At 39.5% G+C, this 57671-nt stretch carries 53 protein-coding genes, 2 pseudogenes and 1 other annotated feature (2 of these 56 only partly in view); of the genes and pseudogenes, 15 read left to right on the plus strand and 40 right to left on the minus strand.

What is annotated here, in order from left to right:
• The 3 genes from ABC357_RS15425 to ABC357_RS15435 all read right to left on the minus strand — a co-directional run.
• Positions 1 to 19: the 5' end (the start) of a hypothetical protein gene (locus tag ABC357_RS15425; protein WP_412888366.1), read on the minus strand. The gene continues 173 nt to the left of window position 1, outside the view; the window shows 19 of its 192 coding nt (coding positions 1–19); the start codon lies at positions 17 to 19; the stop codon falls past the left edge of the window.
• A 101-nt stretch (positions 20 to 120) separates the two neighbouring features.
• On the minus strand, positions 121 to 558 hold the full coding sequence (locus ABC357_RS15430) for a cytidine deaminase (RefSeq protein ID WP_412888367.1): 438 nt from the start codon (positions 556 to 558) through the stop codon (positions 121 to 123).
• Between the two features lie 25 nt (positions 559 to 583).
• On the minus strand, positions 584 to 1129 hold the full coding sequence (locus tag ABC357_RS15435; RefSeq protein ID WP_412888368.1) for a GNAT family N-acetyltransferase: 546 nt from the start codon (positions 1127 to 1129) through the stop codon (positions 584 to 586).
• Between the two features lie 403 nt (positions 1130 to 1532).
• Here ABC357_RS15435 and ABC357_RS15440 point away from each other — a divergent pair, with 403 nt between their 5' ends.
• From ABC357_RS15440 to ABC357_RS15450, 3 genes are all read left to right on the plus strand, one after another.
• A complete protein-coding gene (locus ABC357_RS15440; RefSeq protein ID WP_412888369.1) occupies positions 1533 to 1763 on the plus strand; it encodes a helix-turn-helix transcriptional regulator in 231 nt (76 codons plus the stop codon).
• Positions 1760 to 2047, plus strand: coding sequence for a hypothetical protein (locus ABC357_RS15445; RefSeq protein ID WP_412888370.1), 288 nt, complete (start codon positions 1760 to 1762; stop codon positions 2045 to 2047). The genes ABC357_RS15440 and ABC357_RS15445 overlap by 4 nt, the downstream gene beginning before the upstream one ends.
• 310 nt (positions 2048 to 2357) lie before the next feature.
• Positions 2358 to 2930 carry a group-specific protein gene (locus tag ABC357_RS15450; RefSeq protein WP_412888371.1) on the plus strand — a complete coding sequence of 191 codons (573 nt, stop codon included), beginning with the start codon at positions 2358 to 2360 and terminating at the stop codon, positions 2928 to 2930.
• A 125-nt stretch (positions 2931 to 3055) separates the two neighbouring features.
• Here the strand turns inward: ABC357_RS15450 and ABC357_RS15455 are convergent, their stop codons facing one another.
• From ABC357_RS15455 to ABC357_RS15470, 4 genes are all read right to left on the minus strand, one after another.
• A complete protein-coding gene (locus ABC357_RS15455) occupies positions 3056 to 3592 on the minus strand; it encodes a GNAT family N-acetyltransferase (RefSeq protein WP_412888372.1) in 537 nt (178 codons plus the stop codon).
• A gap of 319 nt (positions 3593 to 3911) precedes the next feature.
• Positions 3912 to 4961, minus strand: a complete 1050-nt coding sequence (locus ABC357_RS15460) for an MFS transporter (RefSeq protein ID WP_412888373.1) — start codon at positions 4959 to 4961, stop codon at positions 3912 to 3914.
• A gap of 61 nt (positions 4962 to 5022) precedes the next feature.
• Positions 5023 to 5299: a binding site (T-box leader), on the minus strand.
• Positions 5300 to 5572: 273 nt separating this feature from the next.
• Positions 5573 to 6214, minus strand: a complete 642-nt coding sequence (locus ABC357_RS15465) for a hypothetical protein (protein WP_412888374.1) — start codon at positions 6212 to 6214, stop codon at positions 5573 to 5575.
• A 361-nt stretch (positions 6215 to 6575) separates the two neighbouring features.
• A complete protein-coding gene (locus ABC357_RS15470) occupies positions 6576 to 7256 on the minus strand; it encodes a YybS family protein (RefSeq protein WP_412888375.1) in 681 nt (226 codons plus the stop codon).
• Between the two features lie 184 nt (positions 7257 to 7440).
• Here ABC357_RS15470 and ABC357_RS15475 point away from each other — a divergent pair, with 184 nt between their 5' ends.
• Positions 7441 to 8856 carry a PQQ-dependent sugar dehydrogenase gene (locus ABC357_RS15475; RefSeq protein WP_412888376.1) on the plus strand — a complete coding sequence of 472 codons (1416 nt, stop codon included), beginning with the start codon at positions 7441 to 7443 and terminating at the stop codon, positions 8854 to 8856.
• A gap of 465 nt (positions 8857 to 9321) precedes the next feature.
• The gene (locus tag ABC357_RS15480; RefSeq protein WP_412888377.1) at positions 9322 to 10224 is read left to right on the plus strand and encodes a MerR family transcriptional regulator; all 903 of its coding nucleotides are present in this window, start codon (positions 9322 to 9324) and stop codon (positions 10222 to 10224) included.
• A 114-nt stretch (positions 10225 to 10338) separates the two neighbouring features.
• Here ABC357_RS15480 and ABC357_RS15485 read toward each other — a convergent pair whose 3' ends face one another.
• From ABC357_RS15485 to ABC357_RS15495, 3 genes are all read right to left on the minus strand, one after another.
• The gene (locus ABC357_RS15485) at positions 10339 to 10758 is read right to left on the minus strand and encodes a GNAT family N-acetyltransferase (protein ID WP_412888378.1); all 420 of its coding nucleotides are present in this window, start codon (positions 10756 to 10758) and stop codon (positions 10339 to 10341) included.
• Positions 10759 to 10982: 224 nt separating this feature from the next.
• Positions 10983 to 13046 carry a molybdopterin-containing oxidoreductase family protein gene (locus tag ABC357_RS15490; protein WP_412888682.1) on the minus strand — a complete coding sequence of 688 codons (2064 nt, stop codon included), beginning with the start codon at positions 13044 to 13046 and terminating at the stop codon, positions 10983 to 10985.
• Between the two features lie 696 nt (positions 13047 to 13742).
• Positions 13743 to 14831: an NAD(P)-dependent alcohol dehydrogenase gene (locus ABC357_RS15495; RefSeq protein ID WP_412888379.1), complete on the minus strand. Its 1089-nt coding sequence runs from the start codon at positions 14829 to 14831 to the stop codon at positions 13743 to 13745.
• Between the two features lie 410 nt (positions 14832 to 15241).
• Between ABC357_RS15495 and ABC357_RS15500 the strand changes: the two genes are divergently transcribed.
• Positions 15242 to 15724 (plus strand): cysteine hydrolase family protein, encoded by a 483-nt coding sequence (locus tag ABC357_RS15500; protein ID WP_412888380.1) that lies wholly within the window; start codon positions 15242 to 15244, stop codon positions 15722 to 15724.
• 217 nt (positions 15725 to 15941) lie between these two features.
• Here the strand turns inward: ABC357_RS15500 and ABC357_RS15505 are convergent, their stop codons facing one another.
• From ABC357_RS15505 to ABC357_RS15530, 6 genes are all read right to left on the minus strand, one after another.
• Entirely contained in the window at positions 15942 to 16649 is a 708-nt protein-coding gene (locus ABC357_RS15505; protein WP_412888381.1) for an ABC transporter ATP-binding protein, read from the minus strand.
• Entirely contained in the window at positions 16649 to 17431 is a 783-nt protein-coding gene (locus tag ABC357_RS15510) for an ABC transporter ATP-binding protein (protein WP_412888382.1), read from the minus strand. The genes ABC357_RS15505 and ABC357_RS15510 overlap by 1 nt, the downstream gene beginning before the upstream one ends.
• Positions 17406 to 18368: a branched-chain amino acid ABC transporter permease gene (locus ABC357_RS15515; protein ID WP_412888383.1), complete on the minus strand. Its 963-nt coding sequence runs from the start codon at positions 18366 to 18368 to the stop codon at positions 17406 to 17408. The genes ABC357_RS15510 and ABC357_RS15515 overlap by 26 nt, the downstream gene beginning before the upstream one ends.
• Before the next feature lie 13 nt (positions 18369 to 18381).
• Positions 18382 to 19260 carry a branched-chain amino acid ABC transporter permease gene (locus ABC357_RS15520; RefSeq protein WP_412888384.1) on the minus strand — a complete coding sequence of 293 codons (879 nt, stop codon included), beginning with the start codon at positions 19258 to 19260 and terminating at the stop codon, positions 18382 to 18384.
• 63 nt (positions 19261 to 19323) lie between these two features.
• Positions 19324 to 20514, minus strand: coding sequence for an ABC transporter substrate-binding protein (locus ABC357_RS15525; protein ID WP_412888385.1), 1191 nt, complete (start codon positions 20512 to 20514; stop codon positions 19324 to 19326).
• 573 nt (positions 20515 to 21087) lie between these two features.
• A complete protein-coding gene (locus ABC357_RS15530) occupies positions 21088 to 23025 on the minus strand; it encodes a heavy metal translocating P-type ATPase (RefSeq protein ID WP_412888683.1) in 1938 nt (645 codons plus the stop codon).
• Between the two features lie 308 nt (positions 23026 to 23333).
• Here ABC357_RS15530 and ABC357_RS15535 point away from each other — a divergent pair, with 308 nt between their 5' ends.
• The 3 genes from ABC357_RS15535 to ABC357_RS15545 all read left to right on the plus strand — a co-directional run bounded on the left by ABC357_RS15535 (position 23334) and on the right by ABC357_RS15545 (position 26288).
• Complete coding sequence (locus ABC357_RS15535) at positions 23334 to 23987, plus strand: glycosyltransferase (RefSeq protein WP_412888386.1); 654 nt, start codon at positions 23334 to 23336, stop codon at positions 23985 to 23987.
• 137 nt (positions 23988 to 24124) lie between these two features.
• Positions 24125 to 25441 carry a collagen-like domain-containing protein gene (locus ABC357_RS15540; protein ID WP_412888387.1) on the plus strand — a complete coding sequence of 439 codons (1317 nt, stop codon included), beginning with the start codon at positions 24125 to 24127 and terminating at the stop codon, positions 25439 to 25441.
• A 334-nt stretch (positions 25442 to 25775) separates the two neighbouring features.
• On the plus strand, positions 25776 to 26288 hold the full coding sequence (locus tag ABC357_RS15545; protein ID WP_412888388.1) for a GNAT family N-acetyltransferase: 513 nt from the start codon (positions 25776 to 25778) through the stop codon (positions 26286 to 26288).
• A gap of 112 nt (positions 26289 to 26400) precedes the next feature.
• On the opposite strand, the gene ABC357_RS15550 is transcribed toward ABC357_RS15545, so the two are convergent.
• The 18 genes and pseudogenes from ABC357_RS15550 to fdrA form a co-directional block, all read right to left on the minus strand.
• On the minus strand, positions 26401 to 26553 hold the full coding sequence (locus ABC357_RS15550) for a hypothetical protein (RefSeq protein ID WP_412888389.1): 153 nt from the start codon (positions 26551 to 26553) through the stop codon (positions 26401 to 26403).
• Positions 26554 to 26710: 157 nt separating this feature from the next.
• On the minus strand, positions 26711 to 27160 hold the full coding sequence (locus ABC357_RS15555) for a hypothetical protein (protein WP_412888390.1): 450 nt from the start codon (positions 27158 to 27160) through the stop codon (positions 26711 to 26713).
• 162 nt (positions 27161 to 27322) lie between these two features.
• The gene (gene manA, locus ABC357_RS15560) at positions 27323 to 28282 is read right to left on the minus strand and encodes a mannose-6-phosphate isomerase, class I (RefSeq protein WP_412888391.1); all 960 of its coding nucleotides are present in this window, start codon (positions 28280 to 28282) and stop codon (positions 27323 to 27325) included.
• Positions 28283 to 29179 (minus strand): ROK family protein, encoded by an 897-nt coding sequence (locus tag ABC357_RS15565; protein ID WP_412888392.1) that lies wholly within the window; start codon positions 29177 to 29179, stop codon positions 28283 to 28285. It lies immediately after the preceding gene.
• Positions 29180 to 29294: 115 nt separating this feature from the next.
• Complete coding sequence (locus ABC357_RS15570; protein ID WP_412888684.1) at positions 29295 to 30680, minus strand: glycoside hydrolase family 1 protein; 1386 nt, start codon at positions 30678 to 30680, stop codon at positions 29295 to 29297.
• An 85-nt stretch (positions 30681 to 30765) separates the two neighbouring features.
• Positions 30766 to 32103 carry a PTS cellobiose transporter subunit IIC gene (gene celB / locus ABC357_RS15575; protein WP_412888393.1) on the minus strand — a complete coding sequence of 446 codons (1338 nt, stop codon included), beginning with the start codon at positions 32101 to 32103 and terminating at the stop codon, positions 30766 to 30768.
• A 27-nt stretch (positions 32104 to 32130) separates the two neighbouring features.
• Positions 32131 to 32463, minus strand: a complete 333-nt coding sequence (locus tag ABC357_RS15580) for a PTS sugar transporter subunit IIA (protein WP_412888394.1) — start codon at positions 32461 to 32463, stop codon at positions 32131 to 32133.
• A complete protein-coding gene (locus ABC357_RS15585; RefSeq protein ID WP_412888395.1) occupies positions 32463 to 32774 on the minus strand; it encodes a PTS sugar transporter subunit IIB in 312 nt (103 codons plus the stop codon). Before ABC357_RS15585 ends, ABC357_RS15580 begins: the two co-directional genes overlap by 1 nt.
• A gap of 270 nt (positions 32775 to 33044) precedes the next feature.
• A complete protein-coding gene (locus ABC357_RS15590; RefSeq protein ID WP_412888396.1) occupies positions 33045 to 33764 on the minus strand; it encodes a GntR family transcriptional regulator in 720 nt (239 codons plus the stop codon).
• Positions 33765 to 34257: 493 nt separating this feature from the next.
• On the minus strand, positions 34258 to 35352 hold the full coding sequence (locus ABC357_RS15595; RefSeq protein WP_412888397.1) for an NAD(P)-dependent alcohol dehydrogenase: 1095 nt from the start codon (positions 35350 to 35352) through the stop codon (positions 34258 to 34260).
• Between the two features lie 146 nt (positions 35353 to 35498).
• Positions 35499 to 35717, minus strand: coding sequence for an NUDIX hydrolase (locus ABC357_RS15600; protein ID WP_412888398.1), 219 nt, complete (start codon positions 35715 to 35717; stop codon positions 35499 to 35501).
• Positions 35718 to 35729: 12 nt separating this feature from the next.
• Positions 35730 to 35876: an NUDIX domain-containing protein gene (locus tag ABC357_RS15605; RefSeq protein ID WP_412888399.1), complete on the minus strand. Its 147-nt coding sequence runs from the start codon at positions 35874 to 35876 to the stop codon at positions 35730 to 35732.
• Positions 35877 to 35927: 51 nt separating this feature from the next.
• On the minus strand, positions 35928 to 36671 hold the full coding sequence (locus ABC357_RS15610; RefSeq protein ID WP_412888400.1) for a DUF5694 domain-containing protein: 744 nt from the start codon (positions 36669 to 36671) through the stop codon (positions 35928 to 35930).
• A gap of 205 nt (positions 36672 to 36876) precedes the next feature.
• Positions 36877 to 37836: a carbamate kinase gene (gene arcC / locus ABC357_RS15615; RefSeq protein ID WP_412888401.1), complete on the minus strand. Its 960-nt coding sequence runs from the start codon at positions 37834 to 37836 to the stop codon at positions 36877 to 36879.
• 25 nt (positions 37837 to 37861) lie between these two features.
• The gene (locus ABC357_RS15620; RefSeq protein WP_412888402.1) at positions 37862 to 39127 is read right to left on the minus strand and encodes an MFS transporter; all 1266 of its coding nucleotides are present in this window, start codon (positions 39125 to 39127) and stop codon (positions 37862 to 37864) included.
• Positions 39111 to 39986 carry an oxamate carbamoyltransferase subunit AllH family protein gene (locus tag ABC357_RS15625; RefSeq protein ID WP_412888403.1) on the minus strand — a complete coding sequence of 292 codons (876 nt, stop codon included), beginning with the start codon at positions 39984 to 39986 and terminating at the stop codon, positions 39111 to 39113. Before ABC357_RS15625 ends, ABC357_RS15620 begins: the two co-directional genes overlap by 17 nt.
• Entirely contained in the window at positions 39987 to 41240 is a 1254-nt protein-coding gene (locus tag ABC357_RS15630; protein ID WP_412888685.1) for a YlbE family protein, read from the minus strand. It lies immediately after the preceding gene.
• An 18-nt stretch (positions 41241 to 41258) separates the two neighbouring features.
• Positions 41259 to 42983, minus strand: a pseudogene (gene fdrA / locus ABC357_RS15635) (acyl-CoA synthetase FdrA); the annotation flags it as partial.
• 153 nt (positions 42984 to 43136) lie between these two features.
• On the opposite strand from fdrA, the gene ABC357_RS15640 reads away from it, so the two are divergent.
• Entirely contained in the window at positions 43137 to 44753 is a 1617-nt protein-coding gene (locus ABC357_RS15640; RefSeq protein WP_412888404.1) for a PucR family transcriptional regulator, read from the plus strand.
• A gap of 84 nt (positions 44754 to 44837) precedes the next feature.
• A complete protein-coding gene (locus ABC357_RS15645) occupies positions 44838 to 45674 on the plus strand; it encodes an alpha/beta hydrolase (RefSeq protein ID WP_412888405.1) in 837 nt (278 codons plus the stop codon).
• Positions 45675 to 46034: 360 nt separating this feature from the next.
• On the opposite strand, the gene ABC357_RS15650 is transcribed toward ABC357_RS15645, so the two are convergent.
• Entirely contained in the window at positions 46035 to 50252 is a 4218-nt protein-coding gene (locus ABC357_RS15650) for a beta-N-acetylglucosaminidase domain-containing protein (protein WP_412888406.1), read from the minus strand.
• Between the two features lie 374 nt (positions 50253 to 50626).
• On the opposite strand from ABC357_RS15650, the gene ABC357_RS15655 reads away from it, so the two are divergent.
• The 3 genes from ABC357_RS15655 (at position 50627) to ABC357_RS15665 (ending at position 54177) form a co-directional block, all read left to right on the plus strand.
• Positions 50627 to 52768 (plus strand): sensor domain-containing protein, encoded by a 2142-nt coding sequence (locus ABC357_RS15655; RefSeq protein ID WP_412888407.1) that lies wholly within the window; start codon positions 50627 to 50629, stop codon positions 52766 to 52768.
• A 559-nt stretch (positions 52769 to 53327) separates the two neighbouring features.
• Positions 53328 to 53843: a DUF4871 domain-containing protein gene (locus ABC357_RS15660; RefSeq protein WP_412888408.1), complete on the plus strand. Its 516-nt coding sequence runs from the start codon at positions 53328 to 53330 to the stop codon at positions 53841 to 53843.
• Positions 53844 to 53934: 91 nt separating this feature from the next.
• A complete protein-coding gene (locus ABC357_RS15665; RefSeq protein WP_412888409.1) occupies positions 53935 to 54177 on the plus strand; it encodes a DUF4318 domain-containing protein in 243 nt (80 codons plus the stop codon).
• Positions 54178 to 54357: 180 nt separating this feature from the next.
• Here ABC357_RS15665 and ABC357_RS15670 read toward each other — a convergent pair whose 3' ends face one another.
• From ABC357_RS15670 to ABC357_RS15690, 5 genes and pseudogenes are all read right to left on the minus strand, one after another.
• Positions 54358 to 54693, minus strand: a complete 336-nt coding sequence (locus ABC357_RS15670) for a hypothetical protein (protein ID WP_412888410.1) — start codon at positions 54691 to 54693, stop codon at positions 54358 to 54360.
• Positions 54694 to 54723: 30 nt separating this feature from the next.
• A pseudogene (locus ABC357_RS15675) lies at positions 54724 to 55288 on the minus strand (GNAT family N-acetyltransferase).
• Positions 55289 to 55390: 102 nt separating this feature from the next.
• Positions 55391 to 56200: a pentapeptide repeat-containing protein gene (locus ABC357_RS15680; RefSeq protein ID WP_412888686.1), complete on the minus strand. Its 810-nt coding sequence runs from the start codon at positions 56198 to 56200 to the stop codon at positions 55391 to 55393.
• A gap of 185 nt (positions 56201 to 56385) precedes the next feature.
• Positions 56386 to 56829 carry a ferritin family protein gene (locus tag ABC357_RS15685; RefSeq protein ID WP_412888411.1) on the minus strand — a complete coding sequence of 148 codons (444 nt, stop codon included), beginning with the start codon at positions 56827 to 56829 and terminating at the stop codon, positions 56386 to 56388.
• Positions 56830 to 56978: 149 nt separating this feature from the next.
• Complete coding sequence (locus ABC357_RS15690) at positions 56979 to 57497, minus strand: DUF3231 family protein (protein ID WP_412888412.1); 519 nt, start codon at positions 57495 to 57497, stop codon at positions 56979 to 56981.
• A gap of 168 nt (positions 57498 to 57665) precedes the next feature.
• On the opposite strand from ABC357_RS15690, the gene ABC357_RS15695 reads away from it, so the two are divergent.
• Positions 57666 to 57671 carry the start of a manganese catalase family protein gene (locus ABC357_RS15695; RefSeq protein ID WP_412888413.1) on the plus strand. 849 nt of this gene lie beyond the right edge of the window, so only the first 6 of its 855 coding nucleotides appear in the window; the start codon lies at positions 57666 to 57668; its stop codon lies off the right edge, out of view.

The raw sequence follows: 57671 nt of genomic DNA on the forward strand, positions 1-57671 counted from the left end.
CCAGCGAACCAATAACCATCTATCATTCTCCCTTCCCCTTTTAACAAGGATCTTCATAATACATTCAGTAATCTTCTACTAACCTATTCCAGTTCAGATAATATAGACTTTAATAAATACTTATTTCTGATAGTGTTCTAGCTCTTCTGCTGGATATGCATTTGTCCAATGGTATGGCTGCAATTCATTTAAGGTCGCAAATTTTAACAGATTGTCTGGATTCGTAATCCCCACTTTGACATCCGCACCCCAAAAACGTAATCTTTCTTGGCATACACCACAAGGCGAAAGAACCTTAAAAGGACTATTTTCATCATCTCGTACAACACATAAACAATGAGTAACACGTACATTGTATTTATGTGCTTCACACATTGCTCCAACTTCAATACATAAATCAACACTCGAATTGGCTGTTTCAATTGAAACACTAGTAAAATATTGGCCATCTTCTGAATGGATGATGGCGACACCTCCCCAGCCCTTTGGATAACGTTTAGGAATAAATTCAATAGCTCTGCGATACATTTCCTCTTCTACCAATCTTCCCTGTTCCATTTTGGCCTCCATTGTTTGCGCTGGGTTATTTCCATTCATGAGCCAATAGGCCATAAATAACGTGATCTACATAATGGTCATACAACCACTCTGCTTGTCGTATTTTACCTTCTTCCTTAAAACCGAACCTTTCAGGAAGCGCTCTGCTTTTATTATTTTCCGTTGCGGCTCTAACTTCAATTCGATTTAGTTTAAGATCATTGAATCCATAATCGATTAAGGTTTTGAACGCTTTAGACATAATCCCTTTACCTTGGAACTGTTCGCCTAACCAATAACCCACAACACCCATATTATTTGCCTTATGAATGGCATTAAATCCAATTGTACCAGCAATTTTGCCATTATAGATAATAGCAAACGATAATGGATACCCTCCATTATCGATCAGCTCATTACATCTTGATTGAATATTCTGTGCAGTATCTTCTACACTCTTAATATGTTCGAGCCAACCAAGCCACTTTTTTAAATGGGGTTTTGAATTAATCGTTAAATCATAAAACTCATTTGCGTCATCTTTATTGAACATCCTTAAAGAGACCTCATGATCAACCTTATGTACTAACATAATGCCATACCTCTTTCCATTATCCTGCAATCACGCATTGTTTTTACATAACATTACCATAAGTGTGATTATTCAACCAATTATTTTGTATGAAATAACTCATACTCTTTAAGGATGACGATTGTTTTAGCTTACTTATGTATATCTTTCTTCTTAACTCACTATTTTTGACGCTTTTTCTTCTCTTTTTTCATCATATACATATTATTATCGGCTTTTTTAATTAACTCTACTATTGAAACAAGTACTAGTCCAAAGATCAAGGCTGCCAAATAAGTAGTCTTTTTTTATTTTGCACCTCACAATACGCATGAGTTCAATTAAATATTTCAGATTAAATGTAATATAATTTTGACTTTTTGTAAAATTTATATTACATTCATGTTTATAAGGAGTTGATTTTATGGCTTTAAAAGAGACAGGAACTCTAAATAATCGTCTTTCAATTTTACGTGCAGAAACGAAATGGTCTCAGCAAGAAGTAGCTACCCAACTAGGAGTTAGTCGACAAACAATTGTTTCATTAGAAAATAACCGTTACAATCCTTCACTTAGATTGGCTTTTGAAATATCAGAATTATTCGACAAAGATATAAATGAAGTTTTTCAATACACAAAGGGGGATAAATTATGATGATATTAGGAGTTGGTTTAATACCCATCTTTCTCGTTTCACTTTATATTTTATTTAAATTTAGCTGGGGAGAAGAGGGTAAAGATGAACGTGGTCAAAAAATATTAAATAAATCCTTTATGGTAGCAGCTCCTATTTTGCCAATAGGATGGTTACTTATAGAGATGACTCTAAAATTTTATGATGTTTCATATAATTTTTATCGTGATGCAATGTGGATTCTGATATTATTTACTTTTATAACACAAGGAACAACGATTTATGTTTTTAAGCAGAAAATCTAATATAATCCAAATGAACTAACAGGTGTTTTATTTCAATATTGAGAGCTGTGATCAGCTCTCCTGTTCTTATGAAACTAATGTGGCAGTTTAATTTAAGAAGGAATTGCAAAAAACAAGAAAATATTAGAGAATGTGCTTATTCTCTAACGGTTTCCTATTTTTAGGCTAATCCAATTATAGTAAATTATTCCATAAAATAACAGCCTGTTTAGATTCAAATTTCTAGGTAATATGAGTGACGAAAAGATAATTAAATGAATATTAGGAATCGTGGTTTTAAGAATCATACTCACATTTGGGAGGAATTTTGATGGATTATGTTTATCATATAGTGCCAAAAGAAATGAAGGGTGAGGTTCTTATTTCTCTTAATGAGATAAAATGGATACATCCCGAACTTTATAAAACCTACTCAAAAAAGTATTTTAACCATCCAGAAAGGGCGAGCTTATTATTGAGAAGCATTCCCAAATTAAATTGTTTATGGAATGATGTGATATTTTTATTACCTCTTCACCCCTACTATATCTATGAAGCTTTACATTCTCTAGGAGTAAGTATAAAAAAAGAGTTGCACTTTTATAAAATACCAACGGAAAAATTGATGGAAAATAAAAATGCTATCTATTTCTATAATAAAAAAAATTATTATGGTCCATCTTCGGATATTCCTGATGAAGAAGTTCAAATCATTGATATAAAATCATTTCAAGAATGTTCATCCTTACCATCCGACACTTTAGCATATTTCACAGAAGAACATAAAAAAGGTGTGAACTTTGGGATGTTCGCATATATTCCTCATATTGTGAGTTTAGGAACTATTAATGTAAAAGGTGTTAATAAAGTTAACTGGAGTATTGAACCAGTTAACTTTAACTGAATTTCTTCCACTGTACGGCAATCCTTAGCCAATTCTTCTGCCATCCAGTTTCTTTTGCTTTGCATAAAAGATCTATTCTTTATCGGTGAAAATTACAAATCAATCAAAACTTTTTACGTTCTCATTTAGAAAGGCAAGTCATTTAGTTTAATTGGAGTTGATATGTTGCCTTCCCAATCCCTCCTAATGATTGCGTAGCAAATTGAATCAGAAACACTCCCGTCATCATTTTCCCAAGCACATCGTAAATAACCTTCTTTTATAAATCCGCATTTACTAAGCGTTTTCCTCATAGCTATGTTGTCACTTCGAGTATATGCTTCTATCCGTATCTTCTTATCAGGTAATCCGAAAATATAATCAGTAATCCAACAAACGGCTTTTGTTCCGAACCCTTTTCCTCTCACGCTATTATCTAAACGAATGTCAAATAAGGGAATAGTATCACTTATATCGTGAATAATAATCAACCCAATTTTTTTATTTGCATGTTCTATCCAAAAAGTCTCTTTGTCTTCTTGATACCAACCATTATTGAAACCTTTAATGATTTGTTCCTTTGTTTGTTGCGGGTTTGAATGGAACTCCCAAAAGTGATCCGTCATAAAAGTGACTAAATCTCCTAATTCATTTTCAAGTTTTTTGAAAGTAAGTTCGCTCATATTTGTTCCTCCTCTATACTACAAACTTTTTAACTTCTACATAGAGGAGTACATTACCTCTATACTCAATAAAGCTATTTATAGCTAAGCCTTGAATTTCGAAAGACGCATACTTTCATCTGTGTCCGTCATTTCACATACAAATGATGTTAACAAAAAGCCTTAATATGGAGAATTATTTGAATAAGAGGAGTGAGATCAGCTTTTTTATTATGGTACTAACGGGGCAGGCTATTGTAAGGAGCTTCGTGAATTCAAATAAAAAAGTCCTTTCCTATATTTTAGAAAAGAACTTATTTATTGTTTTGACATATTCTGATTATTCTCGCACTTGTTCATAATAATGTCTTAGAGATTTATCTAATACAACAAAATTAATGATTATGCCCAATACTAAAAAAGTGAAGGATCCTATGATATAGATTGGACGAATTTCAAACAGATCAGCAGATAATCCAATTGTTACTGTAACTAATATGACTAAAAAAGCCTCCAACATTCCTAAGACACCGGAGAACCTCCCCATAATGTTAACGGGTACATTGTTTTGATAGAAAGTTAAAAATCCTGTATTAGCGAATGATAAGAAAAAAGTTAAGGTGAAGAAACCTATAGATGCCCAAATAAAATCATAGGACAGGACATCTGTGGCAAACGCAGCCTCTAAAGAATCTAAGGCAGTCATAAACACTGTAATTACACTAAAAAGAACATACACTAAGGTAACATGAATATTTTTTTTGCTGAATTTAAGTATTCTTTTCCAGTCGTTTAAAATTATTGATATATTAACCTTTTCAGATATCATATCGCTTTTTCTAATCTCCACATTAGGAAGCAGAAAAATGACTATTGCCGATAAAAATAACGCTATAGAATTCATCAAAATAGCCAAGTAAGGAGAACCAATCATAAAAAGAATACCTGCAATAGACGGCCCAAGTATAAATCCACATGAATTAATAAAGTTTCTCATTGCATTGAATCTTTGTCTATCCGTTTTAGAAATTAACTTAGTCATGTAGACCATGGAAGTTGGTTCAAATATAGAGCTAGCTATATTAATTAGAAAGACTACTAAGTAAATCAGGAAAAGAGAATCTAGAAATGGTAATGTGAAAATGAATAACGCTCTAATTAAATCCAGAAAAATCATTAGTTTTTTTTTGTTTAATCGATCGATAAAAGTTCCTGACCAAAAATTCGTAAATAAGGTTGCGATAGGTAAAAGAATATATAGTATTGATACAGCTAAGGGTGATCCTGTCATATCTAATATAATTAAGTTTAATGCTATCAAATAAACCCATGCACCTACATTTGATATTCCGATTCCAAATAAAAGCAAAAGGGGGTTTTTCCATTCCATCTTATCACTCCTAAATATAAGGTTTAAAACCGAAAAAAATCTCACCTCCAAGGATATGATCCTTGGGGACGAGACTCCTTATATGAGAAGTTCGTGGTACCACCCCAGTTTATTTCTGTGTTACCACAGAAACCTTTTCGAGTACGACAAAACTTAATTGAAGTGTTTATACTCTATCTCTATAACGGGAGAAACCGACACATAATCAATATCTAGACGAAATATCCTATGCATTGCTCCAAGACTTGTTTCGGTGTGCCTTTACATCCTCCATTTTCAGCTAGCAGGAGTTCTCTGTTATGATTGAACACACTTACTCTTCTTTTCATTGCATTTATTATAGGAGATTATACAATAATTAACAGGATAAAAAAAGGATTAGAAAAGCGTCTTATATTTAATAATGATTTTCAATCAGTTCTACATTTGTGGAAAAGTGTACGTAACTTATCGGGGGCTAGAGCTGAAAATCAAGGCTGCAAGAAACAAACATAAACTCTTTTAGTGAACCATAAATAACTGACAAATAAAATCGAATCAATTCACATAAAAGGGAGCTTTGAAAATCCCCACAGCTCTTTTTTATGTGTGATTATTATTTTCGGACTAAATTAAAACTCTGTATCCGTTTCATCATCTAAAATCTCACCATTTTCAGCGATATATTCAATAATAATCGATCCACTTTGCAATTTACCTTCGTTTTGTAGGAAAGATATGAATTCATTAACGATTTTATCGTCCTCGTCTCGCTTTTTTCGAGGAACAGTAATTCGAATAGTAGGTGCAATATCAAACTCTTTATAACTTTTAAGATTAATAGGATCAATACCTAATTCATTCCCAACTGTTTCATTAAAGAAAACGTTTAAATCAGTTGTTTCTCCAAGATTTTCTTTAATGAAAGGACGTATTTTAGTTTTTAAATCAGCTGCCCACTTATCGGCAATATAGGTATCAACCATTTGTTTTGTTTCATCATCATAATAAACCAAAAAATGTATATTAGCTTTCTTATCCCAAGCCTTCGCAGCATATTCAAATTTAAAGTTCCCCATATTATCATACAAAGTGTCATATACTTCGAAGTTTTCATTAAATTTATCTTCTAAGTATTGTTCTCCTTTCATTCTTATTTGTTCTTCTTTATCCTTATCAGGCTTCATTTCCCATACAAAAGTAACTACAAGTAGTAAAATTCCTATTACGATAGCACTCAAAACACCCAGTAGGATTTTCAGATATTTATTCAAGGAAAGTACCCCCTCCTTTAAAAAACTTTATCATAAAATACAAATTTTTCCAATATACTGTTTTACCAAATCAACTAAGCCTTTGAAGAAAAGTACTTAAATAAATAAGTGTAAAGTGTATGATTCTAAGAGGGATTATTGTCTTTTGGGTTGAACTCAAGGGCAACATTCCTTTAATGAATAAACCGTGAATTAGGCTATTATCAAAAGGCTAACTGTTTATAGTCCAGATCAACTCCCCACTCTTACGAAAATGAGCAGAATCTAACCGCACGTCAGGAGAATAGTTCTATCCTATATGAATCGACCATTTAACTCATAGGATTACAGGAGCTAGAGATGAAGCAGCTCCACTTGGTCTCTATCTCCCCGATTCGATATTGTCTTTCTTAACTGAATCTTTCTCCAGAAGGTTGACTTCCTGTTCGCCAGAGTTTGACTTGATTACTCTATCCGGCATGATGTAAGCCAATCGTTTCAGAATATATGAACATGCTTCAGCTGCTATCCACGCATATAGAATACAAAATATGGCTATAAGCACCAAAGGAATAAAATGAAAAGACGTCCCAACGGCTGGTCCTAGCAAAGGTAAATGAAAAATATAAAGAACGGCCAATATTCCCCCAAACAAGGAAGCTCCCGTCCATAAAACAACTAAAAACCTTGTTTTCGATTTAAAAAAGGAGACGCCAAGTGCCAATCCTAAAACACCTGTTGTGAAGGGAAAAATAATGAGTTCACTCGGCTGTATAAACAATAAAAGAAGAAGCGTGACAACGTAGGCCAGGCATCCGTACCGGACGGATATAATCGTTGCTAAAAATATTGGCAAAGTCGCCATGGCGCTTACCAGAAAACCGATGCCAGGCAAAAATCCGCCTGTTGACTGTAGTACGGCTGTAAATGCGCTTAACAGCGCAGTATATACTATTTTTGCCGAAGGCGCTAATTCTATATAATCATGTTTGATCCCAACGAAAGGCTGCTTCCAATACTGGACAGCATTACTTGTAATCCTCTTTATAAATTTCCCCTCCAATAATCGTAAACTACCTTTATGCTATTCACCGACTTATGAAAAAATCACTGTATGTATATCCAACTTCATGGGCTGGTGCAAAAAATTGTCCATTACTTGTTCGTTTATTCAGCCCTAATTCGGTATTAATAAAACTCTTACAAACATATTCTTATAAAAACAAGTAGAAGGAGTGTATGTCTTATTGATAAACGTTAAGATTAGTTTACGGCCCATTGTACATAAGGTGAATTTGCCTACTGTCTTGAAAACGGCGATACTTCCGGGCGATTCAAAAGAAACGTTGTTTATTGCAACCCAGGTAGGAGAAATTTTCTCGATAAGAGACGGAGTTATACAGACTTTCCTAGATATTCGCCAACAAATCATCAAACTAGGGGGCTCTAGCGGCGGATATGATGAACGGGGATTGCTTGGGCTAGCGTTTCACCCCCAATTTAATGATAACAGCCAGTTTTACATTTATTATTCAGAGGCTGGAACACAAGGGCCAGGCGCTCTTCCTGAATCTTTTTCACCTAATCCATGTGATCCGAAAACATTAAACCTGCGATGGATCAATAGAGAAACTCAATATGACCATATTGATACCTTGGAAGAATGGATTTTGTCTTCAAATGGGCTTCCTCAAAAACGCCGGACATTACTAAATATAAAAAGGCCCTTTTCAAATCATAATGGCGTTAACTGCTTAACCTTTTCACCTGAAACAGGCCGGCTCGTTATAACCACCGGAGATGGCGGGTCCGGCTATGATCCTTTCAATTTAAGCCAAAACGATATGGAAATCGCCGGTAAAATAATAGAAATGAATGTAGATACGAATACACCTATCTCAAATCCACCCGTAGTCACTCGTTTCAATGAACTCCCTGTACCTATCCAGGAAACACTTTGGGTGCTTGCCAAGGGGGTTCGGAACATACCTGGCATTTCCTTCCAACGGTTCAATAATCAATATATCAAATATGCTGGAATGGTCGGACAGGATTTGGTCGAGTCCATTTTTTCTTTCAGCCAGCATAAAACAATACCAGTTACTCAACTTGTTCAAGCTTTTCTAACGCAATCAGAAATTGACCAAGAAGGATTTATTAATTTTGGATGGCGAGCGTGGGAAGGTATTTTTCCCACTCCGATTATCAAAGGCTGCTCTTCAGATCCAACCTTTGATGAGAAAACCATGGCTTATTATCATGAAGCAGTCGCATGTTCGGTAAAACGTCTCCCGCCATTGACTAGTTATTTCCATAAAGATCCACGGCCAGATAAGTTTAGAGGAACGGCACTTACAGGAGTGCAAGCCTATATGGGAAAGAGCATCCCCGCCTTAACTGGAAATATAGTGTTTACCGATCTTGCCCGCAAGGAGACACCGCAATCTCCGGCCAGAGACATTTTAGCTTACACCAATCCCAGAACAGATTGTACACTAAATCCTTTTAGTGTTATACAAACCGATTATCAGTTTGGCACTCAATCAGCGTATTATGTAAGTTTAGGAGCGAATTTGGATCAGTCCATACTATATTTAGGCGTTTATGGATCTATGAAAGTGGCTGATTTGAACCAAGGGATGGTTTTTGGCATTATTCCCTGATCCATAAACAAAACGCCAGCTTACTATCTTCGATGCTCCTCTTTATTGAAAAAATCCAAGCGTTATCTTACATGTATTTCGCCACACACTAAAAACCATTCTGTACATGTTGAAGTTAGGGATTCCACATTAATCAAGAACAAACCTTCTTCCGTTAACCTTCCAGATTGTATTCATAAAAAAGACTGTCTAATGGCAGTCTTAATTTTGTTCTATTGCTTTGTTTATTGCGGCCTCCCTTAGGGTAGGGCCCTTTGAATTCATGAATGTATGTGAACCACCCATTTTTATCCATGCCTAATAAGACATTTCCTCTTTAGATCCAGCTTCGTTTTCTGATCATTTTTATTCTTTTTCGTACAAATTAAAAAGGAAAGTGAACTTCAATCATTCATACATCCCATTCAAGATTTGATTTTCAAACCATTTTGAAGAGAGATTGACTATAGCCTTGGGTGCTAGTTTATGATTGTACTTGAGGTGAGAAAAATGCTAATAAATGAAACAAGCAAAATAACAAACTTAACCAAGAAAGCGATTGACTATTACATAGAGCGGAATTTAATTTCCCCTGAGACATTAGGTAACGGCTATAGGAATTTTAGTGAAAAAGAAGTGGACAGACTGAAAAGGATTTCTGTGCTTCGAAGACTAGGACTCAGCATAGCGGAAATTCAAGAGGTACTCTCCGATGAAACAAAGAATGCATTAAAAAGACTAGGTGCACAAACAGCGTTGGATATTCAAAACATGCATGCAAGAAAAACGATTATTGACAAACTAAGCGTCGGCAAGGATTATACAGATATCCTCGATGACCTAAAAGCCATGGAGGACCGTAAAACGATTACTGAAAAGATACTCAGTTCATTTCCGGGATACTACGGTAGATTTATTTGTATGCATTTTGCAAGGTTCCTAAATGAACCAATTAAAACAGTTGAACAACAATCTGCATATGAGGAAATCATCCAATTCCTTGATAACGCTCCAGAATTGCCGATTACGGATGATTTGAAAGCATTCCTAATTGAAAGTACAAAGCATATTGGCAATGATACTATTTCAGAGATCATACAAACCACAAAACAATCTATTGAAAATCCTGATAGATTTTTAACGAATAACAAGGAAATAATTGAGGCCTATTTAGCTCATAAACAGACAGAGGAATACAAGAAATCACCTATACATAAAATCAAGTCATTGCTTATAGATTTCAATCATTCAAGTGGATATTACGATATCTTTATTCCTGCGATGAAAAAATTAAGCCCTTCATACGCAGATTATTATAGAAACGTAGAAATCACAAATCAAAGATTACTTTCCCTATATCCTGATATAGCTAAATGGAACAAGGAATAGCCATACTTTTCAAAAGTATGGCACCTGTCCCTAATCACAAAAAGAAAAGAGCAATTTTCCTGTAGCATCTACATACTTGAGAACGTACCATTTATTGATAAAGGATCCTAACGTCTATTCTTTATGTATCACAGTAAACATCCCCGTCATGTTGGGTGAATAATCATGAAAATCATATTTTTCATAGAACGTTCCTTTACCGTGTGAAGCAAACAAACCGACAAAAGATTTATTCGGGGCATGACGCTTACAATAGTCAACTAAATGTTCCATTATTATTTTTCCTATCCCCTTATTTTGATATTCCGGATGGACAACAATATCTTGAATATAGAAATAGATTGCTCCATCTCCAACAATTCTTCCCATACCGACAATTTTAGTATGGTCATTGACAGTGATGCAGTGTATCGAATTCTTAAGTGATATTTCTGCCACTTCAAAATTAATATCTTTCGTCCACCCCACAGAGTCACACAAATATTTATATTCCTCTAGAGTTGGAGGTATATTCTTAATTTCATATCCACTCAAACAAATCTGCCCCCTTTTATCCTGATTTTAACAAATAAATATATTCTGTGAAGCCATTTCAGAATCAAAAGCTTTTATTGTTAAAAAACAGGACCTTCATATACAGAAAGACTCTAATCATCTTCCTTTCCTGAAAGCACCCCGATTGATGACATTGCTCTAATTCGGGGTACTTTCAAAACACTCCTTCTTCACCTCAGCAGCAAACAAGATTGCCTAGTTAGTTAACAATCATCTTCCCTGTTATTAGCTGCTAGTTTTCCGACAGAAACTCTCCCAGAAAAAAAAGTCGCACCGCCGCCCATGTCTGCAAGACGGTCGGGGGTAAGCGAGTTGACCAGATGTTTCGTTCCTTCGGCTGCTCCCCAAAGGCCTTGAGTAACTGCAACACCCGGAAGGACGCTGTCACCCACATTCGCTTTAAGTATACATTCTCCCCGTTCGTTCCAAACACGGACCGGCTCGCCATTTTTCACTCCCATTCGCTCGGCATCATGGCTATTTAAAAATACTTCAGGTTCCTTTTCAAGGCCCACATGTTTTGATTGGTTCGCAAAGGTCGAGTTTAAAAAGCTATGGTTCGGCCCCGCTATAAATTGGAAGTAGTGGTCGGATTCTCTTTTTAAAGGTATATACGTCGGTAATGGAGGATATCCATCTTGTTTCATTCTTTCTGAATATAGTTCGATTTTTCCGCTCGGTGTCGGCAGCCTGACAGGAAATTCCGCCGTTGCTTTTAAATAATGATGTTGGGTTAACATTTCGTAATTGATTGCATGAATAGAAGAGTTCATGGGGTTATCTAGTGATTGTTCAATTAATTCTGCTTCCGTCTCATCAAAAGCCGTTTCGGTAAAGCCCATTCCTTTAGCCAGCAGCCGGAAAACCTCCACATTTGACTTTGCTTCCCCAAAAGGCTCGATTACAGGTTGTTGAAGCTGGATGTAATGATGCCAATACGATGTATAAAAGTCCATATTTTCAAAGGATGATGTGGCCGGCAAAACAATATCCGCGTATCTTGCCGTTTCCGTTAAAAATAAATCATGGACGACAGTGAATAGATCATCCCGTTTCAATCCTTTATGAACCTTATTGCCAGCTGGAGCAACCACAGCCGGATTACTCCCATATACATAGAGCGATTTTACCGGGGGATCCAAATGGAGCAACACTTCTCCCAACTGGTTCATATTAATCACACGAGTCTCTTGATTTTTCAATAAATCGGGTCGCTGCAGCTTAGCGCTATTGAACGCCAAATAACCTGAATTTCCTTTGATGGCTCCCCCTCCTTTTTCTAGCCATTGCCCGGTTAAAGCAGGAAGACAGGAAATCGTTCTTACAAACATCCCCCCATTGTCATGATGCTGCGGGCCATTTCCTATCCGAATAAAAGCAGGGGAAGTTGTGCCATACATTCTTGCAAGTTGAATAATATCCTCTACCGGAATCCCGGTAATGGAAGATACAGTAATTGGGTCATACTGCAAAACGTGTTCACGCAGTTGCTCATGGCCAATTGTATATCGCTTCAGAAAGGAGGAATCCACCATATTCTCGGCAAATAAAATATGCATTAGCCCCAAGGCCAAAGCAGTGTCTGTTCCTGGTAAAATAGGAATAAACCAGTCTGCTAATTTAGCTGTTTGATTCTTATGGACATCAATAACAATAATTTTGGCTCCGTTTTGTTTACGGGCTTTTTGGGCAAGGACTGCTTGATGCATGTTGGTACTTACGGCATTAATTCCCCAAAAGATAAATAGCTTGGCGTGTATCGTATCCTCAGGATCGGTGCCATAACTGCCGCCCATTGTATAATGATAACCAACTGAGCCGGCTGAATTGCAAATGCTCCTGTCGAGACGGGAGGATTCCAAGCGATTGAAGAAACGTCGGTCCATGCCTTCCGCACTAAGGTTTCCCATATTTCCATAAAAGCTGTATGGCAGAATACTTTCGGCACCTTCGTTTCGCACAAGTTCCTTCCAGCGAGCGGTGATCGTTTCGATAGCTTCCTCCCAACTGATTCGGGCAAATTCTCCTTTCCCTTTTTCTCCAGTGCGCTTCATTGGATATGTAAGCCGGCTTTCATCATAAATTCGTTCAGTCATATTGCGAACCTTATTGCATATAAAACCCTTAGTGACAGGATGGTTCGGGTCACCTTCTACCTTGATAATTTTTCCGTTCTCTTTATGAAGCAGCAATCCGCATTGATCCGGGCAATCTAATGAACAGACAGAAGGGAAAATACCATTCGGGCTATCGACAAAAGAGGGCATAGTCGTTCTCCTTTTCATTGGCGCCAAAGCACCACCTTAATATTTTTTTATTAATTCTACAATCATAAGATAGAATAAATCTTCCTGCAAGCGATCACTTAGCTAATTTACTGAAAATTAAAAAATATTTTTTTCTCGCCTTGTAATTAAAGAATATGCTATGTTTAACACAATAAACCACTTATAAATTATCCCACCCACCCTTTTAATGGCACTTTTAAAAGAAATCATGCTTTCTTTATTAACAATTGCACTTTTTACATGTTGATTTCTTCAGAGCAAAAATCCCCAACCATATGATTGCAGAAAAGATGTTGATGATACACCTAAAGGTCAAAGGTATAAGCAATCAATCATTTCTAAATAGGATAATGGACACTAGTCATTTATTCCCCACTAATAATAGCTCTAACAAAAAAACAAGCACACCCCTTTTTATAATGATGTACTTACTTTTTATTATTGTGCGAAAGAAGCCACCCCTTCGGTCAACCTTCCCTATATGATGCGAAAACTCATACATCCTTTCATAAAAATACCCTTTTGGCATCCATCCTTTGTCAGGTTTGTTCACCAAAACAAAATGAAGACTGTCCATTGACAGTCTTCATTTGCTGCTATTACAGTATAACTTTAGACGATCTTATACAGGTAATCTTGAATGGAATAAGATTTATCGTTTTCAATGTTTCTTGTTTATGAAAACATGATAATTGGTTTTAAAGTCATTCCAGATTCCATATCATGAATGGCTTGATCTAATTCATCCATTCCGTACTTTTTAACTAACTTATCAAAAGGAAACTGGCCTTCCTTGTAATACGCAATAAGTTCCGGGATGAATAGTTTTGGAATAGATTGTCCCTCAACTACTCCTACAAGTGTTTTATTCATCGGAATTAATTCATCATGGATATGAAACTCTAAATTTCCAGACGCTCCAACCACTGCAATCGTTCCCATTGCCCTTACAGAACGAATTGCCTGTAACACTACCGGTGCGATACCTGAAGATTCGATTGCATAGTCTGCACCACCGCCAGTAATATCTTGGATAGCTTCAACAGCGTCCGTTTCACGACTATTCACAACATGCGTTGCACCTAGTTCTTTTGCCAGATTTAATCGATTTTCATGCACATCAACGGCAATAATGGTTTTACAGTTGGCTATTTTTGCCCCCATAACCGCACTTAGTCCAACTGAACCACATCCAAAAATGACAACAGATTCGCCGAAGGAAGGTTTAAGTTTATTCAAAATAGTGCCTGCACCTGTTTGGATACCACATGCCAAAGGTCCAAGCAATGCTAAATCGACATCTTTATCTTCGATCTTTATGGCATTACGGACATTTGCAACACAGTGCGTTGCAAGAGAAGATTGACCAAATAAATTGGATACTTTTTTATCGCCATCCATAATTTTAGAATCAGATAACTCCATTGATGTTCCAAAGTTTTCTTGGAAAAAGTTCTCACATGCACTTGGGTATCCGTTTAAACAATTTTTGCATGTCCCGCAAAAATTAAAAGAGATAACAACATGATCTCCAACTTCAAATTCTGTTACACCTGAACCAATTTTTTCAACGATTCCGGCGCCTTCATGCCCTAAAACAATAGGCATTGGTGTTGGTGTTACTGAATGAAGAACATTAAGATCAGTATGGCATAGCCCTGTCCCCATAATCTTCACTATAATTTCATCCGGACTGATTTCCTTTAACTGTACCCCTTTTAATGAAACGTTACCGTCTTCAGCTACATAAGCTTGAATATTCAACGTGATTTCCCCCTTTATTTCTTGTTGAACTCCTTCATTTATGAAAAGGTTTTCACAAACACTTAAAAAAAGCTTGAGTAAATAATCCTAATAGAGCTATAGCATTCAAACAATAATAAATAAGCTAATTGAAAGCATTCATATTTCACTATTAATGAACAAAGTTCACTATGTAAAGAATAATTTTCAATTGCACAATTGTCAATCTTTTTGACTCACTGCAATTTATCGGGAGAAAATCAATATAAGGAGGCTTTGATGGACGTATTCTTATGCCCTATTAGCTCAGAATGGGATCAATTTCAGACTCTACCTTTAACATACAACGTACTTACCCATTCTGCCTAAAACGATATATGCTATTATTTATTTATACAGCCAAGGACATCCTCATATAGGAGAGAATTCGAATGAAAGCACTATTAGTAATCGATATGCAACAAGACTACATAGGAGAGATGAGAAATAAAAAAAGATATACCTATGAAGTTGGAACACTAATAGATCATGTAAATGCTCGAATTACAAACTTTCAACAAAACGGCAATCTAATTATCTACATTCTCAATAAGAAAATCACAAAGGCTCATGGAGAGGTCATTTCTGAAATCGATAAGAGAGTAAAGATGGCTTCACCTATTATGTTTGATAAAAATAAATCCAGTTGCTTTTCGAATAGTGAATTTGCAGGATTTCTACGTTTAAAACGAGTGTCAGAAATTGAGTGTGTTGGAGTAGATGGAAATTTTTGCGTTGCCCAAACTGCTTTATCTGCCATACAAGCAGGCTACACCGTCATTTTTCCATGCAGTTGCATCGGGGTTATGAATCAAGTCCGTTTCACAAAAACTAAGCAACGGTTATCACAAAAGGGAATCAAAGTAATTGAATAATATAATGAGTTTGTAGTGTTAAAGAAGGGAATGCATTTAGACTTTAAGTGAGGCGGGACAACCGAATACACAGGTTCTCATTATTGCTGGAATTGGCTAGTTCAGCTAGCTAATAAATCCAACAAAGAAAAGTACATCACATTGTAAATGATGTACTTTTCTTTGTTTAATCAATTGCCACTACCATCTCAGAGTGTGCCCTTTATTGTGAAACTGTTTAATGACCGCCCAAATAGGCTTTTTTAATGTCTTCACTTGCCGTAAGTTCTCCCGCATTGCCTGATAATACAATCCTGCCTGTTTCCACAACATATGCCCGATCGGCTATAGAAAGCGCCAAATTCGCATTTTGTTCCACCAGCAGAACAGTGGTGCCTGATTGGTTGATTTCTTCAATAATAGTAAAGATTTGTTTGACCAATAGCGGAGCCAAACCCATAGAAGGCTCATCCAGCAATAACAGTTTAGGCTTTGCCATTAAAGCACGTCCCATAGCAAGCATCTGCTGTTCACCTCCAGACAACGTCCCGGAAAGCTGTTTTTTTCTTTCAAGCAAACGGGGAAAAAGCTCATACACTTTTTGTTCATCCTCCCTAAGGGCAGTCTTGTCTTTTCGCAGATAAGCACCGAGCTGAAGATTTTCTTCAACTGACATATTAGCAAAAACACGTCTTCCCTCAGGCACATGTGAAATCCCCTGCTTCACTATATATTGCGCTGCCTTACCGGCTATTGTTTTTCCATCATACAGAATCTCCCCGCGTTTCGGTTTAAGTAGGCCGGATATCGTCTTAAGCAAAGTACTCTTTCCTGCACCGTTAGCACCTATCAATGTGACAATTTCCCCTTCGTTCACTTCCAACGTTACTCCCTTAAGAGCTTGTATATTGCCGTAATAAACATTGACGTCATTGATTTTCAGCATTATGATGTCACCTCCTCGCCAAGATACGCTTCGATGACCTTCGGATTATTGCGGATTTCCTCCGGATTCCCCTGGGCGATCAACTGTCCGTGGTCAAGCACATAAATCCTCTCGCATACACCCATAACAAGCGGCATATCATGTTCAATCAACAGGACGGTCAGATTGAATTTTTCCCGTATAAACGAAATCAATTTCATTAACGATTGTGTTTCCTGAGGATTCATTCCGGCAGCGGGTTCATCCAGAAGCAATAATTTCGGATTGGCAGCCAATGCCCTGGCAATTTCCAGGCGGCGCTGCTGCCCATAAGGCAAGTTCTTCGCCAATTCATTTTGATAAATATCAAGGTTGAAGATTTTCAGGAATTCCACCGCTTTTTCATCCATTTCCTTTTCGCCTTTAAAAAAAGAAGGCATCCGAAAAATAGAGCCGATGATTCCATGCTTTGCCAACGAATGGTAGGCTACTTTAACATTGTCAATCACACTCATATCGCCGAACAGGCGAATATTTTGGAATGTACGGCAAATTCCTTTTTGATTGATTTTATAGGGAGGAAGCTTTTTCAATCTTTCACCCTCAAGCATAATGCTTCCTTCTGTCGGCACATAAACACCCGTCAATAAATTGAAGAAGGTCGTTTTTCCAGCTCCGTTCGGACCGATTAAACCAACCAATTCTCCAGGAAATAATTCTATATTCACATCAGACACAGCCTTTAATCCGCCAAAGCGGATTCCGACCGAATCGACTTTAAGTAATGGATTGGTTCCTGTCATTCTTTTCCCCTCCTTTACGTTTAAAGTAACCGGTCAATTCCTTCGTGCCCATCAAGCCTTGAGGTCGATAAATCATCATGACAATCAGCACCAGGCTGTAAATAATCATTCTTGTGTCCGGAAAATCCTGCAGAAAAGTAGTGACCACACTTAAAAGAATAGCCGCCAGCACAGAGCCGGATAAGCTTCCAAGTCCACCAAGCACAACAAAAATCAAAATATCGAATGATTTCAGGAACCCAAAGTTCGAAGGCTGTATGATATAGAAGTTATGCGAATATAAACCTCCTGCAATGCCTGCAAAAAAGGCACCTATTGCAAAAGCGATGACTTTATAATAGGTAGTATTAATTCCCATTGAATCGGCTGCGGTTTCATCTTCGCGTACTGATAGACACGCCCGTCCATGTGTCGAATTCGTAAAATTCCTTATGGCAAGAATCGTAATTAACACTGAAGCAAATACCCAAGGCCATGTTGTCAAATGGGTTACCACCATTCCGCTTGCACCGCCGACATAATCAATATTAAAAAGAAAAACCTTCACAATTTCCCCGAAACCCAACGTGGCAATCGCTAAATAATCTCCTTTCAGCCGTAAACTCGGTATACCAATCACAAGCCCGGCCAAAGCTGCAACGATGCCTCCAATCAGTAAAGAAACAATAAATGGAAGGTCAAATTTCATGGTGATAATGGCAGACATATAGGCACCAACTGCCAAAAATCCAGCATGCCCAATCGAAAATTGCCCCGTGATGCCAATAATTAAGTGAAGGCTTGTAGCCAAAATGATATTGATCCCGATCAGCATAAGCGTGTTCACATAAAATGGATTTAACGAACCGCCGCTGATCATAAATTGAATGACACCAAAAAAGGCCAATGAAAGTAAAATCGAGAGCCAAAATCCTTTTGACCGCTTATATGTCCCCATAACATTGTCTCCCTTATACTTTTTCTTTTTTATTTTTCCCGAACAACCCTTGAGGCCTGAAGATAAGAATTAAAATAAGAACAATAAATGCTACACCATCACGCCATAAGGAATACCCGACCGCACTTACCAATGCCTCAATGACCCCAAGCAGGAGCCCTCCCACCATTGCGCCGGGGATAATGCCTATACCGCCGAGCACTGCTGCGACAAATGCCTTCAATCCTGGCAGGACACCCATCAAAGGCTCAATTTTAATATAATAAATGCCAAATATCACACCTGCAGCTCCAGCGAGAGCGGAACCGATTGCAAAAGTAGCAGAAATCGTATTATTGACGTTTATCCCCATCAGCTTTGCGGCATCCGCATCAAAGGAAACAGCACGCATAGCTCTTCCTATCTTCGTCTTATTGACAATCAACTGCAGCAGGATCATCAGTATAACTGATACCGTAAAAATCAATATGGATTTACTATTGATTGTGATGCCGAACAAATCGATATTCTTTGTGGCCAAAACATCATTCGGATACGCCTCCGGCTGGGCTCCCCGAATATAAATAAAACCGTATTCGATCAACAGCGACATGCCGATTGCTGTTATTAATGCAGCAATCCTAGTCGCATTCCGTAAAGGCTTGTAAGCAATCCGTTCGATCAGCATCCCGAACAGGGCACAAACCACCATCGAAATCAGCAAGGCAGGAATGAAGGGCAAATCCAACACAGTAATGGAATAGAAGCCTACAAACGAACCGACCATGAACACATCGCCATGTGCAAAATTGATTAGCTTCACGATTCCGTAGACCATCGTGTAGCCTAGTGCAATGAGGGCGTATATACTGCCAAGAGAAAGCCCATTAATGAGCTGTTGAATCATTTCCATGTTTTTTCCCCTCTCTATTAACCCAAAATAGGAGGCTCTTTCGCCTCCCATTCTTATCAGACATTATTTTGGATCAATTTTTGCTTTATACGTCTGGACACCATCGACAAATTCAAGAATAGTGGCAGACTTAATCGGGTTATGCTTATCATCCAATGTAAAATTGCCGGAAACGAGCTTCAAATCTTTTGTTTCTTCTAATGCATCTTTGATTTTCTTGGAATCCGCTGAACCAGCTCGCTTAATGGCATCTGCAAGCAGGTATCCTGTGTCATAGCCGAGTGCATTGAATGCATCTGGAGATTTGCCGGAATAGTTCTTACCGAACGCATCTACGAAGTTTTGGATGGTTTCGCTTGGATCCCCAGAGGAATAATGGTTAGTGATGAACGTATTATTCAATGCTTCTTTTCCTGCAATTTCAATAAGCTTAGGAGAATCCCAGCCGTCCCCTCCCATGAAAGGAACGTTTAAACCCGCTTCACGCGCTTGCTTCACGATCAAGCCAACCTCTTCATAATACCCAGGAAGGAAAATGAAATCCGGTTTTTCAGCTTTAAGGCGGGTCAATGTCGCACGGAAATCAGTGTCTTTCGCAACAAACGCTTCCGGCTTAATCACTTCTCCTCCGTTCTTTTTGAATTGCTTAGCGAATGCATCTGCCAAGCCTTTAGAATAATCGCTTGAACTATCTAAATAAATGGCTGCTTTTTTCGCTTTCAGTTCCTGTGAAGCAAAATTGGCCGCCACTGTTCCTTGAAATGGATCGATGAAACAGGTTCTGAAAATATAATCATTCAGCTTTCCATCCTTGAATGTAAGATCAGGGCTTGTTCCTGTCGGAGTGATAACAGGAATTTTATTATCCTGCGCTATCTGGATTTGTGCGGTAGTATCACCGCTCGTGGCCGCTCCGACAATCGCTGAAACCTGGTCTTGGGAAATCAATTTCAATGCGGCACTGGTCGCTTCGGAAGCATCCGACTTATTGTCGACCTTCACAATTTTGATTTTCTTGCCGTCAACGCCGCCATCTTTATTAATTTCTTTAATAGCTAAATCCAAGCCTTCATAAATGGATTGTCCATAAGATGCAACCCCTCCGGATAATTCCAGATTGGCCCCTATCTTAATCACCTCTCCTTTTTCACCTGAGCTGTCACTGCTAGTTTTGCCGGACTCGCCGCAACCTGCCAATGATCCAGCTACGATTGCAAGGGACATTGCTATTCCTGCCAGCTTTTTCTTTTTCATATTAACCCCCTAAAATAATGTCTTTTTAGATAATATCTGACTTTTCTAAATATTTTTAACAATATTTATTAGCAATATATTACATTAGAATCAACTGTTCGTCTATATGTTTTTACTTTTATACAATAAAAATTTTTCCTCATTTTTCGCATACTTTTTCTATTATTTTATATATATCAATTTGATAACAAAGAACTTTTCATTATGTCAAACGCTTTGGGTACCGGGTATCAAAAACCTTGATACGGCAGCATTATATACCTGTTTAGTTCTTTTAAATAAAAATCGACAACAATAGTCATAAAAAAAAGACAAGTTAACCACTATGGAATATAGAATTAAACTCCTTATTTCATTTGCTGTTTATTATTATATTTATATAAATTAATTCAGATTTATCACCAACACAAAAAGCCCCCAATATCTATTCAGGGACTTTTTGTGCGCTACTATTTTTTATCACATGCATCTATATAACCTTCTTATAAAATAGAAGAAAACTATTAAATCATTATTCTATGATTCCATACTTAGTTTTCCAGAAAAAGTCTGTCTCTTTTCCATCCATTCAATTCAAGACCATCGCATCGGTCTTAACAATCTCAAACCGTTCAAGATGACTAAAATGGTACTTCCTTCATGGCCGATGACACCATATGGAAGATTGATGAATTGCAAGAAATTAGAGCAAATCAGCACAACGATTACAGTTAAAGAAAAAATGACATTTTGTTTTATGATCTTATTCATTTTTCTAGATAATAGCACCGCTTCAGCAATCAGGGAAAGATTGTTTTTCATAAGAACGACATCTGCTGTTTCCAATGCGACATCCGTACCTTCCCCCATAGCAATCCCAATGGAAGCTGTCGCGAGTGCAGGAGCGTCATTAATGCCATCACCAACCATCGCTACTGTTCCATACTCTTGCTTAAGCTTTTTCAATTCATCCACTTTTGTTTCAGGAAGGCACTCAGCCACATAACCATCAATATGGCTTTCTTCGGCAATGGCTCTAGCCGTTGCCATGCCGTCACCTGTCAGCATGATTGTATGGACGCCGACAGACTTTAATTTTTCGATAGCCTCTATTGTTTCCTTCCGCACCATATCCTTCAATGTAATGAGCCCAGCAATTCCTTTTTCATCCCGTACGTAAACGATTGTCTTTCCTTCTCCGGCCAATTTCTTGCCAATCCCATCCTGGAATCTGTATGCTTCTTCCCTATCGACAAAATCAGCCTTGCCTACTTTCCATTGTTTTCCGCCAAATGTGGCTTGCGCGCCAAACCCGGAAATGTCTTCTGATGTATCCGGCTTGATACATTCGATGCTCGTATGTTCACTTGCATATTTTACAATCGATTGCGCAAGTGGATGATTTGAATATTTTTCGACAGAAGCCACATAAAGAAGGAACTCTTCCTTCGTAAGGTCATCCCTGAACAATACATCATTGACCTCTGGTTTTCCTTTAGTCAAAGTTCCCGTCTTATCCATGGCAATAGCCTTCAAGTTACCTAGATTTTCAATGTGCACTCCGCCTTTGAATAAAATCCCCCGGCGCGCGCCATTCGATATGGCTGAAAGAGTTGCAGGCATAATGGATGCCGCCAATGCACAAGGTGACGCGACTACTAAAAGCACCATTGCCCGATACACCGTTTCATTCCAACTCCAACCCAAAACAAAATGTGGCAAAAACATCATGATCCCAACCGCTATCAGTACAATATTGACATAAGTCCCTTCAAACTTTTCAATAAAAAGCTGTGACGGCGATTTTTCACTTTGTGCAGATTGTACAAGTTGAATGATTTTCTGGAAGAGTGTTTCTTCCTGCTCTTTTGTGATTTCAACAACAATAGTTCCACGCAGATTGACGGTACCGGCAAATACTTCATCGCTTTCCTTTTTGCTGACAGGCAGTGATTCCCCCGTTATGGCAGCTTCATCTATATGTGTAGAGCCGTCAACAATCATTCCATCAGAAGGTACACGTTCTCCGGCTTTAATCAAAATTCTGTCACCTATTTGCAAATCGGCAACCGCCACTTTTCGTTCCTTGCCATCCAACTGAAGCAAGATTGCCTCTTCAGGCTGCAATTCCATGAGAGAGGAAATTTCTTTATGGCTCTTATTCATTGTGTACGTTTCGAGAGCGCCACTCAGTGAAAAGATAAAAATAAGAATGGCTCCTTCTGTCCAGTATCCAATAATCGAAGATCCGATGGCTGCCAAAATCATTAAAATCTCAACATTCAGACGCTTACTTTCAATTGTATCTATTATTCCTTCTTTCGCCTTGGCATATCCGCCAATTACAAAAGCCAAAATGAACAATATAATTGATAATGTTTGTTCGTGATTGTTGGATAAAATCCATCCTGCCAAAATAAAGATGCCGCTGACTATAGCAGCTATCAGTTCAATGTGCTCCCTAATGATCCCCCATATATTGCCTTCATTCTGAGTTGTCTCCCCCATACTAATCCTCCCGTTCTTATTTATAATTATTTTAATTTAATTTTATATTTACCTTATTTTTTTCTACAACCTGTATATAAAAGATACCAAAATCTAATCAAACCGTCAATCTAATTGATAAAAATTATATTCTAATTGATAATACTTATCAATAAAACTTTATTTTATCTTAATTAAACACTTAATAAATGATAATAATTATTATGTAATCATTATGCAAAATTAGTATTAGAGATTCCCTTTTTTTACTCCTTCTGCTTCGAAAGCAGAGTAAACATTGGATTAATAACAAATACTATCGGCATTCAATTATGAAATATAAAGGAGAAATTATGTTGAAAAAAATATGTATAAAAAGTGCAGTTATCTGTTTCTCAACAATCATCATTATGATGTACACAATGCCCCAAATCAGCGCTGAAACGATGCAGCCTGAACAATCCTCTTATAATTCAGACTTCGGATTAAGATGTGGCATGAGAAAACTTTGGATTGATCATACTTTTTGGACCAAAAGCTACATCGTAAGTGCCCTAGAAAATTTGCCGGATAAGGAAAAAGTGTTAGCCCGATTACTTAAGAATCAAAAAGATATCGGAAATGCCATTAAACCATACTATGGTGAAGCAGCAGGAGACGAACTTACAAAGCTCTTAACAGAACATATCCTCATTGCAGGAAAAATAGTGGACGCAGCCCAAAAAGGAGAGCAGGGAAATCTTAAGGCATTGGATGCAGAATGGCATAGGAATGCAGATGAGATTGCTGAATTCCTAAGTAAGGCGAATCCCTACTGGTCATACGCAAACTTAAAAAATCTTTTGTATATACACCTGAAATTTGTTGCTGATCAAGCTGTAACCAGACTGAAAAAGGACTACGATGCTGAAATTGAAGCATTTGACGAAGGAGAAGATCATATTCTCAAATTGGCAGATGCCTTGTCTGAAGGGATTATTAAGCAATTCCCTCAAAAATTTAAATAATACTAGATACGGCCCAAATATACTTTGGGCTTTTTATTTGTCTCTATTGCTTTAAACCTCAAAGGAACAAAGAAAGGATAATCGTCATATTCTATATCTATGGTTTAATGAAACATCTGTCCAAGGATGTGAGGAATTTGATATGTCATAAATGCGGAAGAAAAACACCTGATTACTGTGTATGTCAAATGTGCGGTATTGTTCCCGTTCCATTAATTGGCCCTACTGGGAACACAGGCACTACCGGGGCTACTGGAACAACGGGAGCTATCGGAAACACAGGCGCCACTGGGGCTACTGGGCCTATTGGAAACACAGGCGCTACTGGACCTGCTGGCTCTTCCGGCGCTATCGGAAACACGGGCGCCACCGGGGCTATCGGGCCTGCTGGTGCTACCGGCCCTATCGGAAACAGAGGTGCCACTGGGGCTACTGGTTCTACCGGCCCTATTGGAAACACAGGCGCTACTGGGGCTACCGGGCCTGCTGGTCCTAACGGCCCTATCGGAAACACAGGCGCTACTGGGGCTACCGGGCCTGCTGGTCCTAACGGCCCTATCGGAAACACAGGTGCAACTGGGGCTACTGGTTCTACCGGCCCTATTGGAATCACAGGCGCTACTGGGGCCACCGGGCCTGCTGGCGCTATCGGAATCACAGGCGCCACTGGGGCTACTGGGCCTGCTGGTGCTACCGGCCCTACCGGAAACACAGGTGCCACTGGGGCTACTGGGCTTGCTGGTGCTACCGGCCCTATCGGCGACACAGGCGCCACTGGGGTTACAGGACCTGCTGGTGCTATCGGAATCACAGGCGCCACTGGGGTTACAGGACCTGCTGGCTCTTCCGGCCCTATTGGAAACACAGGTGCAACTGGGGCTACCGGGCCTGCTGGGGCTACCGGCGCTATCGGAATCACAGGCGCCACTGGGGCTACCGGGCCTGCTGGCGCTACCGGGGCTATCGGAAACACAGGTGCTACCGGGGCTATCGGGCCTGCTGGCGCTACTGGAAGCACCGGACCAGGTGGGGCTACAGGACTTCTTAATCAAATTGTATTCGGTACAAATGCTGAATTGCCTCTCCAACTCTCTACTCCGCCTACCGCGGTAGATTTATCTTCTGTTACAATCACTGTCTCTAATGCGGCCAACATAGTGTTTTTGACAGTTTCCATCGACTCGGAAACAAGTTCATCCAATGTAGGAACTGTCCCTCTTAGGGGAAATACTATGTTGTACAGCGTCACAAGAACTGCTCCCAGCCAATTCATAAGGGCCGTCGGGGATACAGACTTTGACAATAACGTCACAACTTTTACGATGAGAGACCAGCCGGGCATCGGTACATTTACCTATACTTTAACCGGCAGCCTTATTCAATCGACGCCTCCCGCAATGAATGAAGTTATAAAAACCATCGTCTTCTCAGCCGAAGAAATCGGTCCCGTATAAGCCTCCTACTAAAAAACGATCTATATTAAAAAAGATGGCTGCGCAGCATTCAAACGCAGCCATCTTTAATTCAAACCATAATTCCCATTCAGTTATGATAAAGCATTGGGACTGCACAATTCTTCACAACTCATATCAACCTCCCCTCGCAAGCATTCTCTCTCGATTGTATTGCCCGACATTTCAAGATGCCACCATTGAGCCGAGTTATCTACTCGTTTGGATATATATTGAATCCAGCTCTTTATGACTCTTCAAAACAACTATTTATGTAAAAATATTAAAAGGAGTATCTCTTTTCATATAGAAAAAATAGAGGAAGGGGGGATTTTATATGTTCATTGAAACTAGAAGGCTGCAGATTCGGTTATTTGAACCCAGTGATTGGCCGTCACTTTATACATACACTTCAAATGGTCACGTAATGAAGTATATACCAGAAGGAACGCTTTCCGAGGATGAGGCGAAAACCTTCGTGAATGATCATCTCGGCGATGATGCCAAATACTTTCCTGTTGTTTTAAAAGCGGGCGGGGCTATGATAGGGCATATCGTTTTCCATCCATACTTCGGAGACCATACTTATGAGATTGGGTGGGTGTTTAACCCTGACTACCATAACAAGGGGTACGCGACTGAAGCAGCCCGTGCTATATTGGATTTCGGTTTTAACAAGATGAAGCTGCATAGGATAGTAGCCACTTGCCAGCCGCAAAACGAACCTTCCTTCCGTGTAATGGAAAAAATCGGCATGAGAAGGGAAGGATTTTTCAAAAAGTGCATTCCTCATGAAAGTGAATGGTGGGATGAGTATTATTACGCCATTTTGAGCGAGGAATTTCAGTAGAAAAGGAACTCGGGGATTCTTAAATAATAATATCGTTCCTTGGATGATAAAACGTGTTAGCGAGCATTCGGCACAGAAATAAGAAGCCATAAGGGCTTCTTTTTCTTTCGTGTTATAAATTTTCATTCACTTGCCCAATCTCCTTGGCAGCCAACAATAGATTGGCTTCTTCCTGTTTCCTTAGCTTATCGATTGAATCACCCGCATGCTTAAGATCATTTTTCACTAATTCTTTTTCTTTATAGCCATCGTTTTGCTTATTCATAGGATTTGCCCCTTTTCAGCATTTGTTATGTCTTTATCATTACTGTTCGATCATTTGTGACATTTTATTCACCATTTATGGAGCAAACAAGCCATAATAAAAAGAAGCCTATTGCCCTGGCTCCTTAAAAAAGCAAATTGGCTGCAGCAACCTTGTTTTATTCTTTGACTGATAGAACAACGTCCGCATAAAACCTGCCATCCAATGTTAGTTCATAGCGCCATAAACCACTTTTGGGAATGGCAAAGGTTGCCGTGAATCGCCCTAGTGTTGAGTATCCCTGCGAAGGCTCCACTATTTTTTCAGGAGGCAAGACATTTATTTTTTCACCTGTTTCTTTATGCTGGGCATGAATAGCCAATTCTTTCCCTTTAAAGTCATCAAAAGCGGCAGTGAAATGGAATAGGTAGCCAAAAGGCTTCCCCGCTGAAAGGTAGGGATCCGGTGCAACACTCAATAAAACCTTTCCATCTTTCTTATATTCATTCCGCACTGCCCAATTTACTTTTTCTTCTTTTTCTTGCTCCTTTTCAGTTTCTATTGAGCAGGCTGATAATGCAAATAGTGCTGCTATAAGCAAGCTGCCTATTATCCAGGATTTTCTCATGCCATCCCATCCCTCCCTTTCCATAAAAAAGAGGAACTGCCAAAGCAACTCCTCTTCCTTTTATAAACTAATTCTTTTTTCAACCACATATTCCTCTTTTAATTGTCAGGAAATCAAAAAAACGTATAATATCCTTTGCGCTTTGCATAAGCAGCTTGTCAGTTACATATTCGACACGATTAATTCGAGTAAGCCCTCCACCATAAAATTTCCGAAGTTTGCAGGAAGTATAAAATGATCCCCTTTTTTCAGGCTATATTCCTTAAAGCCATGTTTTAAGGTACCCTCGCCTTTAATGACACTGCATAAAGTATACGTTCCCAATTTCTCAAATGATGCACATCCTGTCATTTCCCATTTGTAGACAGAAAAGAAATCGGATTCTATAAATGTAGTGATTACCGCATGTTCCCTTTTCTCTTCAACAGGGTCTATGCCCACAATGGATTGGGGAATTTTTATAACATCAAGTGCTTTATCAAGATGGAGTTCCCTTATGTTGCCCTCTTCATCTTTTCTATGATAGTCAAAGATTCGATAGGTTGTATCCGAACTTTGCTGTGTTTCTAGAATAAACGTACCCTCACATAAAGCATGGACTGTTCCGCTTGGCACATAAAAAAAGTCTCCAGGCTTGATTTTAATGCGCTGCAGCAACTCATTCCAGTTCCCTTCCGACATTTGTCTCTTCCATTCTTCCCTTGTTCGGGCAGTATGCCCTAAAATCAATTCGGCATCTTCTTTACAATCAATGACATACCAGCATTCCGTTTTACCTAATTCTCCATTTTCATGGGCTTTGGCATAGGCATCATCGGGATGCACCTGGACGGATAAATCCATATTGGCATCCAGGATTTTCGTCAGCAAAGGGAACATTTTTTCTTTAGGATGTCCGAATAAGCCAGGATGTTCTTCCCATAATTCCTTTAATGATTTTCCTGCAAAAGAACCGTTTAGGATGATCGATAGTCCTTGTGGATGTGCTGAAACAGCCCAGCACTCTCCTGTAAGCTCTGAAGGAATTTCATAGCCATAGCGATCGCGCAATGCTGTTCCACCCCATAATCTTTCTTTGAACACCGGTTGTAAAAATAAAGGTTCCAATCGTTTCACCTCCATCTACATGTATCCTTCTTTTACTTGTTTGCGATACGCATCCACTGCTAAAAGAAGGGCACCTGTGATTCCGGCGTTATCTCCCAAACCCGGGTTGACAATATACCCGCTACCATCATCTACTATTTCTGATACATCCAAATAGCCGTTCAGCAGCTCTCGAAGGTGTTTTTGTACAAAAGGGATTATTTGCGCTTGTTTCATGACACCGCCACCAAGAATGATTCTCTTTGGCGAGAGGATCAATAGATATTGCATGAGTGCCTGAGCTAGGTAATAGCCTTCCAAATCCCACACTTCTTCCTTTTCCTGCAATAAATGTCCTTTTTTCCCCCATCGTTCTTCTATAGCCGGCCCTGATGCAAGCCCTTCCAGACAATCCTTATGATAAGGGCATGTTCCAACAAATGGATCATCTTTATGCCGTTTAATTAAAATATGGCCCATCTCCGGATGAGATAAGCCTTGAAGAAGGGTTCCATTGACGACGGCTCCTCCGCCGATACCGGTTCCGACCGTTACGTATAGACAACTATCCAACCCTTTTGCTGCACCTAAAGTAGCTTCACCAAGCGCTGCTACATTTACATCGGTATTGAGCCCTATTGGGATATGTAAATGTTCCTTCAAATCTTTAATCATAGAATAGTTTTTCCATTTAACTTTCGGTGGCGATGTGATTGTTCCATATTGAGGATCATCTTCATTTACAATAACGGGACCAAAGGATCCAATTCCAATCGCACTTATTTGCTTTTTCTTAAAAAAAGCAATGACCTGATCCATTGTTTCCCCGGGATCAGTAGTAGGAATCTCCATTCTTTCCAGCACCGTTCCATCTTCATAGCCATAGGCGCAAACAAATTTTGTCCCTCCTGCCTCAATTGCTCCCAAAAGCATGGCAGCACCTCCTATATGACATTGGTTATCTACACGCCGGGTTCCTTAAAGCATCTTATTTGCAAGGGAGATGGCTTTCCGCTCCCTCTCCCTTGCACTATAGCTGTACTATTCCTCAAAAGCCATTATTTTCAGCCACACTTTTGATCCAATAACCGCTCTTTTTAATAGACCGTTCGCCATCTTTATCCAGATTGACAGATACAAAACCATAGCGGTTTTTATAGGCATTCGACCAAGACCAGTTGTCCATGAAAGTCCATAAATGGTAGCCCTTCACATTAGCCCCTTCTTGAATTGCCTTGTGCGCCCATTCTAAATGCCCTTTAATAAAATCAATGCGGTAATCATCTTCGATCATTCCGTCAGCGTTACGGAATTTCTCCTCTCCCTCCACACCCATTCCATTTTCAGAAATGAAGCACTCGATATTTCCGTAATTTTCTTTCAGATTCATTAAAATATCATATATGCCTTTTTCGTAGATTTCCCAGCCACGGTGCGGATTCATTTTGCGGCCAGGCATTACATAGTTATCGAAATAATGGTCTGGCATAAATGGACTATCAGGATTCGGCATATATTCCTTCGCTTTGACACGCCGCGGCTGATAATAATTCACTCCCAGAAGGTCCACTGTATTATTCTTGATGACATCCAGGTCGCCCTCCTCCATAATAGGCATAAAATCCCGCTCCTTCAAGACATCGATTAACTCTCTAGGAAACTCGCCTTTAACGGATGGATCTAAGAAAGAACGATTAAAGAAGGCATCGCACATAATGGAAGCTTTCACATCAGCAGGATGCTGGCTCCGTGGATAGGATGGCGTCAAATTCAATATAATGCCGATTTTTCCGCCTAATTGAAGGCGTTTATACACTTCAATTGCTTTAGCGCTAGAAAGAATCGTATGATAGGCAACCTGGACAGCCTTTCGGAAATTGACTTCATTCGGATAATGGAAATCGTATAAATATCCCCCTTCAACCGGAACAATTGGTTCATTATGTGTAAACCACTTTTGGACACGGCCGCCGAATTCCCTAAAGCACGTTTCCGCATAATCTACATAAGCCTCAACGACTTTCCGATTATTCCAACCGCCTATTTCCTGCATGGCCATCGGCATATCAAAATGATACAGGCCAACGAATGGTTCGATTCCTTGCGCTATTAATTCATCAATTACATTATTGTAAAATTCGATAGCCTTTCCATTTGCCTCTCCTGTTCCATTCGGGAACATGCGCGACCAAGAGATGGACATTCGGAACGAATTATGCCCGATTTCTTTCATTAAAGCGATATCTTCCTTATATTTCGTATAGAACTGTGATGTCTTCTCCGGTCCGACACCATCAAAGAATCGATTCGGCTGCTTTTCATACCAATGATCCCAAATATTTTTCCCTTTTCCATCCGCATCCGACGCTCCTTCCGTTTGAGTTGCGGATGCCGCCGATCCCCACCAAAAGTTTTCTGGAAAGCGATAAGTCAATTCATTATTAGTATTCAAATTAAACTCTCCTTACTATAGCTATTTCTATATCTAATGAGAATGCCCGTTACTTTATGCCCAGCTATTACATGACTGTTTCTTTGCTGCCGGATTGCACTTGTTCTTCTTTTTGTGCATCTTTAAGGGCTTTTTCTTCTTTCAATAAATTTGCACGGTCGATTACCTTCAGGAATGGGAACCAAATCGCAAATACAATGAAGAAATTGACGATTTGCAATGCTGAACCCATCAATGAGTTCGTAGCTAAATAACCGCTGATGCCAATAGGCACGGTCCATGGAACCGTCACTCCTGTTGGAGGCGGCACGAGGCCTATGCTCATGACAAAATAGGTAAAGCCGACCACTACCATTGGCGCCAATATCCATGGAACAATGATCAAGGGGTTCATCACAACCGGCAACCCGAAAATAATCGGTTCATTTACGTTAAAAATACCGGGGGCAGCGCCTAATTTGGCAACTTGTTTCATTTGTTTGGATCTGACAAATACAAGAATCGCAACAACTACCGCCAATGTCATACCTGTTCCGCCCATACCGACCGTAAACACCTCCATAAAAGGTTTAGAGATGATATGAGGCACTTCACCAGTTGATGTATATGAATCTAAGTTTTCAATGGCCAGTGTATTCCAGATCGGGTCCATTACGGAGTTCATAATAATTTGTCCATGAAGGCCAAAGAACCAAAGGATTTGGATCAGGAATACAACAATTAATGTAGGGATGATTCCTCCGCCAAGTCCAGTTAATGGAGCTTGAATCATTGTATAAATAACATCATGAAGATTGGTATGAAACGCTAATGTTACGATTGCATGGATTGCTAAAAATACGGTCAATGTAATAAATGCAGGCACTAATGCAGCAAATGACTTGGCTACCGCAGGTGGAACACCATCGGGCATTTTGATCGTAAAATCCTTCTGGACAATCAAGCGAAAAATTTCAGCTGAAATAAAGGCAGTGATCATGCCTAAGAACATCCCTTTTGCACCCAGTCGATCTAAAGAAAGAACGCCAGACACCGTTTCCCCTCCATCAGTTTCGACAACAAACGGTGTTAGGAATAGAAAACAGGCTAAAGCTACAATTCCGCCGAATATGGCTTCTATTTGATAGCTTTTGCATAGATAGTAACCTATGCCGAATACGACAAAGACCGTCATGATACTCATCGTCGCACTTTGCGCCACTCCAAATGTATCGCGCAGAGTCGTAATGGTACTGTCACTTAGAAATGAATCCAAAAAAGGAAGATTCAGCAAAACAACGACCATGGAACCGAACACAGTAAGTGGGAACGCTAACATAAATGCATCGCGCAAAACAGCTAAATAGCGATTATTGTTCAGTTTCCCTGCAATAGGCATTAAGAACTTACTAAACTTATCAAACAAGGCAGTTCCTCCTCAAAAGAAAACAATTTATTTATTTTGAGCCTTAAATATTTCCAGAATCTCTTTAACTAGTTCTTTCATTGTCAACGTGGACATTAAATGGTCTTCAGAATGCATCAGCAATAAAGAAAACGCAGTTTCCTGCCCCATGGCTTCCTTTTGGACCATTTGAAAATGAATATCGTGCGCAATATTCAAAGCTTCTTCTGCCTGCACTACTAATTGGTCTGCAATCGCAACATTTCCTTCACGATATTCACGTAAAGATTGAATAATCTTGCTTCTTGCATTGCCGCTGTTCAGAATCAATTGAAAGCTGATTTGTTCAGCTGTTAAATTCTCAAGCTGTACCTTTTCCATTATTTATCCCCCATTAACAAAAGTGCCTGCTCATAAGCCTTCTTTCCATCTGCCATTCCATACGCCATCATATCGATGACATCCACTTTTATGCCATATTGATTTGCTTCTTTTTGAAGATCGCCTTTTAAGAAACTCATTTGTGGCCCAATCAACACAACATCTGCGTCAGCCATATCCACTTTTGCTTTGTCTTGTCCGACAGCCCAGATTTTTGCCTCTTCTCCAATCGATTCTGCATGTTTTTGCATTTTTGTAACCAATAAACTAGTCGACATGCCTGAACTACAAGCTAATAGAATTTTTTTCATTGAAATCCAACCCCGTCCTCTACATTATTTATAGCGCTTTCATAATCATCAAGCAGCTGGATGAACCGTTTACATGTATTATTATATATTTTATTTTTTAAATGTCTAGACATTTATTTTTATAAATATATACATTTAATAGACTTTCCTTTTAACGACAAAAAAGACAATCACTATTGATTGTCCTCAAGGAGAGAAAACGTAAAACCATGAACGAAAGTTGGTTTTGTGCACATAGATTATTTATATAGAGGCTCTATTTTTAGCCAATCAGTTTTTGGAAACCGTTACCGTGGTGAAGACAAATTTATCATATCGATGCCTTGAAAATGAATATTCGAAAGGAACTCCATTATTCAAAAAACCAATCTGTTCCACTTCTAAAATGGGATCATCCGGTTTACAGCCCAAATATTCCTGATCCAATTCATTCGGTTTACTGGCCCGGATTTTCCGGTGGGCTCCGCCGATTTTCAAATCCAGGGTTTGTTGTATATGGTTATAGATAGAATGATCCAATACTTCACGGGTGATACCAGGTATTAACAGCGATGACATATATGTTTTCTCGATTACATAAGGTTCATTGTCTACGCAGCGCAAGCGCACAATATAATAAACGGGCGTATCGATAGTAACGGCCAATATATCAGCTACTGCCTGTGGAGGGAACTGGATATCGAATCGAATGACTTTGCTGGAAACACTATGGTCTTTAATTACATTAGTTAAACCAAGATTTTGCTCACTGATCACATTCACCTCGTCGTTCCTGATGGAGGAGGACTGGATAATGAATGTTCCGTGCCCCCTTTTTCGGAATAAAAGCCCCTCCATGACCAGAATATCCAGTGCACGCTTCATCGTCATACGGCTGCAGCCGAATTCATCACAAAGACTGTGCTCATCCGGGATCGGTTGATCAATAGGATAAAAATGTTTGTTTATTCGCTCTCTCATTTCATTTGAAATCAATTCGTACTTTTTCATCACGACCACCCTAAACTAAGTCTAACTACTAATGATAGCGTACTTGATGATCAATTATCAAGATAAGATGCCATATTAATTCTTGCAGTAGAATACAAAATGGATGGGATGGCTCTAACACTCTTCTGAAATTGAAACTCTTTCTAATGGCCCGAACTCCTTGTTCCGATTATAACGGTAGCGTCCAAACCAAAACTAACAGCCGTTTTGGCCTCCAATCCTGCATCGTTAAAAAGCGTCAAGGCTTTCCCGTCTGGATTTGGCTTATTTCCATTAAAAGATGTCCACCCTCCTCAAGCTAACAAGAAGCTTCATCTGCCATTTTATGCACATGGAGGCAACAAGTATTGCCACATTGATATTGCAGGAGGATTTGCCCGCAAAAAAAAGAAGCTGCCGCCAGCTTCTTTTTCCAATCTTCATTCGCCTTAATTATTTCTTATCACAGAATAGGCTTCGCACATACCCCTATTGATAGACAAGATTACATTTATCAATCCATTAAAATGATCGGTTTAATCACTTTTCCGCTCTTAGAGTCTTCAAATGCTTGTGCAACTTCCTTGAATGGATAGAATTTCACAAGTTTATCAAATGGGAATAATCCTTTTTGATAAAAATCGACCAATTTCGGGATAAATAATTGCGGCACAGCATCTCCTTCAACGACACCTTTGACAGTAACCGCTTTAATGACAATTTCATTTGTCACATTCAAAGTCAAATCCTTTTTGCCCACTGCCACAGTTGCCATTGTTCCTTTTATCTTTAAGCATTGTATGGATTGTAGGGTAACTGTATTGACCCCTGTTGTTTCAAATGAATAGTTTGCCCCTCCACCTGTGATTTCTCTTATCTTCTCTACAGGATCTTCATTCATACTGTTAATCGTATGGGTAGCCCCTAATTCCTTTGCCAATTCCAATCGATTATCATGGATATCTACAGCAATGATGGTTGTGCAGCCGGCGATTTTAGCCGCCATCAATCCGCTTAGGCCCACAGCTCCTGTTCCAAATACAACTAAGCTGCTGCCTGGTTCAGGGTTTAATGAATTCAATACGGTTCCGCTTCCGGTCATAATTCCGCAGCCCAACGGCCCCAACAAACGCAAATCTGCTTCTTTTGGGACTTTAACAATATTTTTTTCATCTACAACTGAATGGTAGGCAAAGGAAGATTGCCCGAAAAATTGTGAAATATCGCCATTTTGTTGATCGTGCAATGGCGTAACATGATTTTTGTTTTTGCCTGAAAAGTTAAGCTCCATCATATTTTCGCAGGCACCTGCATTGCCGCTTAGACAGTTTTCACAATGGCCGCAATAGGCAAAGCCAAGGACAACATGGTCACCAGGCACTACAGAAGTGACATTGCTCCCTACTTTTTCTACAATTCCGGAGCCTTCATGGCCAAGAACGACCGGTCTAGGTGTAGGCATCGTACCATCCAATACAGTTGCATCTGTATGGCATATTCCCGAAGCGATGACTTTTACCAATACTTCATCATCTTTAATGTCATCCAGAACGATTTCCCGAAAATCAAAATCCTTCTCCGGAGTGGAAACGATCGCATTTGTTTTCATGTGTCAGTCCTTCTTTCTGCAAATAAATATTATTTCTGTTTCCGAAATATTCGTAACACGAAATAAATATATGCCTAAAAAAATAGCGGGTCAACTAATTTGCCCGCCATATAAGGCGATCATCCGCTTGTCATTTTCTCGAGATACTATATTACTATTTTAAATAAGGATTGTTTATATCCGTCAGGAATGGCTGTATCTTCAATTTCCTCTAAAGGAACCCATCTATACTCGGAGTGCTCCTTGCTTATGGCGATAGAATCATGCGCACTGCATGAACAATGGTACATAACGATAAATACAAATTGGCCTTGGAATACCTCATAAACCCATGTATCAATAATGGGATCAACTGAACAATCCAATCGTAATTCTTCCTATATTTCCCGCTTCAAGCACTCTTCCGGTTTTTCATGCCCTTCCAGCCTTCCCCCTGGCAATTCCCATTCGTCCCTGTCATTTTTCAAAAGTAAAACTTGATTGTTTTCCGTAATGATTCCTTTTATAGATATCGGCAATTTCAAGCTCAGCTCTCCAATCTTTCAGAATGTTTTTCTTAAAAAGTATTAGTTTCACTAATTCTTTAAATATGTACTTGGATATTCCAGTATAAAACGATCGCTTTCTCTTATGAATTGCTGCAATAAATATAGATGTCCAGCCCCATAGATAGCCAATATCCGCTCCTCTTTGGCTTCCGCTAGCTCTGCTATCTTTTTATAAATGAGGAAATTCCGATAATACCAATAATGGCAAATCCATTGTATTCCGACCGTGCTGTTTTTATCCCCAACCAGCGCGAGATCCATATATATTCTGTGATTCCTTTCGATTTGAGCAGTTTGGTTATGGAATAATATATATTCTTTCATAGTGGAAGAACGGGCTCTGTCATTTGATTCCCCGGTTATCTCCGTTAATTGCTGAAAAATGCTCTTTGATATGGTTGTCTCATGAGTTGCTGCGTAATCAAATGCATCGGGAATCCCCGCTATTTCTTCATTCCAATCGATTGCGTAAATATCGCGGTGCCCCATTTGCTCTGCTAAACGGAATCCCAGTTGATGGCATTCATTGATGGTTAATGCAAGATGGCCAGAAATGTATTTTTGATAGGATTTTGTTAATTGGGCTTGGCTTTTATACGGGTACTCCAAGGCAATTTTAGTGGGGGCAAACTCTTTCAAGCAGTCAATGACCTCACTTATTTCCGCTTGTTTTTTTGAGGATTGAATATCTAATTGCTGTGTGGCACTGTAATCTTGGAGGCCCATTTTGTCAAAGTGGTCGGTTCCAAGTATCATGATTATTGGTTTCAATATCCTTTCCTCCTTGGTTTCATTCATAAGGAAAAATGCTCTTTTCAAATAATTCGTTTTTTCTTTTGCAATCCCTCTTTTAAGATCACCTGATATGGATATTGTCTTTTCTCAATGCATTTCTTTTCAGATCAAAAAAGACCGGCTTATTAATCAGCCGGCCTTCATATGTTCCACACACTTTTAAACGGTTAGGCTACTGCAATTACTTGCTGAGAACCTCTTCATGTTGCGGGAGTATATGTGTTCCACTCTTTCCGGCAAGTGCATCTACCGCTTCATATAATGAGCAGATAATAGCTTCCTTGCCGGCTTTGGCGAATTCAATTGCTGCCTCCATTTTCGGGCCCATGCTTCCATCGGAAAAATGTCCCTCCTCCAAATATTGAACAGCTTCACCCAATTGAACATTTTCTAATTTTTGTTGATTTTCCTTTCCGTAATTCAAGTAAACATTGTTTACATCCGTCAAGATCATTAAAACATCTGCCTCTACTTGTTCTGCAAGGCGCAGGGCTGAACGGTCCTTATCAATGACAGCATCCACGCCTGTCAATTCGCCATTTTCTTCCCGGATAACCGGTATGCCTCCACCGCCGGAAGCTATTACGATCACATCATCTGCCAGCAGTTTTTTAATGGCGCCTACCCCATGAATAAGCTTCGGCTGTGGAGATGGAACAACCCTGCGATAGCCCCTGCCAGCGTCCTCTTTCATCACCCAGCCTTTTTCTTCTGCCAATTTCTCGGCTTCTTCTTTAGTAAAGAATACACCAATAGGCTTTGTCGGATGCTCAAATGCTTCATCTTTTTTATCTACTTCTGTCTGTGTAAGCAGAGTAGCTACCTGCTGGGTTAACCCTTCTCGTTTAAAGGCATTTTTCATCGATTGCTCCATCATATACCCGATTAGCCCTTGGCTTTCCGCACTGCAGGCATCGACCGGTGAAGGAGGGACCACTTGTTTTGCCTCTTCATTTTGCCGCAGTATATTGCCGACCTGGGGCCCATTTCCATGTGTAACGATCGTTTCATATCCAGCCTTGACAATTTGAGCGATTAAATTGCAGCTTTCATCGACGTTTTTCTTTTGATTCTCAAACGTAGCCTCCTGCTTTGGCTGTAAAATAGCATTCCCGCCTAGGGCAATCACGACTCTTTTCATCTGTAACCCTCCATCTATTGTCTAATTAATTGTTATATGTGACTTTTTCTTTAGCAAAAAGCATAAATATCATCCCTACAACCAATAATCCTGCACTTAAGTAAAATCCGGTTTGCATGGATCCAGTTGTATCTGCAATTGCCCCGGTAATATAAGGAGCAAGAATAGAACTGGACATACCAATGAAGTTATAGCTGCTTAGGGTCGTGCCGAGCGATCCTTTAGGCGCATTTTTAGCAACAAATGCCACTAGGATTGGATCAAGAGCCAACTTACCGAATAAACCGTAACCAATCAAGGCGATAATAAGAATGGTCCGATCCGTCACAAATGCAACTGCAATGATACAAACGATGGCAAGTGGCACCATCGTAAAGACAAATACTTTGGTACGTTTTAATTTATCTGCTAAACGCGCGAAGATAATGGCACCTGGAATACTTGCCCAAGGAACCAAAGAAGAGATGAATCCAACGCTGCCTCCTTCAAAGCCCCTTTCCGTTTGCAGGAATTCTGGAAGCCAAGTTACCACTACGAAGAAACCGTATAAGGAACAAAAACACATGATAAATGCCATTAGAAGATTCCGGTTTTTAAAGATGGAGCCGAGTGAAACCTTTTCCGCTTTTGCTGCTTCTTCAGAAGAATTGGCATTTTGATCTTCCGGACGTATAATTTTCTCTTTTAAAAACCAAGCAAAGAGTATGGCCATTATAACTGTAGGTATGGTCATTACATAAAAAGGTACCTTCCAATCCATACCGGCCTCTAATACTAAATAACTGCTTATCAAATAGCCGCCTGAAATACCGAGTGCCTGTCCACTATTGATAATGGCCGTTCCCAAAGTTAAATGTTTTGTAGGAATGGCTTCAGTGGACAATGCATATTGAGGCCCGTAATAGGTCCCTTCCCCAATTCCGACAATGAAGCGGATAACCATAAGCATGGCGAAAGATGATACTAAACCAGTCAAACCAGTAAAAACCCCAAATATTAAGAATCCTATCCAAATGACCAATTTCCGTCCAAATTTATCCCCCAACATTCCGCCGGGAATCTGGAAAATGGCATATGCCAAGAAAAACACACTGTTTATAAGGCCTAATTGCGATTTATTCAGATTAAATTCGTCTGCTATATGGCCCATGATCGGATTTAAGATTGTCCGGTCGGCATACATAAGGACCCAGCCTAACGTAAATAACGTAATGACAACCCAGTAATAGTTCTTTGAAACTGGTACTCTTTTTTCTTGTCGTACATGGTTATTTTTATCTGTTAATTCCATGTGTAAGCCCTCCTTCTTTTTTGTGTATTACTATCTGTAGAGCAGCCAACAATCCAAATAACGTATCATATCCAGAGCTATGCCCAAATGAAACCAGTTCTCCACACTTTTTCAACAGATTCTTTCCCTGAAGAGAATGTACGACTTCTATTAAAATGGAGGTCGCAAATCCTTGGCCTGCTGCATGCAAATAAGCGTTACTGACAGCAGTGGTTTGATAGCCATCCGGTAATTCAACATCTTCCCCGAAAGCCTGTAGAACGACCATCAGCCCTGTTACTAAATCGTCACCGCTAGGCGTCAAGCCAATTCCTCGGCCCAGAAAGTAGACAGCCCCTTCTGCTGAATTTTCCTTATTTACATATGTATCGATCAACTGCCACAATCTCCTTTGATCCTCGGAAAAGTATCTATTGAACTCCAGTGGCAATGAAAATGATAATCCGGTTTTTTTCTCTACATGCCCTTTTCTCATCCAATCCTCCAATTGTGCATAAGCCTGATACAATTCCAAAACCGTTAAATCGATTTTCGGAATTGATAAAGAGCGTTCTTTCAATTCAAGGAATGTAAGTTGTTTTATACGTGTACTTCCATAAAACATGATCTTGCCAGGGTGGAACACGACAACCTCTCCGACTTTTACGCTTTCTGAAAGCAAGCTGTATGCCGCATCATCTAACATGACGCCAAATGGGATATCAAAGTGGCTTTTATTGCCGAAATAAATCAATTGGTCCCCGATCATGATATTAAAGCAATTATGGAAAATGCTATGGATATGGCCGTATTGCCGGCCTTTTACCAACTGGGCAGCAATTGGACCAACTGCCGCCCTCGTTGTAATTTTTTGGATCATTTACTCAATGCCCATTTTTTCAGCATATGCTTCCAATGCTTTAATAAAGCAATCCAGCGGAGCCCGGACAGTTCCGGCGCCAACCTGTCCGATGCCAGCTTCTTTATGTGCGATACCCGTATTGATAAGCGGAGTAATGCCTGTTCTCACGACTTTACGTATATCGATGCCCAGCGGCGTTCCTTTGAAATCCCAAGTAGGAATTGAAAAATTAGGATTATTCGCCAGAACAATTTCCTGCATTTCATTACTAATGTTCAAGGCATCTTCAAAACCGCCCGCTCCTACAAATCGTGTCACTCCAGGCGCAGCAATCATGGACATCGCTCCGACACCAACTGTTTCTGTGATGGCACTATCCCCAATATCCGGGTTGGCATCGGATTGGGAGAAGCCAGTGAAGAATAATCCATTAGGCGTATTGACCGGTGCAGTGAACCATTGGTCGCCTAGGCCACTGATTCGGATGCCGAAGTTCTGGCCATTCCGTGTTAGCGTTGTTACAACGCAGCCTTCTTCAATTTGGCGGGCACCGTCCACAATGGCTTTACCGGCTGCCATCATAATATTCAGGAAGAACTGGTCTGTATCGGCCAAGAATTGGATGACCGCCGATTTCTTTTCTTGTTCAATATCTAATTCAGTGATCAACGGGCTCATTTCTTTTAAGAATAGTAGACTAGCAGCAATGTTTCTTTGATGGAATTCATCGCCCATTGTAATTGCTTTAGCAATTAGGACATTTAGATTCAATCCATTTTCCTTTTTACGGAGTGCTTTGCTTATCACAGGGCCAAGAATGTTTTTCATCCACTTAAGACGCTCAATGACTTCATCGGAATACGCCCCGAAGCGAAGCACTTTACCGATGCCTTCATTCATTGTGCAATACGCCTCATTGCCGTGGACTGTATTCTTCACAACTAAGACAGGCATGTTGGCAGAAGTAATGCCGCCCATTGGGCCAACCGCTCTTACAGAATGGCATGGAAGAAATTTGACTTCTCCATTTTCCAACTGGCGCAGCGCATCTTCTTCATTGCTTGCCCAACCTTCAAATAAAGCGGCGCCGATGCATGATCCTTTCATCGGACCGGTCATATCCTGGAATTGGATCGGCGGGCCTGCGTGCAACAACACTTTTTCGTTCAATTCAGGTATAACTGTATGTGCTGGAACCACATCTGTTAAAAATGGGGCTGCTTCTTTGAAGCGTTCGATCACACGTTGGTTTTGTTCCACTAATCCCGGCAGCTTCTCTAATTTATTCAGCAGCTTTATTAAATGCCTATTTCCATTCGCCACTGGTTTCCATTCAAATTGAACCGCTTTGCCTCCATGTGAAATGATGGGAGCCGTAAAACTTTTGACGCCAACATTGATTACACGCGGCATATTATTTAACAGTTCTGATACGTGAGAGCTAGGTGCAGGCACTTTTATCTTCTCCACTGATCCTCTATGCGTTGAAATCGGTTCGTGGCTGATCTCTTTTCCGATTAAATGAAGAGCCGTTAGTACAGCTGCTGTATTGCTTTCACAAACAATAGCGCCAGCTTCTTTCAATGTTTGTTGCGCTTGATCATATTGTTGAGGGTCTTGTGATGTTCCGCACACAGTTGTCACAAAAACCAACTCTCTTCCAGACTCTTTAGCCTTTTGGCGAGCCTCCATAATCGCAGGGGATAAAACGCCTGCCATATCAGGGTGCGATCCATAGCCCAGCACGACATCCAATAAAATGACAGCAGTTGCTGGATCTTCACTGGATTGATGGATAAATTCAATTCGTTTTTCCGGATCAATCATAGGGTGAGGCTTTCCTTGGGTGTATATATCATCACCAAGGTCAACAACTTCAAACCCTTCTGTCTTCAATACATATCCTTCTTCTTTAATGAGTCCTCCAAGCCCTAGGGCATCAGAGATTAACATGCCTGCCTCAGATGCCAATGTTCCACCCGAATAAAGCCCCTTAATGGTCACTTGATCGTCTTGAAGGTGGATATCGTCCACTTTAGGTATATTCACCAAATATTTAGAAGCAATTTCTCTTCCAGATGCTAGATCCATAGCCATTTGGGCTGTCTCTTCCAACGTATAGGCCAAATGCACATTTTCAAGATGATATTCAGGCTTTTCACCTAAGAAAATGGCGACTACAGGCTTAGATAGGCTATTCAGCAATTGGACAACTTCATCTCTCACTTCCTTTGCAGGCGGTTTAGAGATAACTGCAATCACCTCTGTCGGTTCATGGGCTTCCAAGCCAAGGATGGCATCCTTCATGGTTACAGCGCCGATTGCATCTGATAAATCGCGCCCTCCTGTGCCGATGGCGTGAACAACACCGCCGCCTAAACGGTCAATAATCGTGCTGACTTCCTGGATTCCTGTACCGGATGCCCCTACTATTCCGATATTTCCGGCTTTCACACTATTGGTAAAGGCGAATGGCACACTGGAGATGATGCCTGTCCCACAGTCCGGCCCCATAACAAGAAGGCCCTTCTCATGCGCTTTTTGCTTCAGGCGTTTTTCATCTTCAATTGGCACATTATCACTGAAAACAAAGGCATGAAGTCCATTATCAATAGCATTTTCAATTTCTTCAGCTGCATAAATGCCCGGCACCGAAATTAATGCTATATTGGCATCTGGCATTTCTTCCAATGCTTGGTCCCAAGACTTTACATCCTTCATTGTTTCATCTGTTTTCTTTACGGATAAATCCGCTAAAAATTCTTCTGCTGTTTGCAGCACTTCTTCTACTTTTGATTGATTCTCTGTATCTACGACTATGACCATATCACTGGGATTAGCTTTTTCTACATCCTCCGAATAAAGCCCTGATGTTTTAAAAATATCTTTGTTGGCTTCCGTTCCCATCATGATAGAAACTTTATTGACGCCCTCAATGCCCGATACTGCATTTGTAAGCAGCATTAAATTAATTGAGTCCTGATAATGATTAGGCTTGATTTTTGTATAAATCATATAAATTGCCTCCTATTAATGATGAATGAATCATTCCTTACATCTAAAATTGTAAAGGGATACATGTTAAAATACATTTGAGGGCTAGGATAAATTATAGGATTTTTTTTATCTCCAGAGGATAAATCCATACGAATGAAAGAGGTGTAAAAAATGTTAGTGAAAGATTTGTTACAATTACCTTCATTGAAAAGCAGCAAGTTAGTGAGCGGGATATCAGGATTGGATAAAGAAGTAGTCGATATCATCGTCATGGAAGCCCCTGACATTGAAAGTTGGTCGATCCCAGGACAAGTCCTGATGACAAGTATGTATAATTTTTCAATGTCCCCCCAAGAACAATGGACATTCATATCTAAGCTATCTGCCCATCAAATCTCGGCACTTATCATTAAAACAGATAGATTTATTAAAAATATCCCTGAAACCTTTATCGAAGCCAGCGAATTTTTTAAGCTTCCTATCATTCAGATTGAAAATCATGTGAAGTACAACACAATCATTATCGATGTAATGCAATCTTTATTTAACACAAAGGTAAAAAGGCTCGACTACTATAGAGAGGTACATAATTATCTGATTAGCCTGACACTGAAGCGATCAGACATAAAGGAAATATTGACTGTTTTCTCGGGACTGGTAAATAATCCAGTTACTTTTTATAAGGATGACAGTAATGTGTTCACTTCGCATGATTATGTATTGGACATGGTACCGAACGGACAACAAGAAAAAGAGGACCATCTCCAAATGCAATTCCCTTACTTTTTCAGAAACGCTACATATCCACAATTGGGCAATGGGATATACAGACAAGTGATTGTACCGATCGAGGTAGAACAAATCAGCAAATCGACGCTTCTTATCCATGAAATCAACCGTTCAGTGAAAGACCTTGATTTCATGGCTCTTGAGAATATTGTCACCTTTATCCAAATGGAGCAATTGCGGGACTTTGCTGTCACGGAAGTGAGGCAGAAATACAAGGATGATATTTTTGATGACCTATTAAATGGCCGTTATTCAACCAATGAACAAATAACAGAAAATGCCCGTATCCTGGGATTGTCCATTGAAAAATCCTATCGCATCATTACATGGCGGCTCTTCAAGATGAGCAAAGACTATATAGAGCATAATGAAATCCGCCTTGCCTGGAATGTAGCCCAACAAGTACAAAGATACAATTTGAATATGATATATAAGATCCGCACTAATTCCATTGTGTTTATTGCCGACACAGATTTAAACGATGAGGAAGTTAAAAAGATCATTCAACAGGTGTTTTCTGCCGTTGCCGATATATATAAGGAGAAACAAATCAAAGTCCAAGTCGGAATCAGTTCCCCAGTAACATTAGACACACTCAGCAGTGAATATAATAAATCATTAAAAATTATTGACCACAGCATCCTGTTCGGGGAAGAGAATTTTGTCCATTGCTACAGGGACATCGGTATCTATCAACTTTTGGCAATGGCTAAATCAAAAGAGCAGCTCTTGGAACTTGTTCCGCAAAAACTGAAAAAGTTAGAAAAAAAGGAATTACTGATTACGCTTAAAACCTATTTGGACCATAATCAAAAGTTGAAGGAAACCGCTGAAGCCCTTTTTGTCCATTACAAAACGGTAAGCTATCGCCTTGAAAAAATTAAACAAATTACGGAGATACGATTTAATAATCCAGAGGAAATATTACAAGTAAATATAGGGCTAAGGATACTACATATATTAGAAAAGGATCATTTGTCTTTTTGGGATAAAAATTAACTTTCTTTTTAGCAATTTAAGCAATAGCTTTCTATTACTCTATCAATTACTTTAAAGATACAAACGAAAAAAAGGAGTTTTTTCATGTGCCATTTATATCGTTTTTCACAAAAAGATAATGTACAGTTAACAGCTCGTGTTTACCCCCTCGCCACTGATAAACCGGCCATTCTGTATGTACATGGCGGCGGATTGCTTTATGGCAGTAAAGATGATTTGCCAGAACCATATATTCAAGCCTTCTTAGCAGCAGGCTATCCTTTTGTCGCCTTTGATTATCGTTTAGCACCGGAAGTGGCCTTGCCTGACATTTATTCCGATATTCAGGATGCTATAAAATGGTTCAGCAATCATTGCCGCGAAATCGGCCTTTCCCATAGTCGTTTTATTTATTTTGGCCGTTCGGCAGGTTCATATTTAACCTTTTTGGCAGCTAACGATCCAAGCCTTCCAAAACCCGAAAAAATGCTTTCTTTTTATGGGTACCATAGATTGGATTTCAAAGAATTTACCGCGCCTGGATACCAGCATGCCATTTCTGTACCTAAACGCTTAATTGATTGCCTAGTGGAAAAGGAGCCATTAGTGGATGGACCGATCCAAAAAAGATTCGCATTATATATTTATGCCCGACAGTCCGGCACTTGGATCCAGGAATTACTTCAAGGATCATTTCAAAAGATAGATGCCTATCAACTTAAAGAATCCGATTTACAGGCTCTCCCCCCTGTTTTTATCGCGCAATCGAGAGAAGACCAGGATGTGCCTTTTTACGTAGGGGAGATGCTCCATGACAAAATACCAATCAATGAATTCTATATCGTTGAAAAGGGAGAACATGACTTTGACCGCGATCCTTCCAATAAAATCGCTTCAGAGGCTTATCGAAGAGCCATTGCTTTCTGCGATTCAAAGGCATAGCTAGAATACATATACACGTGTAAAAAGCTGATTAAGAAGATCAGCTTTTTTATCGTTAATGCCTGAAAGCAGCTCCATCAGCACCCTGTCCGTGATGGAGACTCCCCCCTTCCGATTTGATGGTTTTATGCGAGATCCTCACCACAATATACTTCTGTATGCTGTTTAGTGGCATTTAAATAATCCATTGGAAAAGGGATAAAGCTCCACGGGAAGCGACCATCATAGAGCAGCAGACACTTGTTCATGTCAAATGGAGCAATTGTTCCAAACGTATTTCCTCATTATTTTTCCACATAATAAGGCACCCCTGGAGAAAGGAGAAACATCATTCCCCAGGGGTGCCTTGGTCTCTTTTTATTATTTTAAGGAAGAAAGAGGGACAAAGCCTACTTTATTTGTAGCTGTTTGCACGTATGCCCATTCTCCGACATCATAGCCTATCTTCACTTTATCGCCTTTTTTCAGGGTATCGATTTGTTTATACGAATCGGATGGCCCTTTGTGGATTGAAAGAGAATCCTTAATGACAGTCATCTCTTGTTTAAATGTTACTTCTTGATTTCCCAATCTTAGGTTAGCATCGATCGCTCTTGCCAGGAAGACAGAAAAATCAGCACGGATCAGATTCAGTTTAGCCCCGAAAGTACCGTCCGTCATCCCTTGTGAAATTCCTTTCGACATAAGGGCTTTGGCTGCTTCTGATTGTGTGTTTCCGCTATTATATCCGAATGCTCTGCTGATCATAATCGCCATTTCACCGCGGGTCACTTTTTCGTTAGGCTTGAATGAACCGTCTTTGTAACCGGAAAGGATTTTTTTATCCACAGCGGATTGAATGTATCCGGAAGCGAACATACTTGCCCCGACATCCTTGAAAGATGTTTTTCTTTTTGTCCCATCCAAATTCAATGCACGTCCGATCATTGCGGCAGCTTCCGCACGAGTCACTTGCTGATTAGGATTAAAATTTCCTTTTTGGTCTCCAACTGTGATTTTCCCTTGCGCCAAATATTGAATTTCTGTATAAGCCCGATGTGAAGGCCCTAAGTCTTTAAATGTAATAGTCTCCGCGTTAGACACAGATGTATTTTCAGTGATTACCTCGAAAAGTTCAGGCTGCTTTGAACCGGCAGTGAATTCAATAGAAATTTCAACGATTTGTTCAGTCTTATTTAGTGTGAACACATTATAGCCTTTGGATAATTTCCCTAATTCAATGTATTTATTCTTATCCGTGCGGGCAATTACTTTTGCGTTTGAGATTGTGCGTTCATTTTGGAAAATCTGCACGCGGTTCATTTTTTTGCCTTCAAAAAGGTTATACACCACTTTATCTCCCGCTTTGACCTCGCTTTTCGGGATGAACGATGTCTGGATATTATTATCCATCAGGTTATTCAAGCGATGTTCATCATTCAACGGCTTTACCGTAGATAGGAATTCAACTTCTGCCTGCGGGTTATTGACAGAGAAATCGGACATACGGAACCATGAGTCCGTACTATCGGTTGCTGTCAATCGCAAATAACGGGCATCGAAGTCAAGGTCATGCATGTTCAAGCGTTCCGGAATGCTTCCTTCCTTCAATACTTTCCAGCTTTTCCTATCCACTGAATACTCCAGCTTTCCTTCGCGTATGCGGTCAGCTCCGGAATTCAAGTCAGAGATCAATTGGACATTGCGGATGTTTTTCACTTTGCCCAGATCCAATGTCACATAATCTCCTTTTTGGACAGGAGAGCTTGAAATAAACGCATGATCTAAATCCCCATCAATGATATAGTTCTTATCATTGTATTGTGGCCACGATGCGGATAAACCTTTCCGGTTTGTTTCTACAGAAAGATCTCCTCTTCCCTCTACATGTACAGCCATACTGAAAGATTCCTTCGTATTAGTTGTTTTATCAGCTGTATATTTCACTTGTTTCACAGCAAGAGGTTTTTTAAGCTCCACTTTATCATTGCCCTTAACAGTAGCAAAGTCGATCCAGTCTCTGCCGTTGATTGTATACGACAGCTTTCCTGAACCGCCGTTTTTCAATTCAACAGATGAGATATAATTATAGTCTGCAAGTTCGATTGCCGCATAGTCATTTTTCTTGAATTTCACGCCTTTGGCCGTTGAAAGACTATACACGTCTTCCGTATCTACAACTGTTCTCTTTAGACCTGCTTCTTTTACGCCATCGACATTTGAATGAATGCCGCTTGCAGTCGGACGATTCACCTCGAATTCACGGATAAATAGTTCATTATCCTGATCCTCTGTGGCCGTATATTTAATATAGCGTGCCGATGCGTTAACTATTTTGGATATTTCATGGTCACTATTGTTTTGGATAACAGCAGTCCATTTCTTGCCATCCTCCGAAATCTCCAAATTGCCCTTCATCATCGTTTGGTCGCTGTTCGTGCGGCCCATATTCATATAAATATTCGTTAGTTTCTCAACTTTTCCAAGATCAACGGAAATGAAATCTCCCGCTTTGATTGTATTTTTCGAACGGTATGCCGTATCAAGCATGCCGTCCACCATTTTATTCAATTCATAAGGGGCCTTCGTATTCAGCCAATCCTCATGCTTTAATGGCTGCAGGTTTTCAGAAACTGAAATGGTATAGTCATACGTTTTTACAGCTTCTTTTTCTACCCCCTCAAAAAACAGTTCATCCGTTATTGTATTGGCTTTACTAATAAATGCAGCAAGCACTTCATCCGAAATGACAGCAGTTGATTGGTTTAATTCTTCTATTTTGACACTTAATTTGGATTTTAAATCCCACCATTGCTGAGTATCCTTATACATCATCGCTACGACCATATCACTGGCAGTAGTAGCTGCATCTGCGTATTTACCCAATTTATCAAGCTGCCTGTTGATCTCTTTCATTAATTTAGGATCCTTCAATCCGTTCTTTACTTGTTCAACAGCATTCTTGACATTCGTAAATTCTTTTTTCAAAGCCGCAATTTCTGCTGTCGGGATAACGCCTTTCTCTACTTTTTCCCAATATGCATCCATGACAGCCTTCATTTCAGGTGCATCGGCACGGCCTGTATCCAAGCGGGTGGAATGGTCAGCGAACACCTTGAAGCTATCTTTTAATTCCGTGCCTACAGTCGATTCAATTGCTCTGTCCCAAGCCTTATTGTAATCATACTTCGCTGTATTCCAAGCATAGTCTGCCCCTGTATGGATGGATATTTTTGATGCTTCTGCAAAACTCATCGGGTTGATGATGAAGCCGCCGATACTTTCATTTAGATTATTAGGCAAATTATAGATCGGCCCAAGAGCCAGCTTTTCTTCCTTGTAGTCATTTACAGGGTAGTTCCACCATAATAACATGTCTCTTCCATATATATCTTTTATCTTTTTGGCATCCTCAGGCGTTACACCTTCTGACATAACATTTTCACCTGTCCACATCACTTCGATGTCTTTATCCAGCGTGCGTGAAAAATCCTTTGTATATGTCTTTAGCTCTTCGCCGTTAAACATGGACGTACCCCAATATTCTGTCGGTACAGTTATCAATGGCGTCACATCGCCCTTTGCTTTAACAAAATCTTTATTGAATCTGTTTAAAACAGTTGCCTGGCCGACCCCATCGACGATAAAGATATCGTCCCACAGGATGGAGAAACTGCGCACGCCCATTTCATACAATGCTTCCGCTTTATCCAACAGAGCCTTGTAGTCTTCCGGATCCACTTCATGTGTTTCCTCATTAAAGCGGATATCCTTCCCTGGAGAAATGGCAAATACAAAATCTACCTTATTTTCCTTAGCTGTTTCGATCAGTTCCTTCATACGGCCTAATTCTTCAGCAGGATATGGCTCTCTCCATTTATCGCGATGGTACGGATCTGATTTTGGGGCATATATGTACGAATTGATTTTATTCTCGCCATAAAATGCAAATTGGTTCAATCGAGCTTCATGGCTCCAGGTCTCGCCGTAAAAACCTTCCACAATAGCGCGTAGATGCTGTGTCGGATGGTCCTTAATATACACTTCCGGTACGTGGACGCCATCCTTTTCTTTCTCGACTAGCTGCTTCAATGTTTGGACGCCGTAAAAAGTACCCTTCTCATCCTTACCTTCGATCGCAATATGGGAAGTGCCTTTTTCATCGGCTACTGTTGCCAAAACATATCCTTCAGCCGTAGTCAATTTGCTGGCGTCATCTTTATGTAAGTCAGTAAAAAATTGATTTAATTCATCAATTTCATCTTCATCTTCTCCAATAAGGATTGTTGTATCATCCTTATTGAGCTCCTTATTTACTTTAATGCCGTATTTAGCCAATAGCGAAGTTAATTCTCTCATGGCGTCCTGATCTGCCACTTCTTTACCGATAATATTGACCGAAGAAGTAAAGGTGAAGTCATCCCCTAGCTCATTAACCACTTGCGGAGTCGGGCTTAATTTTTCAATTACATTGTTAACAATCATTTTCTCTTTTTCTTCAGTTGATGCGTCATTTGCGAACACAGTCATTGGAATAGTGGATGCTGCTAAACATGAGGCTGTTACGATGCCTAAAACCTGCTGGTGCCTTTTTTTCAATCTCTTCTCTCTCCTTCGATTGCAGTAAGCTAATAATTTTTTTGGTATAATAATATGTATGCGCTTACAGATTTAAATATAGATAATTAATGGAAAAGTGTCAATGTATTTTATTATATTAATATATAAAAACATAACGATTATCAGGCAATTCTCTCAAGCCTTCTACTATATAAGGACATAGCTTGAATGCATAAAAAGGGCTTTCTTATGCAACAAACAGAGCAGATTCACCTAAGATTTGGCTATATAGCAATGCCCACATGCAATGGCTTATTCAAATAGTTGTCATAAAGAAAAGTTTATTAACCTTATTGCTGGATAATAAAAGAAAGAGAGCTCAATTATTTCACATAATGCGAGGATATCCTATTATGAAAAAACAAAAAAAAGAAACCAGTGAACCGTTATCGAATTCGGATGAATACCATATTCTTATGGCTTCTCTAGGTGTTAGCGTAAGCAAACATTTACTTGACGAACATTTTACAGTTGTATGGGCGAATGATTACTATTACGATATGTTCGGTTACACAAAAAGGGAATATGAAGAAACATTCCACAATAAATGCAGCCTCTTCTTTACCAATAACCCAGTTGAATGGGATTCGCTTGCTGCTACTGTAGAGGAAACCATTAAAAACGGTAAAAAATACTATGAATACGTTGGGCAAATGCCTCATAAAAGCGGAAAGATGATATGGGTGCGTTTAATTGGCCATTTCATTGATGAGTATATAGATGGTTATCAGATTTCTTATTCAGTGATGTCCGATATTACCGAGTTCATGAACGCCCAGACTGAAAAAATGGTTACTTATAATAATATTCCAGGATTCGTTTCAAAGTACAGAATTACAGAAGAGGGTTTTTCAGAAATATACGCAAATCCGAATTTTTATGAATTTTTTTATAAGGATCCTGCTATTTGTCCGCATGATTATAGCTTATCGGAGCTAAAAAAAATGGGAATGGATGCTGCAAAAACTTCAGCTATGCATAAGAAAATGCGTAATGGAGAATCGGTAAATTATACGTATCAATATCAGGATGCACATAATAATGATATATGGCTAAAGATGATTGGAGAAAAAATAGACGAGATTAATCATGATCCCATTTATCTATTTATTTGTTCAGATATAACAGAGATTACCAACCAAAGGGAAATTCAAAAAGAGATGAACAAACAACTTGAACAATTGGCTTTTGTAGATCCTATTACGTCAGGATTAAACTATACAAAATTTGAAATAGAGGCCGAGCGACTAATTCGAAAAATGCCTTCCAGCACTTATGCGCTCGTATTATTAGATGTGCAAAAGTTTTCAATTGTAAATGAGCTGTTTGGTATTGATTATGGAGACCGTGTTATCCAATTTATTCATAAAATAATTAAGGCTAATCTGCAAGGTGAAGAGATGGTTGCTCATCTTACGGCTGATAACTTTATACTATTATTGAAAGCCGAAGCCCCTTATTCCATAGAAGCTCGTTTAAATGACATTGCTAATGCAGTCAATTGCATGAAAAGTGACTCAGAAAATTCAAGCAAACAAGCCCTTTCTATGAAAGCGGGCATCTATGTAATCGATAATCCTACTTTGCCGCTCATCAGTATTCGTGACAGGACAAATACTGCTATGAAAAATACTTCTATTCTGTCTGAAGGCAAACTTTGTGTATGCCATTTTTACAATGAGGAAAATCGGAACAAGCTTATCCGCGAAAAAGAGATGGAGGCTAGAAGATTAAAAGCGCTAGATGAAGAGGAATTTGTTGTCTTTCTCCAACCAAAAATTTGCTTAAAAAACAAACGTGTCGTCGGTGCGGAAGCACTTGTACGCTGGCAAGACCCCGAGCTTGGAATGATAGCCCCCAATGAATTCATCCCTTTTTTTGAAAAAAAAGGGGCATTTATCATTGAATTAGATCTATATGTTTTTCAAAAAGTGTGTGCAACTCTTCAAAAATGGATACTACAAGGCGTAGAATTGATTCCCATTTCCTTCAATGTGTCAAGGGCCCATTTTTATGAAAAAGGGTTTCTTAGCCGGTATGAAGAAATTAGAAAATCGCATCATATCCCACCTTCCTTATTAGAATTTGAAATTACCGAAACGCTTGTGTATTCTGCTTCCCACATTTTAATTGATGCTATTGAGCAGATTCGTTCATTAGGTTATACATGCTCAATTGATGATTTTGGGAGCGGCCTATCTAGTCTTAATATGTTAAAAAATATTTTCGTCGATTCAATCAAATTGGATCAAGCCTTTCTGTCAAAGTCTTCTTTTGGGAAAAAGCGTGAAGAAGCCATCATTACTTTTGTAATAAGTTTAGCGAGAGAACTACAGATGACTACTGTTGCTGAAGGTGTAGAGACGGAAAAGCAGATAGAATTTTTAAAAAGGGCAGGTTGTGATCATGTACAAGGCTATTTTTTTTCACGCCCATTGCCTATTAAAGAGTTTGAAATGTATACTTTCGGAAAAATGATGGATAAACCTGATTAATCATATCAAACACAAAAAGACCCTAGTTATATTTAATTGTAGCTAGGGTCTCAGAGTCCCTCCAAAAAAAAACCTATGTTGTTGCCAAAGCCCTCTTTTTAAGTGAACATTCACCCTTTTTAAGGCCACCTTTCAACTCTGGCCGGTCTTTAGCTATTCATCCTATTTTAGCTCACGGCCTTCGAGACTTTTCACATCAATCGAAGCTTGAAGAAGTATGGTTGTTCATTAGCAAGGCTGTAGCAAACACACTGGTTTCAAGGCAATCCGCCAAACCTGCTAGCATTAGGTCTTCTTAGAAGTTAAAGCAGGATGAGCCGACTTTGTTCGTTGGTTGCCCAATGGAAACATCTCATGCTGCGGCAAACTTAAACACACACATTCTACAATGAAAAATAAGCATACCAACGAGCTGTTTTCTAAAGACAGGAGCAGGTCTATTTAAGAAGATGTCGAATTAATGAATGAATGAAAAATGAATGTGTTGATGCATTCAAATAGGATCTATTATGTATAAATAAGAACGAGACCCAGAAACAACACTTAGGGAGGGAGGAAGATGAGGAAGAGGATTTTTATATTGTTTTCATTGATTATCTTAGCGACAATTGCTGGGTGTGAAAACTCCAGTGAAAGCAAAAGGTGGAAAGCAAGTCCGACTTTTACCATACCTATCACCTTTGGCGATGGCACGGAAGGCGAATATAGGTTGATTGGGACTAAAGGAAAAATTGGTTTTTTGATCGGATCGGGCAACAAGGGAAAGTCAGAAGAAATGCCGATTGTTGCCAATAAAACAAATAAGTATATGTGGTTTATTTGGGGAGATGGGGATCCTATCAGTGGAAATTTCAAGGTAGTTGGACTGAATTGGAATGGGAAGAAACATCCCGTACTAGTCACCGGAAATAAAGAAGTATGGGAATATCCTAACATTAGCGTTAGTTCGAACAACGGCGCTGTATCCCAAATACCTTCGAATATGGTATTCCCTACAAGCGGGCTATGGCAGTTAAAGGTATATTTTAATGATAGATTATTTGAGGAAATAGTTATAGACGTTAAGGATAAGTAATCTTTATGCTGTCCATAACGTACCTTTTAGTTAATATAACCGTATAATAAACAAAGGAAGCGAATTAAATCAGAGAGGCGGAATACTTATTATGTTCAAAAAATTAGTAAAAAAGTCAATGAGAATCCCTTATGATGACATATCTGTATATCCTACTGTCGCTATCGCAAAAGAGGCAATTGCCGATTACTGCAGCAAACAAGGTCTTGAATATGAATTTATAGAAGCAAAAGAAGAGAATAATATACTCGTCCACATTGATGGTATGACCTATGAAGTTATTCGCGGGTTGGCAGAAAGAGGCTGCTACGGAATCAGATGCAGGGAGTTGTAGTAACGGAACTTTTCATATAAAGCCGACTAGCATTGCTTATGAATTGATTAAAACCTCAGCGCTCTACATCAATAAGAAATAAATAGATTAAAAGAGGCTTGCCGCCATACTATGCCGTAAGCCCCTTTTATTTTTATGTAAAAATCTTGAACGAAACCATCATTACACTATTCAAAGCGATTACTTCTGATACACTTCCGCCATTTGAGAAGGAGAAAAGGCAATGGTGAAATTAGCCGGCAATTCAGCCTGTATCTTTCTTAATAATCTGCTTCCTTCGGCATTATGATCGTTCTCACTCTGCTCTCCACCATCTTTAAATCTGTCTTTATCCCAATCGATCCATTCGCCGTAACTTATTCCCCATTCTAGTAATTCTTTCTTTAATTCAGCAGAAATCGGCATGTCTTCCAGCTCTAAATTACAACCACAACGATCGCACCATACCGGATCAGCGCTAATATCCGCTTCTAGCTTCAACTCATGAATGTCTTGATTATCACACATACAATCCATTATTCCCCAGCCCCCTTGCCATTCACGCCATTATTTTACCTTAGCATATATGCATGTATCCGTCAGTTTACTGCCATCCGCAGATAAATCCTCATTCTTTAGAATGCCTTCTAACTCAAACCCCAATTTTTCTGGAATTGAACGGCTTTTCCTATTTGTACTTTCACATCTGATTTCGATTCTTTTAAAAGCCAACTGATCGAGCGCAAATAAGGATAACCCATCAATCGCTTCTGTCATGTAACCATTCCCGCTATACTTTGTATGTATCCAATAACCGATATCACCTTTAGGAATGGACCAATCAATGAATTGGAGACTTGAAGTTCCGATAAACTCCCTCGTTCCTTTATGGAAAACCAAAAAACGAAGCCCTTTCCCTCTGAATAAAGTGAACGTAAGCCTCCCTCAGATTCTGTTCCGTTTGTTCCACTGTCGGCACTTCCTGCGCAAATGGCAGCCAAGGTTTCAGCTCGTCAATGGACTCCCTGATAGCGGCGTTGACGATAGGAGCATCTCCTGATAAAGAGGGGGCCCGTAACAGCAATCGATCCGTTTCAATTCTTGGCGGAACCTCTAGCAAGATTGGAATCATCCTCCATCTTCCTCTCTATTTGATGATTGACTATCCAACTACCATCTATCAATAGCGATTAATAACAACCATTACTGTGGCATCGCAGACTAATTCAGACCGTTACACCATCCAATGCCCTGGCTTTCGCAAATAGGCAGGCAATCTCGTGTGTATGTTTCCCCTAGCGGAATTCACCTGGGATTGTGTCAAAAAAAGACACCCTTCCAGATTCGCACCGCTAAGATTGGCATCCCTTAAATCGGCGCCGATAAGATCGGCTTTTCTTAAATCAGCTCCGTTTAAATCTGCAGCAATCAATAATGCCCCTCTCAAATTAGCCCCTTTTAAATTAGCGCCTTTTAAATTGGCCCCTAAAAAATCCTGCCCTATTCCCTTCTTCTTTTTACCGTTGGAAACAATGCCCTTTCGATACACTTCACTCGTTTTGATAAACAAATCATTTATACCTATTCGATGGGAAGAAATATCCAAACCCATGATTTCTTCAGGCGATAAATTCGCCATATCCAAGGTCTGGTCATAAGCCGCTTTCAAAAGTGGCCGAAAATGTTTTGTTTCTTGAATATGCATCGCCTGGTCAAGATACCAAAGCATTTCATGCAATTGTTGGACAATCGGAAAGACAGTAAACATCTCACCGGCACATGCTCCATTACTTCTCCAATCATTCCCTCCATATAGAATCTGGGAAACATGTTGTCCGGCTCCAAAGCACTCATAAGATACACATCCCGAAAAGCCTTTATCCCTTAATTGGATATGAATACTGCAGCTATTATCGGAGCATAAATTGCGGCAAGGTTCCCCGCTCTCTTTATCAACAGGGAAATCCGCTGACTTGGCATAGGGAAGAGCTACACAACATAAGCCGAAGCAGCTCCTGCAGTCTGATTTTAAATACTCATTCACTTTCCTCATTCACTTTCCTATATTCTTTTCTGTTCTCGTTTCATTTTACTCTCGCTATACTTTTCTTTGATTATACTATGTAGCGGATCAAAACCCCAAAATTTTATCATTTTCTAAACAATCATAAAAGAAGCGGTTCATATTCATTCCGCTTCTTTTCATGAAAGATAGTTACCGCAGAATGATTATGTTCCTCTGGCTTTCGTGAAAAAATATAAAAACCATACTGCATGATTTTGTTCATCCATAGCTGCCCTTTTGAATGCTTCTTTTATATAACCGGTTGTAACTCTATCGGACACTCCCAAATAAAAGTCAACCGTCTCCTGTTCATCCTTCAAAGCGGCTTCCAGGCCTTCCATATAGCTTGCCGGACACTCCTCCACCATCTTCGGCTGGAATTGGGTTCCCGTAATATTCGTATATATCTGGCTGAATATCTGTAAATGCTTCATTTCATCTTCCCGTATCTCAAGGATTTGTTTCTTTTGATTTTGATCATCGGCCATTTGAGCTAGACTGGCATAACATTGGACAGCAGAGAACTCACCATTCATAGCTGTTTCTAAATCACTGATTAACTGATTATTTTGCCTGTCCGGAGATGGAAAAGCATAATAGTAGTACATACACAAGCCTCCTTGTATATTCCCGTACTATACTCTATGCGCCGATTTGGCGCCCTGGAACCTGCCAGCCATTATAACCGTGGGAAATATCACAACAAAAAAAAGCTACCTAATCAGGCAGCCTATGATTATAAAGGAAGGAAATCCATTTAGTTTTCTTTATTCTTGGTTTCCATATGAAGTGGAGGCGGAACCAACCAGCCTTTATCCTTCATCATTTGAAGCAGAACCGCTCCATCTTTAATAGCTTTTGCGCTTTGCTGGGTTAGCATTAAAGCGATATCTTCGCGAATGCATTGTCCTATAAGGGTGCTCATTGCCGTCAATCCTCCTGCAAGATCCTTGGCAATCGCATAGGCCACTTGCGCATCCAGCAAACGGGCGCCGGCTGGTATTTGCTCAACGTCTACGCTCGGTCTTTCTGCGGGGGTTGGAGGAACAGGAATATCATTTGCCAGTAAAAGCTGTTCCACTTCTTTAATTTCAGGTTTAATGCTATTGTTTATGACTCCACTGATAAAATCTTTCAAATCCTTATCACCAGTATGGTTATAATACACTTGATACCCGTCAAGCGCCGCTTTGGCCATTGCCAATTGCGTATATAAACCATACACCTCGCCGTAATGCATCGGCTCATTCTGCGGATTGCCGCTTAAAATGCCCATGTTATCTCTCCATTCTAGACTTTATAGGTTGATTAACCTTTAATAGTATGGATAGATAACAGAAAATTATTTATGAAAAATACAGACATTACATACCAAGAATAAACCCGCTGCCTTTCATTCACTCTATAAAGGAATGGATTTTTAAATGAAAGGATAAACAATATTATGTAT

Origin of the sequence: Bacillus kalamii, assembly GCF_047238185.1 — a bacterium.
Lineage (GTDB): Bacteria > Bacillota > Bacilli > Bacillales > DSM-1321 > Bacillus_AD.

Coding starts and splice junctions, on each gene's coding strand:
- ABC357_RS15430 (WP_412888367.1), bottom strand. CDS start 558: ATGGAACAGGGAAGATTGGTAGAAGAGGAAATGTATCGCAGAGCTATT.
- ABC357_RS15435 (WP_412888368.1), bottom strand. CDS start 1,129: ATGTTAGTACATAAGGTTGATCATGAGGTCTCTTTAAGGATGTTCAAT.
- ABC357_RS15440 (WP_412888369.1), top strand. CDS start 1,533: ATGGCTTTAAAAGAGACAGGAACTCTAAATAATCGTCTTTCAATTTTA.
- ABC357_RS15445 (WP_412888370.1), top strand. CDS start 1,760: ATGATGATATTAGGAGTTGGTTTAATACCCATCTTTCTCGTTTCACTT.
- ABC357_RS15450 (WP_412888371.1), top strand. CDS start 2,358: ATGGATTATGTTTATCATATAGTGCCAAAAGAAATGAAGGGTGAGGTT.
- ABC357_RS15455 (WP_412888372.1), bottom strand. CDS start 3,592: ATGAGCGAACTTACTTTCAAAAAACTTGAAAATGAATTAGGAGATTTA.
- ABC357_RS15460 (WP_412888373.1), bottom strand. CDS start 4,961: ATGGAATGGAAAAACCCCCTTTTGCTTTTATTTGGAATCGGAATATCA.
- ABC357_RS15480 (WP_412888377.1), top strand. CDS start 9,322: ATGATTGTACTTGAGGTGAGAAAAATGCTAATAAATGAAACAAGCAAA.
- ABC357_RS15490 (WP_412888682.1), bottom strand. CDS start 13,046: ATGCCCTCTTTTGTCGATAGCCCGAATGGTATTTTCCCTTCTGTCTGT.
- ABC357_RS15500 (WP_412888380.1), top strand. CDS start 15,242: ATGAAAGCACTATTAGTAATCGATATGCAACAAGACTACATAGGAGAG.
- ABC357_RS15505 (WP_412888381.1), bottom strand. CDS start 16,649: ATGCTGAAAATCAATGACGTCAATGTTTATTACGGCAATATACAAGCT.
- ABC357_RS15510 (WP_412888382.1), bottom strand. CDS start 17,431: ATGACAGGAACCAATCCATTACTTAAAGTCGATTCGGTCGGAATCCGC.
- ABC357_RS15515 (WP_412888383.1), bottom strand. CDS start 18,368: ATGGGGACATATAAGCGGTCAAAAGGATTTTGGCTCTCGATTTTACTT.
- ABC357_RS15520 (WP_412888384.1), bottom strand. CDS start 19,260: ATGGAAATGATTCAACAGCTCATTAATGGGCTTTCTCTTGGCAGTATA.
- ABC357_RS15525 (WP_412888385.1), bottom strand. CDS start 20,514: ATGAAAAAGAAAAAGCTGGCAGGAATAGCAATGTCCCTTGCAATCGTA.
- ABC357_RS15535 (WP_412888386.1), top strand. CDS start 23,334: ATGTTGAAAAAAATATGTATAAAAAGTGCAGTTATCTGTTTCTCAACA.
- ABC357_RS15545 (WP_412888388.1), top strand. CDS start 25,776: ATGTTCATTGAAACTAGAAGGCTGCAGATTCGGTTATTTGAACCCAGT.
- ABC357_RS15550 (WP_412888389.1), bottom strand. CDS start 26,553: ATGAATAAGCAAAACGATGGCTATAAAGAAAAAGAATTAGTGAAAAAT.
- ABC357_RS15555 (WP_412888390.1), bottom strand. CDS start 27,160: ATGAGAAAATCCTGGATAATAGGCAGCTTGCTTATAGCAGCACTATTT.
- manA (WP_412888391.1), bottom strand. CDS start 28,282: ATGGAGGTGAAACGATTGGAACCTTTATTTTTACAACCGGTGTTCAAA.
- ABC357_RS15565 (WP_412888392.1), bottom strand. CDS start 29,179: ATGCTTTTGGGAGCAATTGAGGCAGGAGGGACAAAATTTGTTTGCGCC.
- ABC357_RS15580 (WP_412888394.1), bottom strand. CDS start 32,463: ATGGAAAAGGTACAGCTTGAGAATTTAACAGCTGAACAAATCAGCTTT.
- ABC357_RS15585 (WP_412888395.1), bottom strand. CDS start 32,774: ATGAAAAAAATTCTATTAGCTTGTAGTTCAGGCATGTCGACTAGTTTA.
- ABC357_RS15590 (WP_412888396.1), bottom strand. CDS start 33,764: ATGAAAAAGTACGAATTGATTTCAAATGAAATGAGAGAGCGAATAAAC.
- ABC357_RS15595 (WP_412888397.1), bottom strand. CDS start 35,352: ATGAAAACAAATGCGATCGTTTCCACTCCGGAGAAGGATTTTGATTTT.
- arcC (WP_412888401.1), bottom strand. CDS start 37,836: ATGAAAAGAGTCGTGATTGCCCTAGGCGGGAATGCTATTTTACAGCCA.
- ABC357_RS15620 (WP_412888402.1), bottom strand. CDS start 39,127: ATGGAATTAACAGATAAAAATAACCATGTACGACAAGAAAAAAGAGTA.
- ABC357_RS15625 (WP_412888403.1), bottom strand. CDS start 39,986: ATGATCCAAAAAATTACAACGAGGGCGGCAGTTGGTCCAATTGCTGCC.
- ABC357_RS15640 (WP_412888404.1), top strand. CDS start 43,137: ATGTTAGTGAAAGATTTGTTACAATTACCTTCATTGAAAAGCAGCAAG.
- ABC357_RS15645 (WP_412888405.1), top strand. CDS start 44,838: ATGTGCCATTTATATCGTTTTTCACAAAAAGATAATGTACAGTTAACA.
- ABC357_RS15655 (WP_412888407.1), top strand. CDS start 50,627: ATGAAAAAACAAAAAAAAGAAACCAGTGAACCGTTATCGAATTCGGAT.
- ABC357_RS15660 (WP_412888408.1), top strand. CDS start 53,328: ATGAGGAAGAGGATTTTTATATTGTTTTCATTGATTATCTTAGCGACA.
- ABC357_RS15665 (WP_412888409.1), top strand. CDS start 53,935: ATGTTCAAAAAATTAGTAAAAAAGTCAATGAGAATCCCTTATGATGAC.
- ABC357_RS15670 (WP_412888410.1), bottom strand. CDS start 54,693: ATGGATTGTATGTGTGATAATCAAGACATTCATGAGTTGAAGCTAGAA.
- ABC357_RS15685 (WP_412888411.1), bottom strand. CDS start 56,829: ATGTACTACTATTATGCTTTTCCATCTCCGGACAGGCAAAATAATCAG.
- ABC357_RS15690 (WP_412888412.1), bottom strand. CDS start 57,497: ATGGGCATTTTAAGCGGCAATCCGCAGAATGAGCCGATGCATTACGGC.